Raw genomic sequence first — 57,671 nt, 5'->3', positions numbered from 1 at the left:
GAACGAGCGAGCTCTATTTTCATTGTATTAATAGAAGAGAGTATTTGATTTACTTCTTTAATGTTGCTGGTTTTTGGTTGGTAATCTAAATTGAATTGTCCTATTTCTTTATTAGTGTGAATAACTTTATCGAATTCTTTTTGAAGTTTTTTTACCAAACGTTGAACAATAAGAATGAACACACTAATCCAAAGTGTTAAAAAGACTACAAAATATATCACTTCCGCATTAGGTAGCCATTTCCGCATGATTGATGAACTAAAATCACTTGCAATATTATATGCCAATACTAAGTTTTGGCTCTCTCCTTTTAAAGAAACATAAATTTTTGATCCAATGATGCCATTCGATTGAATTCGACCATTCTCTTTAGCTTCTTGGATTTGAGTGTTGTCTTTTTCTAAAATTGTCTGCTCTATGATTTCTCCGTCTGCATCTTCTAATTGATAAGCATAAAAGTCTGGTATGTCATTCACAGTGATTTCTTCTTGTGATATTCTTTCTGCAAAGAATGGAACTAGGCTCTCTGGATAATTTGCTGAGTATAAAAATCCAATATTAATAGAAATATTCAATAAAAAAAAGACTCCCATTGCTATTATCCCAGTAAAAAGCATCTCTAACAAAATAAACTTGGAGATTAATCCTCTTAACGATCTATTTCCCATTTATAGCCAATCCCCCAGACAGTATGAATCGGATTCACATTAACTTTTTGAAATTTTTGTCGGATTTGCTTAATACGTTCCGTTATAGTTGTTTGGCTATCCCCTACTGCATCATAGCCATAGACTGAGATATAGATGTCTTCTTTTGAAAAAACCTGTCCTTTGTTTTTCAGCAAAAACTCGCAGAGGGTATATTCACTTACAGTTAACGACACTTTCTGCTCATCTACAAAAAATAGCCGCTGTACCAAATCACAGGTTACAGGCGTATCTCTTAAACGTGAATGATTCTCCCGAGATTCTCTCCTTAAATGTGCAGCTACGCGAGCACGTAATTCTTTAATTGAGAAAGGCTTGGTTATGTAATCATCTCCACCTGAAGCAAATCCTTCAAGTTTATCTTTTTCAAAGTCCTTAGCTGTTAGAAAGAGTACTGGCGCATCTATAAATAATCTATTTTCTCTTAGAAAGGTAAATCCATCTTTTTCAGGCATTAAGACATCCAATATTATTAAGTCAGCCTGAGCTAACTCATTTGTTTGAATACTGTTTACAGTAAATCTAGTTTCTACTGCGTATTGTTCTTTCTCTAGCACTTTTTTAATAAGCTTAAGCAATTCTATATCATCGTCTATCACTAAAATTTGTTCCATTCTTATTCCTCCAAACTGCCTTTTCCTTCCCACTGATTATACCAAATATTCAGCAACAGAAACAGAAACAAACTAACTACTACAGAGAAGATAAGTGTCTGAACCAGTGTTTCTATAGCTTTTGCTTGAGTATCTCCAGTTAAATAGAGAGCGGTTGGTAAAATACTAGAAATAATTTTTACTGGCCATACCCAGGGTAAGAATCGCCATAACTGGTTACCTAATCCTGTTGTTCCCATTAAAATACTGGATAAGACCATTACCACACTAATCATTAACGTTCCTGTAAAATTGAACCTATAAGCAAAAAATACATATATAAGTATGGTGGGTAAAAGGAGTATTATACTTGTGAATAAGAATAATATCATTGTAATAACACTCTCCAAATTCATTTGAAAAAAGAATCCTACAATTGTAAACAATAGTAATGCTACGAATTCAACCGTTAAAACAAGAGCCATAAAGAATAAAATTTTACTAGTAATTACTTTTCTTCTCGGAATACCTATTCTCAGTTCATTTCCAAAATAGCTAGCACTTTTGTCTAATTGAATAAAAAAAGACACGATAATTGCTGAGAAAAATATTATGGCAATACTCAAAAGTAAAAAGAAAAAAACAATTTTTTCTTCCGTGGATACTGCTTGTGCTTGAGTAAATCTGTAATAAAAAGACATGAGAAAACTATACACAATCGGTAAACAAAGAACCATTGGTCGAATAATTGTATGTTTCGTTTTTTTCCATTGTGCCATCACTAAGTGAAACATAGTTAGTCCTCCTCTATATAACTCAAGTATGACAATATGGTTAAAATAAGATATACGGCAATTCCGAAGCCGCTTCCTGTATATACAGTGCTTATATCAACTAACGGGTTGCTTGATTCTAAAAATGTTCCATTTGGATGAATACTTAATACAGATGCCATCATACGAATGCTGTAGCTCCAGGGAAATAAATACCACCACGTTTTCACCGCAATAATTGCTGATAGTCCTGTACATAGAAAATTGATTAAAATAACAATGAACTTGTTAGTGTGTCGATAGAGTAAGAAACTAATTCCCGTTATTGGCAAACTTCCTAGAAACAAACAAATGGTTGCTATGCTCATTCGCTGGACTGAAATATGATCACGTATCGATACTCGATTGATGATTAGTAAAAGAATACTAGAGACCGCCAATATAATGAATAACTCTATTAATATCACTACATTTTTACCAATGTGTTGTTTGCTTTTAGATAAACCCAGAGATTGGAAAAATTGATCATTTCGGTTCTTCTTCTCTTTTGCATAAATATTGGTGACTAATAAGGAAATCACAATCGGTAAAACCAATAAAGGATACCAATTAAAAGATGACGTAACTAGGTAGCTCTTACCATCAGGGCTTTTCCCCATTAACAGCGACATCAAAAAACTGAATCCTATAAAAATAATTGGAACTAACCATAATAATTTGCTGTTGGCTGAACGTTTTTCTTTTAACCATTCTGCTTGAATCATACGATTCATTTTAGAACTCCCCCTTTTGAGTTTGTTTAACAATATCCATAAAAAGTTCTTCTAGATTTTCTACTGCTTGATCATTTGGGCCTTCATAACCTAAAAGTCCATTCGAAATAATCCCTAAGTCATCTGCGATATGTTGAACTTCACTTAGAATATGGCTCGATAATATAACAGTAATTCCATTCTCTGGAAAAGCTCGAATCATATCACGAAATTCCTGAATACCAAGCGGATCTAAGCCATTCGTTGGTTCATCAAGAATCAACACTTTTGGCTGATTTATAAGTGCCATGCCTATACCTAAACGTTGTTTCATACCCAAAGAAAAATGTTTAACTGTCTTTTTTCCAGTCTGTGCTAACCCTATTACTTTTAAGATTTCATGAATTCGTATTTTAGGTATTTCAATTAATAACGTTATGACTTCTAAATTTTCGTAAGCCGTCAAGTTCTCGTAGATAGCTGGACCTTCTATCAAAGAACCAATATACTTCAAATCGTCTTTTTTCCAATGATTTCCGGCAAAGAAAATTTCACCGTTAGTTGGTTTTAATACTCCAGTAATCATTTTGAGTAAAGTTGATTTTCCAGCTCCATTCGGCCCCAACAATCCATAAATAGAATTTTCTCTGACATGAATAGACACTCGATCCAGTGCAATTTCCTTTCCGAATTGTTTTGACAGATTTTTTGTTTCAATCATATAATTATTTGTCATTTTAACTCCTCCTCAACTGAAGAATAACAATGATAAATAATTGAATTATAATTGCAGTAGTTTTTACACAAAAACCTAGCGAAATAACATTTTTTACTTCTTTATAAAAAAACTGCGTAGCAAAAAAAAGACAAGTCGCTTTAATAGCGACTTGTCTTTTTAATTAAACTACCAGTTACAGATCATAAAAATTATTTAGTTGCGATAGATTCTAGACCTTCAGCTTTTAGGTATGCGCTAAATGGTACTAATTCTTCAGCTTCATATTTTTCTTTGTAAGCTTTGATTTCTTCTTCGCTGTAGAAAGCAGGGTCTAATTTCAATGTTTCTACTGGAATTGGACGATCTTTAGTAATTTTAGCATCGATTACTACAGTTTTACCTTCTTTGTTAGCTTTAATAGCTTCAGCCATTACTTGATCCATGTCTTCGATACGGCTTACTGTGAAACCAACAGCACCTTGTGCTTCACCAATTTTAGCGTAGTCTACATCAGTAAATTCAGTACCGAAAGTGTTTGTGTTTGTATCTTCGTATTTGTTCTTGATGAAACCATACTCAGTGTTAGTGAATACTACGTTGATAACAGGCATGTCGTAACGTACGTTAGTAACAACGTCTTGGTAGTTCATAGAGAACGCACCGTCACCCATTAAGTTAAATACTTGACGTCCAGGGTAAACATTATTAGCTGCAATACCACCTGGAAGTGCGATACCCATTGAAGCAAACAATGGAGAAGTTCTCCACATGTTTTTAGGAGTCATGTGCAAGTGACGGATAGATGTTTGAGTTGAGTTACCAACATCAATTGAGTAAATTGCATCTTCGTCAGCATATTTGTTGATAGCGTTGTATACTTGATAAAGTTGTAAAGCACCAGATTCTTTTGTTTCCAACTTAGTCATGTATTCACGCCAGTTTTGAACGTTTTTCAAGTTAGCATTCCACCAAGCTGATTCTTCAACAGGTGCTACTTTTTCTAGTAATGAGTGAACTGCTTCACCAGCATCACCAAGAATAGCAACATCTGCGTTATGGCGTTTACCAAGCATTGTTGGGTTGTTGTCGATTTGGATGAACTTTTCAACGCTTCCGAAAGTATTTTCTACTTCAGCAAACGGGAAGTTTGAACCAACGAAAAGAACTGTATCAGCTTCTCTAACAGCTTCGTTAGCCGGTTTCCAACCAACACGGTAAGTTGAACCAGTTAATCCTTCAAAGTCATAGTCGAAAGTTTCAAAGTTTTTACCAGTTGTGATAACTGGAGCTTTTAATTTACGAGACAATTCTTGAACTGCTGGACCATGTCCCATAGTTCCGATACCTGCATAGATAACAGGACGTTTAGCGTTGTTTAATACTTCAACAGCTGCGTCGATATCTGCTTCATTGATTGCAGAAGAAACGTAATCACGGTAGCTGTGACCTGAAGAGTAGAATGCGTCGTTAGCAATTTCGTGGTAACCGAAGTCACCAGGTACTTCTAATACAGCTACTCCACGTTTAGAGATAGCAGTACGGATTGCGTCGTCGATCAATTTTGGTAATTGTTCAGCGTAAGCAACACGACGGTTGTATACTGCGATATGATCGAACATTGGGTTTTGGTTCAATTCTTGGAAAGCATCCATGTTTAGTTCTCTTTGTGGACGAGATCCTAAGATAGCTAAAACTGGTGTGTTATCCATAGCTGCATCGTAAAGACCGTTGATTAAGTGAGATGCACCAGGACCACCTGATCCAACACACACACCTAATTTTCCGCCGAATTTCCATTGCATTACAGCTGCCATTGCTCCTACTTCTTCATGTTTTACTTGTAGGAATTTAATATCTGTTTCTTCTTGTTCACCTAAAGCTTCCATTAAAGGAGCCAAAGTTCCTGAAGGAATACCATAAATTGTATCTATTCCCCATCCTGCTAAAACTTTTAGTGAAGCTGTACTAACTTTAGTTTTTCCATGTTCCATTTAAAAAATCCTCCCAGTTTGTTTTCACAAAATAAATGCAACTCTCATTCTAACACTTTTAAATTAAGAATCAAGTCTTATTTCTGATAAAATCACATTTTCGTAAATAAAACAACAGTTTTTTAACTGAATCTGATTAGTCAATCTAATCTTAAACACTGTTTCATTTCTAACGGAAAACTGTTTAGCCGTTTTCTTCATTATTGTTCTAAATTCTGTGATTTACTCTACTTCATTGATTCATTCTTCGGTGAATTTAGTGCTATTATTAAAAAAATCACCGAAGAAAACATTAGCAGTAGAAAACACCGCATAAAGAGAGACCGAAACAAATTCGCCTCAGTCTCTCTTGTTTACTTCGTTATTACACGTAATGCAATTCTTTCACATCACTGTATGCTTTGTCGATGGTTCCGCCACCTAGACATTCGTCGCCATTGTAGAAGACAACAGCTTGTCCTGGAGTGATTGCACGTACAGGTTCATCGAATTCAACTGTTGCGCTGGTTCCGTCTTCGTTCATATGAACAGTTACGCTAGTATCTGCTTGGCGGTAACGGAATTTAGCTGTACATTTGAACGTACTTGGTGTTTCATCATTTAGTGTAAAACGGATATCAGATGCGTCCAAATGAGTCGCATACAACCATTCGTGGTGGTAGCCTTGTCCAACATATAACGTATTGGATTTAAGATCTTTACCAATTACGAACCATGGATCATTGGTTTTTCCGCCTCCGCCAATACCTAACCCTTGGCGTTGACCGATTGTATAGTACATCAAACCATCGTGTTGGCCTTTGATTTCGCCATCAACCGTCACCATATTTCCAGGTTGTGCAGGCAAGTATTCCATCAAGAATTTTTTGAAGTCGCGTTCGCCGATAAAGCAAACTCCTGTAGAGTCTTTCTTCTTAGCAGTCGCTAACCCTGCTTCTTCTGCGATACGGCGTACTTCTGATTTTTCCATGCCGCCTAGTGGGAACATAACTCTAGACAATTGGTCTTGAGACAATTGGTTCAAGAAGTAAGTTTGGTCTTTATTGTTGTCTACTCCGCGCAGCATGTGTGTCACGCCGTTTTCATCGCGTTCTACACGTGCGTAGTGACCAGTCGCTACATAATCTGCGCCTAAGTCTGTCGCGTAATCTAAAAAGGCTTTAAATTTGATTTCTTTGTTACACATTACATCAGGATTTGGTGTACGGCCTTTTTTGTATTCTTCTAAGAAATACGTAAAGACTTTATCCCAATATTGTTTCTCGAAGTTAACGGAATAATAAGGAATCCCGATTTGGTTTGCTACAAGAGCTACATCGTTGTAATCTTCAGTTGCGGTACATACACCGAATTCATCTGTGTCGTCCCAGTTTTTCATGAAAATCCCTACAACGTCATACCCTTGCTCTTTTAATAAATGAGCTGTTACCGACGAATCTACGCCGCCGCTCATTCCTACAACAACACGAATTTTACTGTTGTCTGTCATGCTATCACCATCATTTCAAATAGATTCTGAAATCTTAACGATTTGAAGGTCGTATTTTTCCAGTCTGTTCTATTATACTAACAATTAATAAGAATGCAAGGTCTGCTCATAAAAATAATGTTCGTCATCGATAAGTTAACTAGCTAAAACAATTCAGTTTATTTGACAATGAAAGCGTTTTACAGATACACTTAAATCGACCTAAAAAACATTCGTTTTTCTTTTTTCATCTCTATTGTTCCATTCACCCCTTACTATAACTTTCTATTTCCTTACAACAAAGGAGGCTTAGTAATGATTTCAATTATTGTCCCTATAAAGAATGCTGAGAAATCTTTATTCAAGTGTTTACACAGTATCAAAAACCAAACTTATCGTCATTTCGAAGCCATATTGGTAGACTATGGCTCAATTGATAAAAGCGGGGAAATTTGTGAGAAGTTTGCGAGCAACGACTCTAGGTTCCATGTAATTCATCTAGATAGTACCAATGCTTCTAGAGCTAAGAATATCGGCCTTGCTTACGCTCAAGGAGAATATGTCTGCTTTGTTAATGCTGTTGATTGGATCAATGCAGAAATGCTGGAAGAACTGATCAATACAAATAAAATCTTTCAAGGTGATATAATTACATGCAGGTATTTTGAAGACTCTATCAGTGAGTTGTTTTTGACTCCTGGTCCAGATGAAAACAAAATCATGTCAAAGAACGAGGCTATCCAATTATGTCTATCTCAACCAAGGGTGAACAGTTTTTTAGGAAACAAATTGTATAAGTTGGAACTGTTTAGTTCTTCTCCTGCTGTCCATTTTGATGAAGATATCGAATATTATGATGATTTGTTGGTAGCTATGCAGCTGTTTGATAAAAGCCAACGCATCGTATACAGCCCTCCGCCTCATTACCATTATTATCTCAATCGTCACTTGCCGCTGAATGTTCTTCAAAATAAAAGAAAGTTGAATGGTCTGGTTGCCATAGAAAGAGCGGTCGAGCTGCTTTCAAAAGACCCGTCTGTTGATACAAAGATACTTAAAGATCTTTACATTAAACTGAATCTTTCTTCTATATTTACTTTGCTTACTTTAGAAAATGTAGATTCTTCTTTTATCAATGATTTGAGGCAAAAATTACATGCCTATGGTCCAAACGAGCTCAAAGACTCAGATTTGAAAAAGTGTTGCCAGATTACCCGTAGAAATGTAGGTTTAGGCAAAATTTATTGGGACATGTTCTACAAAAAGAAATTAGTAGAATAAAGTTTCCATCAAATCCGTTAATAAATATAAAAGCAGGCATACATCTGGACCGAATCCAACTGTATGCCTGCTTTTTCGATTGACTAAACTCTTTCTAAAATGCCGCTTTCTACAAACTCCGTTAAAATATAACCAGCACGCTCTTGTGCTTCCGTAAAAGCTTCCCCTTTATACAAGTTTACGGTACGTAAGCCATTAGCTGTCACTGCAGATAATTTAAACGTTTTTAAATCGCTGGAAACGCTCATTTTCAACTTCGGACTTTTCGCTGTTCCGATCTCTAAATCACGACTGAATTGAAAATTACCGTTTTTTAATTGTTCAAAGCCATTGTCTCTTAACGTATATTTTTTTACACTAGAGCTCATTTTGTAACTGTCTGATGAACCTTCTAATTGATTCTTTTCTAAAAACGCCATTTGCCTACCGCCTTTATTCTAAGTTATTTTTTTAATCGTGCGATACTTTTGGTCAACTCTTCAAGAAAAATGTCCAACTGTTCTTCTGTCGTCCCCAAACCAAAGCTGACACGGATCGACTGGCTGATTCTTGGGCTATCTTCTCCATACATTGCAATCAATACATGACTAGGGTCGATGTTCCCTGCTGTACAAGCTGAACCAGCCGATACTGCTATACCAGCTAAATCCAGACTGACTAATAGTTGTTCTGAATGGACGCCTTTGATCCATAGATTCAGAATATGAGCTAAACGATGGTCAGGAGACCCATTTAATTCATACTCGACTCCTTGAACTTCCAATTGATTTAAAAAGTATGATCTTAAAGTTTCGTGTTGCTTTTTACGTTCTTCTCTATCAGCCAACATGATTTCTACAGCTTTCTTAAACCCGGCAATTCCAGGAATATTTTCTGTTCCTGCCCGTCTTTTCTGCTCTTGTTCTCCACCTAACATAAAACTAGGCAAATGAATATTTTCATTGATGTATAAAAATCCGATACCTTTAGGACCATTGATTTTGTGAGCGGATACTGATAACAAATCAATATAGTCGCGCTTCACATCAATGTCTTCTGTCCCATAAGCTTGGACCGCATCAGTATGAAAATAAGCTGCAGTTTCGCTTTCGTGGATAATCTCTCCAATTTTTGAGATATCATTTAGTGTTCCAACTTCATTATTGCCGTACATGATAGAAACTAAAATAGTATCGGGACGTAAAGCCTGCTGCACATCTTCAGGGTTTACTTGCCCTGTTTCATCAACAGGCAAGTAAGTTACCTCAAATCCCAACGCTTCCAAATGTTCCATCGGGCGAATGACTGCGTGGTGTTCCACCATAGTCGTGATAAGATGCTTTCCTTCATGCTGACGTGAAATAGCTGTTTCCATGATAGCAGTATTGTCGCCTTCCGTCCCACCGCTTGTCACGATAACTTCCATTGGTTTAGCGCCGATGCTTTTAGCGAAAACCATTCTTGATTGATCCAATATTCTTCTGCTGTCGCGTCCAAATCCATGAATACTTGAGGCGTTTCCGAAGTGTTTATTCATCATTTCGTACGTTACTTCGGCTACTTCAGGATGAACTGGACTCGTAGCTGCATGATCTAAATAGATTTTTTCCATGTTATCCTCTCATTCATTTGTTTTTTATTCCAAAATTGTATCACTCTTTGATTCATTGAACAATAGCTCTTCTTTTTCTCACTGACGCTTTTTTCTAACCACAGCAATATTGTTTCTTCTGTCCTTATTTGAGGATCAAGCAGATTCGTTTGAGTTGTTTTTAGCCTTTCTTCTACAAATGTTAAAGCTTTTTTCGAGTTCACTTCAACAAAAAGGAAATACGTAGCAAACACTCTTTTTATTGTCATAAACTCATGCTCTTTAAAAGCTTGTAATTCTGTATATTGGTACAGCTATTTTGCTTCAGTTGAGTGTTGTTGAGCACTCCTCAAGCAAAATAACTCTTCAGCTTTCACCATGATTTTATCATAAATGTCCAGCTTATCGATCACTTGATACTGCTGTGTCAAAATCTCAAAGTCTTGATCAAATCGGAGGTCACTTAGTTCTTTGTAATAACTAAGCCGCATGACATAAAGTGTAAAAGGATCTTCTAACGGTATCGATTCTGAATACTCAAAAAATTCTAAAACCAATTGATCTAACGCTTTCCCATTAAACAAGTGATATATGGTTCGTAATTGGTGGTACATCATCTTACGGTATTCTTTACTTTGGCGGCATTTTTTCAATATTGCTCCATCGTTCAATCCTCTTGGAACACCATTTGAAAGGATAAAGAATATAGCTAACCCTGAAAAAAACAATACAGGAATCAATGGCAAAACTGACAATTTGTACAACACAATAGCCATCAATAAAGCTGCTCCGTTGAGTATCAATCCTCCACTCATATACAACTGATAAGGATAGTCCTCAGAGTCCCAATTTTCGTTCGGCACTATCAAGGCTTGGCCCAAAGCTTCATTCTGCTTTTGCTTTTTGACAACGATACGACCATCCACTTTGATGATGGATCAAACAAAAATACGATACGACAAAAAGGTATCTCCTGTGAGCAATCCAAAAACAAGGTGCCCAAATTCATGCACTACCATATGGAGAAGAAAAGACAGTACGATGTAGACCAACAGCACGCTGAAGAGATAAGGCTGTATATCTGTTTCGATGAACAGAATAAGCATTTCTGCCGCAACGAGCAATAGTAAAGACCAACAGATATTCCAAATTCCCTTAGCGTTCCCAGCTTTAGTCCCTTTTTATGGTCTGTGTCAATTCTGGAAACAACATCATTAAGATTTCTTTTGTCAAACGACGATTCTTCCCTTTGTAAACATAGGCATGCATATGCATAGCAGGATTGAAATTGGCTTCTATGACAGTATAGCCAGGATTCTGCGTAGAGCTTGGTTGTGTTAGATCTGGAATAATTAAGTCAATACCTGTTACATTTGCTTCGATTGCTTCTGCCATTTTTACAGCGAGCTCTTTATAGCTGTCGTGCATCTCATCCGTTACATCGATCGAATCTCCGCCGGTACTGATGTTGGAGTTCTCTCTTAAATATACGACCGTTCCTTTTTCAGGAATGCTTTCTTTGGAATAACCTTGTTCTTTCAACATCAATTGCTCAATCTCACCAAGGTTTATTTTTTCTAAAGGAGCTCTATGATTCGTTCCCCGTAAAGGATCTTGATTCTTTTTGTCTACCAACTCTTTGACTGTTGCTGACCCATTTCCTATCACATTGGCTGGTATTCTCAGCAGCACAGCGGGAACGTGATCATTAACGACAAAAAAGCGGTATTCTGTTCCGGCAATATATTCTTCTACCAATACAGAGGAATCTTCTTTGAATGCAATATTGACTGCTTGATTAAAGTCTTCTTGTGTGGGACCATTTTTAAAAATGGAGATTCCTATTCCGTAATTGGTCGATTTAGGCTTAACCACGATAGCTTTATTCTGGTAGCGCCAAAAATCATTTTGCGCCTCTTCGACTGTTTGGTATTCTCCACCACCTGGTACATGGAACCCATTTTCAAAAAGAATTTTTTTAGTCACTGTTTTATTCGCCATGATCAAAGAAGAAATATACGTATCCTTAGACGTCATATTTCCATTTTTCACGTATTCTACATGATTGCCATAACTCAATTTGACAAATTGGTCATGCTCATCGATCACATCTACTGTGATGCCGCTTTGCAAAGCATCATGGATCAATAATTGAGTAGACATTTCTAATGAAGTAAACCCTCTTAGTTGATACGGTTTTTCCATAGCTTCCTGTTTGTATTGTTGAGCTAACTTCATCCCAAAAGCGATGTAGTCCCCTTCTGCTTCTATACCATCCATAATTTGAGCAGACAAAGTCTTTTCAGGGTGTTCGAACAACTCTTTGGCCCATGCTACAGCTGCTTCAGCTTTTTCGTATCCTGAATGAACAGCCATTTGTTGCATTTCCTCTAATAGAGCCAGTCCTTCTTCTTTAAACTGTGACAATTCTTTAGGGTGTTCTATAGAAGTCAAATGATTTTTTTCATCACCGGTTTTAGACGTTACGGCTGCAGTCTCTTCATCCAACCAAATCATCAAATAACAGAACATCTTCACAAAAACCAAGTCTTCTTCTCTAATACTGAATGAAGTGAACGGATTTAAATCGAAATTGCGCAATTCAACATAAGCAATTCCTTGTTCCAACATATCTTTGACCTGTTTTGTGCCGCGTAAACGAATTGGCGAATAGAATTCTCGCTCTTCTGATAATGCACCTGAAGAGACTAAAGATTGAATACTCTCTACATAAGCATCTATTGATTCATAAGAAACGATGACTTCTTCGTCATTCGTGTATCCCAAATGACTATTACGCAAACTACGTACATAATGGTTCGGCACAGTCACATCAGCTGGATAAAAGTCTTCCATCACAGTCGGTGAAGCACCAAATAAATAACTCAATACCCAACGGTAACGTAAGAAGTTTCGAGCCAACTTCATATAAACAGCGGACTGAAACTCTTCTTTTGATGTAATGTCTGTTTGCTTTTCATATAAAGCATTCAAAATAGCTGCATCAAATTCAAAATTAATATGAATCCCACTTTGCATTTGTTTCTTCTTACCGTAAATTTTTGCTAAATATTCGCGGTATACCACATCGGCACGTTTTTCCAATCGTGCGATAGGAATATCTTTTTCTTCTGGTAAACTTCCCGGCATGCTGAGCGGCCAGATCCATTCCTTATCGTTCATAGAATGATATGTCACATCATGTAAAGCCGGCAGCCATTGGTTGACACTTCTAGCTCCCTTCAATGGTGGTGTGATTAACTCTAATTGAACATCGCTAAAGTCTGTTTGGATATACGGATGAAAATTTCTGCTTCCAAGCGTTTTAGGATGCGGCGTAGTTGCTAACGTTCCATCTTTCTTAACTCGTAAACCTTCTTTTTCAATTCCGATAACAGAACTGTTCCATATTGGTTTGATTGAGTGGTCTTTCATCAGTTGTTTGATTGTTTGCATTATGTGTTGACACTACCTTCCTGAGCCACTTCTCTTGATTACTTATTTTAAGTGAGAAGTTTTGTTTGTCAAAACTATTATCGCAAAGTTCCTAAAAAAAAGCGACCCAATTTGATTTCTCTTTTAGGATATCTTCATATATTTATCACTTTTTAATGTAGTTTTTAATTTGTCACCCATTTTCTTCTACAATATATCTTTTTAAAAGGCAGACTGAACAAACGTTTGCGATAAAATAGAAACTCTTTATTATCCATGATATACTGAATAAAAGTTTTTCTGCGAGGAGAGAGTTCACATTGACGAATAAACCATTAGCCTTTAGAATGCGTCCTACTCATATTGACGAAGTCGTGGGTCAAAGTCATTTAGTAGGCGAAGGAAAGATTATTAGACGAATGGTGGATGCCAGAATGTTGTCTTCCATGATTCTATACGGTCCACCAGGAATTGGAAAAACCAGTATTGCCAGTGCTATTGCAGGGTCGACCAAATACGCTTTTCGTATGTTGAATGCTGCTACCGATTCAAAAAAAGATTTGCAGATTATTGCCGAAGAAGCTAAAATGAGCGGTTCTGTCATTTTAATGTTGGATGAAGTGCACCGCTTAGATAAACCAAAACAAGATTTTTTACTTCCTCATTTAGAAAATGGAAGGATCATTTTGATTGGAGCAACAACAGAAAATCCGTATATCGCCATCAACCCTGCTCTAAGAAGCCGAGCACAAATTTTTGAACTGAAATCTCTTTCGATTGAAGAAATCAAAAAGGCTATGGAACGTGCACTAAAGGATTCAGCCAATGGTCTAGGAGAATATAAGGTGGACATTGACGAACCAGCTCTATTGCATTTCGCTCGGGCAACGAACGGTGATTTAAGAAGCGCTTTAAACAGTCTAGAACTAGCTGTTAAATCGACGCAACCTGATACTGACGGTGTGATTTCTATTTCTCTTGAAGTCGCCGAGGAATGCGTGCAAAGGAAAGCATTGACACACGATAAAGACGGAGATGCTCATTACGATGTGATTTCCGCGTTGCAAAAATCCGTTCGAGGAAGCGATGTCAATGCTGCTTTACATTATTTAGGGCGTTTGATCGAAGCTGGAGACTTGCCAATCATAGCCAGACGTTTGATGGTAATTGCTTACGAAGATATCGGATTAGCGAATCCAGGAGCCTGTTCCAGAACCGTCACCGCGATCCAAGCTGCTGAGCGCATTGGTTTTCCAGAAGCCAGGATTCCTCTTTCTAATACAGTGATCGATTTATGTTTATCACCCAAATCCAATTCCAGTATTTCAGCTATTGATGCTGCCATAAGCGATATACGTAATGGAAAAAGTGGTGATGTACCCGATCACTTGAAAGATTCTCATTACAGCGGAGCCAGCAAGTTGGGTCGAGGAGTCGACTATAAGTATCCTCATAGTTATCCTGGAGCTTGGGTAGACCAGCAGTATCTCCCTGATAAACTTAAACAAGCGCGTTATTTCGAACCGAACCATACCGGTAAGTATGAAGATGTCTTGGCTGCTCAGTACGAAGCTATAAATAAGAAAAAGAAAAGGTAGCGTAAACGCTATCTTTGTTATATGTACAACGTTTCTCTTCAAATCAGAGCACATTTGATTGACAATAAATGAACACCATGCTACTATAAGGATAAGAATTCTGAGGTATGCGCGATGTCCTAAAATGTGTTGACCGAACATTTTTAATAAAACATTGGGATCCAAACTGAATCAAACGGATAACAAGCCTTTTCACTTGGAAGTTAGATGCTTGACAGTGGAGCCCACCTGCTAGATTGCGGGTTCAATACTACTTGGACGCATAAACGGTACCATCGGAATTTTACATACAATTTCAATTTAAAAAGCCATCCTTTTTGGGATGGCTTTTTTATGGTGTATAATAGATGTAATATATGAGTCATTATTAGGAGGAATTTATATGTTATTATCTATTTTATTTGTTATTTTTGCGGTTCTGCTGCTTTACACAGCTTATTTTTTCTTAACTATGAAAGCTCAAGTCTTTTTGTATTACAAGAGCAGTGAGGCCAGCGAAAAAACAAAACCGATTTTTACAGGTTTTGGTGTCGGTTTTCTTCTTTGTGGTTTATTTTCTCTCTATCTGGCCTTTTTCTATACGATCATTCAATCCTTTATCTTTTTAGGTATTGTTATGATTGTTATCCTCTCTTTCTTGATTTATTTGAACAAAAGCATGTAAGATAAAACTTAGGCAACGTCCTACTGTTGAAAGCGATATCTTTTCTCTATGAAAATTAAAAAATATGCGTTACAATAGAAGTGAGCAAAGGATAGATAAAGAATGGAGTGGTAAGTATGTTGCAAGAATACAATCGTATTTTAGTCGCTATAGATGGTTCTAAAGAAGCTGAGTTAGCCTTCAAGAAAGCGGTACAAGTAGCTGTACGTAACAAAGCTTCATTGTTGATTGCAAATGTTATTGATACAAAAGCTTTCCAAAGTATTTCAACCTTTGATGGATCAATGGCTGATAAAGCTAGTCTGCAAGCTAGAAATACGTTAGAAGAATATGTTCGATATGCTAAAAACCACCGTGTCGAAGATGTTAGTTACGTTATCGAATATGGTTCTCCAAAAGTTCTGATCTCAAAACAAATTCCTGAAGAACATAATGTTCATTTGATCATGTTGGGAGCAACTGGTTTAAGCGCAGTAGAAAGAATTTTTATCGGCTCTGTTTCTGAATACGTTATCCGTCATGCTGCTTGTGACGTATTGATCGTTCGTACAGATTTGGAAAATAAACCGACAGATTAATCACAATAGCAAAAAAGGAGCCGCAATCATTCAAAATGACTGCGGCTCCTTTTTATGGACAACTTAATTTAAAAAATTATTTTTTTAGACGTTCTACGTCACGAGCGATCATGACTTCTTCATCTGTAGGAATCAATAATACTTTAACTTTTGAGTCATCTGTAGAGATAATGCGCTCTTCACCGCGAACAGCGTTTTTCTCTTTATCGATCTCAGCACCAAACCAGTTGATTCCATCAATAAGGATTTCACGAGTTTCAGCAGAGTTTTCACCAATACCTGCTGTAAAGATAATAGCATCTACACCATTCATCAGTGCAATGTATTGACCGATATATTTTTGAACACGGTTATAGAAAATATCTAGAGACAATTGTGCTCTTTCATTTCCTTCAGCCGCTGCATCTTCAACATCACGCATGTCACTTGAAACGCCTGATAATCCAAGTAATCCAGATTTTTTGTTGAAGATATTGATCATTTCGTTGATGTCTGTAATACCTTCTTTTTCCATCAAGTATGGAATGATAGAAGCATCGATATCACCCGTACGAGTTCCCATAGTGATACCTGCTAAAGGAGTGAATCCCATTGATGTATCAATCGATTTTCCGCCTTGAACAGCAGTAATAGATCCTCCGTTACCTAAATGACAAGTGATCAATTTCAAATCTTCCAAAGGACGATCAAGCATTTCTGCTGCACGTTCTGATACATATTGATGAGAAGTTCCATGTGCTCCGTATTTACGAGCTGCATGTTTTTCATAATATTCCATTGGAATACTGTATAGGTAGTTTACAGCTGGCATATTTGCGTGGAATGACGTATCAAATACAGCTACACTCGTAATGTTAGGCAACAATTTTTTGAAAGCTTTGATACCTGTAGCATTAGCAGGATTGTGTAATGGAGCTAAATCAGATAAACGTTCGATTTTTGCCAATACATCGTTATCGATCAAAGCAGATTCTTTAAAATCTTCTCCTCCGGCAACTACACGGTGTCCCACGCCTTCGATTTCTTCATAGTTTTCGATGACATTTAATTCAATCAATTTATCCAAAACTTTTTGGATAGCAATTTCGTGGTTTTCAATATCTTCTACGATATTATATTTTTCACCGTTGTATTTTGTAGTAAAGATAGAATCTTTCAAACCAATTCTTTCGATGATTCCCGATGAAATAACTTGCTCTTCAGGCATTTCAAATAAAGTAAACTTTAAACTTGAACTACCGGCATTGATTGCAATTGTTTTTGACATGTGTCTTCCCCTTTTCTTCTCTTACAGATTTTCTTTCTTCCAAGTATCCACTTCCTCCATAAATTTTAACATGGATTGGTGGTTTTTCAAATCAGGAATGTTTCCTAACAATACTTGTTTAGCTTGTGCCGCTTTGTCCCCTTTTTTCTGAAGAATCAAAATAGATTTTTGAGACGGTTCATTTGCAAAAAGTTCTTTCGGCAAATGCAGCATCCCTTGTAAAAATCCGTGTTCTTGAATAGCTTTCATCAATGAAGCCGCTTCAGAAGTTTCAAACAATAGTTTAGGTACTAAAAATAAACCAAAAGCATTTGGTTTTAAATACTTCAAACTTTGTTCGATCAATAAATGATGAGCGTAAGAATGACCTTCTTTTGCTGCAGATGTATACACTTTTGCTCTTTCATCCACTGGATAATAGCCAATCGGCAAATCACTGACCACCAAGTCCACAGGATCAACCAACAAGTCTTGAAGAGCATCTTGATAAGTCAACTTCACATTTTGTCTTTGCAGTCTGGTCGTCATAGCAGCTAGATCAATAAGCAAATCATCGTTTTCGATGCCTTCTGCTTCTACTTCAACTTTGGCTGTTGTTAAAGCATTATAAACAGTCGACAGCAAGTTACCTGTTCCTACAGCAGGATCAAGAATCCGCAAGTTGTCCAGTGACGTGTCACGCAGTTTATCAATAAAATACACAAACATGAACCCAATAACATCAGGTGTCATTTGGTGATTGGCTTGTACCTTATCTTCTTTTAGACCTTTTAAAATAGCCAATTGCAAAGCTTTTCGGATATCTTCCGGTTCCATATTGGATGTATCGATATCTTGGTAAATTTTTAACAATTGATCAGTTGTTGCTGTATTCAAGCTGTTCTTCAATTCGTCCGGGATGTTTTTTTCAATCAGGTTGCTGCCCGTTTCAGTCAAAGCTTCCAAATATGAAAAATCGATTTCATTTCTTAACAATTGAACTGTACTATCTAACGGATTAAAAAGTGCTTCAATGTCTTTTTGAGACAATCAAATCAACCTCTCTTCCTCATAACTATCATTTAATTGGGATAAAGTCATTTTTGATAAAAGTGCAAAGCTACTTTACCATCTTATCTAATCTATTCTTTCTGCACAAGGTGCAAAATGATTTATCATCCATTCTAGACTTAATAATTATTAATCATTCATTAAGTTCACCTTATCCAATATCCTAAAGGTCAAAATAAGAAGCTTCAGTAAACCGATTAACCAGAATAAGTTTAAAAATAACTAAAAAATAGGGGAGTGAACAATTGTCCACTCCCTTTTCTATTTCTATTATTGAGCTGCTGGGTATACAGAAACTTGTTTTTTGTCGCGGCCTTTACGTTCGAAACGTACAACGCCATCTACTTTAGCAAACAAAGTGTCATCTCCGCCGATACCTACGTTAACTCCTGGGTAAATTTTTGTACCGCGTTGACGGTATAAAATTGATCCACCTGAAACAGTTTGACCATCAGCACGTTTAGCGCCTAAACGTTTTGATTGTGAGTCACGGCCGTTAGAAGTAGAACCGCCCCCTTTTTTATGAGCGAAAAGTTGTAGATTCATTTTCAACATTTGGAATGCACCTCCATTTTTTTTATTTGATATTTAATTGAATATATTCAGAATATTGTTCTACTATTCCTGTTAAAGAAATAAGTAGGCTCTCCAGTAAAACTTGAGATATTTTCATCTGCTCTTCAGTTAAGTCTTTAACCAGTTCTACATATAAGTAGCCGCCTTCAGCTTCATCGTTTTGTTCGATGATAGGAGTAACTCCAGTTAAAGCGGTCAAACTATTTGCAGTTCCGATCGTCAAAGCCGAAACAGCTGCACAGACGATGTCGCTGCCATAGGGTCCTGACTCGGCATGTCCCGTCACTTCGAAAGAAACAATGTTTCCTCTGTCGCTTCGTTTAATAAATGCTTGAATCAATTGGAAACACCTCTTTATTATGCGTTGATAGCATTGATGACAACTTTTGTATATGGTTGACGGTGACCTTTTTTGTTGTGGCTGTGTTTTTTAGGTCTGTATTTGAAAGTAGTTACTTTCTTTTGTTTACCATGTTTAGCTACAGTTCCTTCAACAGTTGCTCCTTCGATGAATGGAGCTCCCACTTTAGTGTCATCTCCACCAACTAAGATTACTTCGTTAAAGTTAACTGTTTCACCAGCTTCAACGTTTAATTTTTCGATGTAGATTTCTTGTCCAACTTCAACTTTAAGTTGTTTTCCACCTGTTTTGATAATTGCGTACATATATTCGCACCTCCTTGTTAGACTTAGACTCGCCGTCATGAGTGCCGTAATGGACTTGATAACTCAATTCCGCGCGGTTGTAGTTGTGGTGCTGCACATTTACAACATTAACATCTTACCAAATATAAAAGAAGCCGTCAATGTATTTTTCTCATTGACGGCTTCTTTATTCGATTTTTTAAGAAATAAATAAATCAGATGATACTGAACGAGTTCCGTATTGTTCTGCAAAATCGATATCATGTGTAACAATCAAGATGCCGGTCCCATCAGAGGCTATTTCTTGGATCATTCTACCAATACCATTAGCTGTGTCTCTATCCAGAGCAGAAGTCGGTTCATCAAAACATAAGATTTTTGGATTCAGCATCATTGCACGAGCAATTGCGGCACGTTGCTGCTGGCCCCCAGATAATGTCCCAGGATATACATTCTTCTTATCGCTGATCCCCATCTGCTGCAATAAGCTTTCAGCTTTTTGAACAGCTTGTTCTTTAGTCATCAACTTTTGAGCTAAAGGTGCTTCAAGGCAATTCTCGATGACCGTTAAATTAGGAAACAACTGGTAATCTTGAAACACCATCCCAATTTGATTGCCATATGTTTTTTGTTCTTTTTTTGAAACATAGTCCGCTTTTCCCTCAGCATTTTCTTTGCACAAGAAAGTATCGTCGATCACTATAGTTCCATTATCTGCTTTTTCTAGTTGGTTTAATAATCGCATCAATGTTGTTTTTCCTGTACCGGATTTTCCAACAAGAGTAACGATTTCTCCTGCGTCGATCGTGAAATCAAAATTTCTGATCACATCGATGCCATTAAATTGTTTAGTGACATTTGTTGCTTTCAACCCCATTTGAATCTTCTCCTTTAGTAATTCGATTTCTTCTCAATTGCATTTAAGGCTAATGTAACTAAGCCAGTGATGATCAGGTAAATTATCCCTACAGCTGCATAAGGCAGCAAGGACGCATACGTATTTGCTGCGATTTGACCTGCTCGTAACAATTCTCCCAGCCCTAAAATATAAATCAATGAAGTATCTTTCACTAAAGAAATCACTTCGTTTCCAACTGACGGCAATACCACACGCAAGACTTGCGGAATGATGATTTTGATAAATCCTCTAACACGCCCAATTCCTAATACATTGATCGCTTCAAATTGACCATTGGGAACAGATAAAATACCTCCGCGAAAAATTTCTGCATAATAAGCTGTGTAGTTGATAATGAACGTGAATACAGCTGCTGCAAACCGATCAAAAGTAATCCCTACAAGAGGCAATCCGAAAAAGACTACCATGAGCTGAAGCAATAAAGGTGTTCCTCTCATTACATAAATATAAACTTGTATGATCCACGAGATCCATTTAGGTGCATATACTCTTACACAAGCTACTAAAAACCCTAACGGAATGGTTACTACTACTATAATAAAAAATAATCCCAACGTTGTTTGCAGCCCGTTTATCAGACTAGGCATGATTTCAGTAATCAAATTCATTTTCTACACTCATCCTTTGCTTTGTTGCTTCATTTTAATCTGCGATCCATTTATTTTTTATCTCTGTTAAAGTGCCGTCTTTTTCCATATCAGCTAAAACTGCATTCAGTTTTTCTAAAAATACCGTATCAGATTTTCTGACTCCTACTGCTGTATTTTCTTCAGCAAATCCTTCTTCTAACACACGATACTTTTCAATTCCTTTTTGTTTCATATAATACCGTGCATATAATTCACTAACTGCAGCAGCATCACTTCTGCCGCTTTCTAAATCATTGAATACGTCATTATAGGATGGATATTGTATCACATCTTGGCCTTCGAAAGTATTCACAATGCCACTCTCATGATTTTTCAACAAATCTACCGTACTGGAAGATTGTTGCGAAGATACTACTTTGCCTTCTAAATCTTTCCAGTTGTTTATAGAGTTGTCCGCTAACACAACAAAAATTTGTCCTCCAGAAAGATATGGCGTAGTAAAATTGACTTTCTCTTTGCGCTCTTCTGTAACAGAATACCCGTTCCAAATAACATCAATATTTCCTGAATTAAGTTCTGTCTCTTTCATTGCCCAATCGATTGGCTGAAATTCCACTTTCATTCCTAACCGATCAGCTGCTTCTGTTGCCAAGTCTATATCCAACCCGACTAAGTTTCCTTCATTATCTCGAAACCCCATTGGTACAAAAGTATCATCTAAACCAACAACCAATGTATCTCCAGGTTCACCTGTAAAACCAGTCGTTTCTTCATTTGCTGAAGTTGCTTCTTTACCGCAAGCCAGTAAAAAAAGTGACAAAACTGCAATAAGTGTGACTAAGTTCATTTTTTTCAAAGTCATCAGTCCTTTTCAATAATATAGAAAACAGATTATTCTGCAAACCATTTTGCATAGATCTCGTCAAAGGTTCCATCAGATTTCATTTCTTCTAAAGCTGAATTGATTGCTTCTGTTAGTTTGTCATCTTCTTTGCGCATACCAACTGCGTATTCTTCTTCTCCAAAATTATCTTCCAATACACGGTACGCAATATCTGCATTTTGTTTCATGTAGTAACGGCCCAGCGTTTCATCTACTACGATTGCTTCACTTCTGCCAGATGCCAGATCGTTGAATACGTCATTGTTAGACGGGTAAAGAACCACTTCTCCATTAGCGAATGAATCAACGATATTTGAAGGGTCTGCATTGATCGCATCTACTGCACTAGAAGATTGTTGTGCTGCTACTGCTTTGCCTTTTAAGTCTTCTTTGCTTTGGATCTCGCTTTCTTCTAACACGATAATGATTTGGCTGTTTTCTAAATAAGGTGTACTAAAATCAACTTGTTCTTTTCTTTCATCTGTAATCGTATATCCGTTCCAGATAGCATCGATGTTTCCGCTCTTTAATTCAGTTTCTTTCAATGCCCAGTCAATAGATTGGTATTCAACTTCCACACCAATTTTTCCGGCAACTTCATTAGCTAGATCGATATCAAAACCAACGATCTCGCCTTCACTGTCTCTAAATCCCATCGGAGCAAAGGTATCATCTAACCCAACAACAATTTTTCCTTCTTCAATGATTTGATCATAAGAGTCAGTCTGACCTTCTGTAGATCCGCAACCTGCTAGTAGTGATGTTAAAATACCTAAACCCAAAAATGATTTCAATGCGTTTTTTTTCATGTGTACTTGCTCCTTTTGTGTATCTTTTTTTTTATTTTTACCAAATATTTTCAGCTGCAGTCTGAAAATACAAAAAATCGTCCTTTGATTTTCTTTTTAAAGAAAAATCAAAGGACGATTGACAATTACTATCGTGGTTCCACCTTTTTTCGCAAGTTCTTCACAGATACTTGCCTCATCACGTTCAAGACTACTAAACGCTAGTACTATAACGGGCACTCCCGGGTCAACTTACTAAATCAGTTCAGCTGCCAGCTCAGAGATGTGTGTTCAAAATTATTTCTTAGTTGCTTTCACCACCCGCAACTTCTCTTAAAAGATTTAATTCCTACTTTTTCTCTTCTTTGCTTTTAAAAAGACTATTTAATTTAAAGGTACTATATCATAATTATTTCTTTTTGCCAAATATTTTTTGCCAGAAACTTTGCTTTTCTGATTTCATCGACATCAATGGAACTGTTTCACCTAAAATTCTGCGCGCGATATTTCGATATCCTTGCGAAGCAGCATTTTTAGGATTCAATACAATTGGATCTCCGTTATTCGAAGAACGAACTACATCGTCGTCGTCGAAAATGATGCCTAATAAGTTGATAGATAAGTGACGAGTGATTTCATCTACATCCATCACTTCACCATCTTGCATCATTCGTTTACGAATACGGTTGATGATTAATTTAGGTTCTTCAATTTCAGTTTGTTCCAACAAGCCAATGATTCTATCTGCATCTCGTATAGCAGAAATCTCGGGTGTCGTTACTAAAATAGCTTCATCAGCCGCTGCAATGGAGTTCTTAAACCCTTGCTCGATCCCTGCTGGACAATCGATTAAGATATAATCATAATCTGTTCGCAGTTCTTCTACAATGTCGATCATTTGTTGTTCATTGATTGAGCTTTTATCTGCATTTTGTGCGGCAGGAAGCAAATACAAGTTATCATTGAATCGTTTATCTTTGATCAATGCTTGGTGTAATTTAGCTCTTTCTTCTACCACATCTACAATATCGTAAATGATTCGGTTTTCTAATCCTAAAATAACATCTAAGTTGCGCAACCCGATGTCCATATCGATCAAACACACTTTTTTCCCTTGTAATGCTAATGCAGTTCCTAAATTAGCCGTTGAAGTTGTTTTTCCAACTCCACCCTTACCGGAAGTAATGACAATCGCTGTACTCATTAAAATAATCCTCCTGTCACTTTATCGATAGACGGCTGTATTTTCTTTAACCGATCCAACGTCTCAAAAGATAAGATATGTAAATCATTTATATAGGCTACTTCTACTTTACTAGAAGGACTTTCTTCGTCTTCATTATCGATCACTTCAATGCTGTCAGCGATACGAATCTGAGCTTTAGTCAGAAAATCCGCTACGATAACAGCTGAAGTATCTCCTTCGATTCCTGCATGCGCCAATCCATGAAGTTCGCCAATAATAAAAATACTGCCTTTCGCACGGATCACGCCTCCAGGATGAACTTTTCCAATCAACAGAATATCTCCTGGAGCATCTATAATCTGTCCGCTTCTTACGGTTTGCACTTTCATTTCTAAGCTAACTTCTTTTTGCCATTCGATTGCTCGTTCATAAGTCAAAACATTTGAGGCAAATGATTTGATCGAAAAGTGACTATTCTCTTCAATTTTATTAGTCAGCTGGCTTTTTTGATCGTCATTCAATAAACGATTACCTGAATGTACTTCCAATTGTATATTTTGACGTGTTTCACCAGAAAGTTTTCGTTCTGCTCTTAGATGTTCAAGCAGACCATCCAATTCTTCCAGTAACTCTTCAAAAGAAGCTGTATCACTTAAGTTTAATAAAAAGCCATCCTTAATTCCCTTTAATGCAACATTCTGCTTCATTAAATCTTATCCCCCAATTTCAAAAGACTTACAAACCTATTTTTAATCGTGTGTGATAGCGTCAGCTAATTTTTTCAGCGGATAGTAAAGTACCAGCAATAATATAGTATTCAATACTAACGTTGGTCCTAAACGATTTGCTAAAAAAGTAGTAACATCAATGGTCGTTAAGTCGATAACCATATAAAATCCATATAATAAAAACTCCGTTAAGCTAAGTTGAAGAATCGTTATCATAATCAGCACCAATAAATTAGGATTTAGAATCTTTTTCAATTTATCGCTTAAATAAATGATCGCAGGGAGAAGTGAAGTATAGATCCCTAATATCCCTACATAATAACTGTCATACAGCAATCCGAGAAGGATCCCAAAAAGAATCATGTAGCTGCGATCGATATAGAATGCAAAAATAATCGTGCACACGATGATCAATCTAGGAACCATATCACTGGTAGGTGTGTACATCTGCGCAGAAAAAACTGTCGCGATCACTCCATCTAATAAAAGAGCTATAAACATCGTGAGCGGAACAAAAATATTGATTCTTGTTTTTTTCAGCATCCTTATTCCTCACTTCCAGACGCTCTTTGAATAATCGTCACAAAACGAATGTCGTTCATGTCAGCTGCAGGTTTGATGTAAGCTTCCATAGCTAAACCGTATGAGTCTAGCTTAATTTCATCGACAGTTCCGATCAATAAAGAGCTGGGTGACAAGCCGCCTAAACCTGACGTTACTACTTGATCCCCTTCTTTCAGTGTTGCATCAGTAATGATTTGATTCAAAATCAAACGATTTGTTTCAGCTTCATATCCGCTGATGATGCCATGAACAACTCCATTATCTGTCAACACCTGTGCTGAGACTCTGCCAGTGTTTTGATGAGAAGTCGTTACGAGCTGCACTTTAGAACTTGTTGGACTAACTTCAACAACTCGTCCGATATAGCCGTTTCCACCCATAACCGACATATTCATTTCAACACCATTCTGGCTTCCTTTATCAATAATCAACTGATCTACCCAATTGTCCGGGTTGCGTCCGATTACTGCACCATTGATGCTATTGTAATCGGTCAATGTTTCAGTTAAATCTAATTGCTCTTGCATTTTTTCATTATCTTGCTGTAAAGACGCTAATTTAGCTTCTGTTTCATATAATTGATCCATTTTGGATTTCAATGATTTGTTTTCTTCATAAGTGTCAATCAAACCTTCCACGGAATCAATAATGTTTACTACACCATTAGCCGGTTTACTGAATATTCTGCTGGTCAAAGCTGTTATATCGTTTGTAAAACGCTGGACGATTGGAGCATTCCCGCTTCCTGTGATAGAAAACGCTACTAGACCAAGAACAACGATTACACTGATTAATAAAATAATAAGTTTTTTATTTGAAAAAAACTGATTCAAAGTACCACCTCGTTGATTTTTACAGGCTGTGTATATTTTACCATAGGTTGCTCAAAATAAGCATACTGTTTTCGCATTTTATTTTGAGTTCTATAATACATTTTTGCCTATATAATGCAGAACAAATCCTTCACTCAAAAATAGCGGGATGGATAATCCATACCCGCTTGAAAAAAATCGTTTTATCTGTTTCCTCGTTTTTGGTAAACGTCTATATGTTTTAAAGCGTCTCCCGTACCGATTGCTACACAATCCAGTGGGTCGTTGGCTACAAACACAGGTACATCTGTTTCTTCTGCAATAACATCGCTGATATTTTTAAGAAGCGCTCCTCCGCCGGTCAATACGATACCGTGGTCGATAACATCCGCTGAGATCTCAGGCGAAGTTTCTTCCAATGTTTCTCTAACGGCAATAACGATGCCTTCTACTACTTCTTGAATCGCTTCAGCGATATCTACTGCTGAAATTTCAATCGTTTGTGGTAACCCAGTAAGTAAATCTCTACCCCTGATATCCATTGTGCCGTATTCAGCTGCTTTTTCAACTGACGCACATCCGATTTCTATTTTAATTTGTTCAGCCGTTCTTTCACCAATCAATAAATTATATTTCTTACGGATGTAATGAATAATGACTTCATCCATTCTGTCTCCAGCTAAACGGATTGTTCTGCTGCTGACGATTCCTCCTAATGAGATCGTTGCAACATCTGTTGTTCCACCTCCAATATCCACTACCATGCTTCCTGTTGGATCCATTACAGGCAAACCAGCACCGATAGCAGCTGCAAACGGTTCTTCGATGATGTATGCATCTTTTGCACCAGATAGGCGAGTAGCATCGATGACAGCACGTTTTTCAACTTCTGTCACACTGCTTGGCACACAAACTACCACGTAAGGTTTAGACGTTCTTTTGCCGATGGCCTTTTTAATATAATATTTCATCATTTCAGCAGTGATATTGAAATCCGCAATCACACCATTTTTCATTGGACGAATCGCAACGATCGACCCGGGAGTTCTTCCGATCATGTTTCTGGCTTCTTCACCAACTGATACGATTTCTCCCGTATTGATGTCTTTAGCTACCACTGATGGTTCTCTTAAAACGATACCTTTTCCTTCTACGAAGACATTAGTATTAGCTGTCCCCAAATCTATTCCTATGTTTTTACTTCCAAAATTAAACACGCTTTTCATCCTCTCAATTGTCTAATCATACTATTTATTTTCTCTTTTAAAGAAAAAGATTAGACTTCCCCAGAAACGTTTCTTTGAACGTTCCGCATTTTTCCGCTTTTAATATCATACTTCAAATTGAAATCAGACGCATTAATAACACTTATTTTTAATGTAAATTTAAGTAGCTCTCAATAGTTTCGTAATCTTTGCAATTGAGACCATTTTATTTAAAGCTATATTCAGTATACAATTTTATAGACACAATATAAAGGTGTACTGTTAATTCCCTTCATATTTTATCCATTTAGTCATACTTTATTTTCTTTTCGCTTCTTGATCCTGCATAAATTTTGTCCTAATCTTTCTTTCTACACTATTTTAACCTAATTTATTTTTTAAAACACAAAAAAACAGTCTAGTTTACACTAGACTGTTTAGCTAACTGATAAATTTTTAAATGTTTAAATTTAATTAAATTTTGTTAACGTTAGCAGCTTGAGGTCCACGGTTACCTTCTTCTACGTCGAAAGAAACTGCTTGGCCTTCTTCTAAAGTTTTGAATCCGTCTCCTTGGATAGCTGAGAAATGTACGAATACATCGTCTGCGCCTTCGCGTTCGATAAATCCAAATCCTTTTTCTGCGTTAAACCATTTTACTGTACCTTGCTCCATGAAAAATTCCTCCTCGTGCTTGTAAGCACTATATAATTCACATTGTTGCTGACGGTACGATTCGGAATGTTTTGAAACAATTCTTTTTTCCACCTAACAAAATGCTAACTAAAGTATAACATGATAAAAAAATCTTAGCAACCTATAATGCACTCTTTTTTAAATTCTTTTTGTCTTCTCACTCCCATCCCCATGACTATCAGCTTTCACCTTTAAAAAATACCAAGCTCCTTTAAACTGGCGTAGTCGTTTTGTCCTACGATAATGTGATCCAACAATTCTACTCCCATTAAATCACCGCATTCTGCTACACGTTTTGTAAATAAGAAATCTGCCTCTGACGGCTTTGGACAGCCAGACGGGTGATTATGAACAATCACTATTTTTGCAGCTGAATATCGTACTGCCCCTTTAAATATTTCCCTTGGGTGTGCCACACTTGAGCTCAAACCACCCTTGAAGATCGTTTCTTTTTTGATGATTTCATTTTTCGTATTTAAGAACAGCACCACGACATGTTCTTGCTGCAAGTCGCCCATCTCGGCAGACATCATTTCACCTATTTGCCGACTGGAAGTGATTTGCCCAGTTTTTATTTGCGGAGCTTGAGCGATTCTTATTCCTAATTCAATAGCAGCTTTTAATTCAATAGCTTTTGTTTTCCCAACACCAGATATCATAACCAGTTCCTCTAATGAAACATGTTTTAAGTAATACAAGTCATCAAAAGTAGTCAAAATATCCAAAGCAACCGATACAACATTTGCACCTTTTACTCCTGTACGTAATAGTATCGCCAATAATTCATGATTTGATAAAGCTTTTTCGCCGTACTGCTCCAGTCTTTCTCTTGGCCGAGACTGGACAGGCATTTCTGCTAATAAGTTCGTTTGATTTGATAACACAAAAAAACCTCCTTTGGCATAATATATGCAAAGAAGGTGTTGTTTTGTTTTTAATTTGAAAGAATCCAATTATTTTGAAGAAATTTTTTCACTTCAAACAAATCTTTTTGGATAGCTAACGATTTTTCCTCAGCTTCTTTAGTAGGCTGGAACAAATCAGGAACCATGATAACTGGAATATCTGCATCGAATGCTGCTCGTATACCATTCATTGAGTCTTCAAGAATCACTGTTTCTTCTTTTTCTCCATCGAATAAATTCCAAGCTTTCTCGAATATTTCCGGACTAGGTTTAGCAAACTCCACTTGATCCCTAGAAACGATCTCATCAAAATAATGAGCGATTCCAGCACTATTGATACACAGATCTATCATGTCTCTTCTGCTGCTTGAAGCGATTCCTTTTCGAATGCCCTTCTCTTCTAGAAAAGCCAACATTTCTTTTAGCCCAGGTTTAATCAAGATACCTGCTGATTCGATATGGTCTAACAAATAAACGCGGCTTTTTTCAATAAACGTATCTACTTTTTGTTCGTCGTCAAAATCTTTATACATGTTGGCAAAAAATTCTTCATCAGAAGCTCCAATGTATCTTTCGTAATACTCGTAAGTAAATGACAATCCTATTTCATCTGCAGCTTTTTGATTAGCTGTGTAATACATCATTTCTGTGTCGAACATCAAACCATCCATATCAAATATAACTGTTTTTAATTGTTTCATCCAAATCCCCCTAATGACTTAATCAGCGGCTAACAATTCACGCCGTACTTCAGAAATAAAATACAATGATCCTGTAATGAATAATACTCCGCCTTCACCCATTGTTTCCAACTCAGACAACAACCCTGCTTGCCACTGTTCATAATAAGTGATTCCTGAACGAATATATGGTCTAAGTTCTTCATTCGTTGCAGCTTTAGGTGAATCAAAGGTCGTCAGACCCAGTTGAGCATTCGGCAGACTCTGAATCAGATCCACCATTTGCTGAATATCTTTGTTGACGACAGCTGAAAATATAATTCGTACTTCTTGTTCAGGAAAGTCGTTTTTGATTGTTTCCACCAGACGCTCAACACCAGGTTCATTGTGAGCACCATCCAATACAATGATCGGCTCATCACTGATTTTTTCCATCCTGCCTGGCCAGAAGGCTCTTTTCAACCCTCTCAATAAAGCTTCGTGTTTGAGAGTGAGTTGTTTTCTTTCTGCATATAATTCCACTGCTTTAATAGCTGCTGCAGCATTTTCTACTTGGTGTTTCCCCAGCATAGAAAGTTGGATCGTTCTCAACCGCAATACGTCATCTTCGAAAGTAAACTGTTCTCCCCATGTTGGCAATGTATGCCAGTCTGAGACCGAAAAATCAGTTGCATACTCATAAAGAGGGCTCTGACACTCCAACGCTAGTTGCTTAATCTCTTCCAGTGCTTCATAAGGGATATTCCCAGTTACTACAGGAACAGCAGGTTTGATGATGCCTGCCTTTTGCTTAGCTATCTCGGGTAAAGTATCACCCAGTATGGCCATATGATCCATACCGATCGTCGTGATGACAGACACTTCAGGCAGCACGATATTGGTTGAATCATACAACCCTCCTAAACCGACTTCTATAACCGCAATATCTACATGTCCTTCTCCAAAATAAGTAAACATCATAGCTGTGATCACTTCAAATTCGCTTGGACCGCCTAGTTCCGTTTGCTCCAGCTCTTGGGCCAAAGGATAAACTTTATTCGCCAACCGCACAATCTCATCGTTTTCTATCGGCTCGCCATTGACACTGATTCGCTCATTGAATACCTCAATAAAAGGAGAAGTGAAAGTCCCTACGACCAATCCATGCTCTTCCAGCATGTTGCGAATAAACGTAACCGTCGATCCTTTTCCATTAGTACCAGCTACATGGATCGCCGGTGTAATTTTTTCAGGATGCCCTAACCGTTCCATCATCCATTCCATGCGCTTTAATCCCGGCTTTTTACCAAATGTTCGAATGCCGTGGATCCAATTCAATGCTTCTTCATAAGTCTTCCACATATCTTCCCACCGTTCTTCCATTAAACTGCTTTCCATATTATTATAAGATACTTTGTATCGATTTGCAGTAGAAAAAGCTGTACCCTTTTCAGGACACAGCTTTTTCTATTGGCACTTCGTTAGATCTTATAAGAATTTTTGTTTTAGAACTGTGATTCTGTCGCTTACTGTTGCTTGTTTTTCCAAGTACTCAGCTTCTTTAGCTTTTTCTTCTAGAACAATTTTTTCTGGAGCATTATTGACGAATTTCGCATTCGACAATTTGCCTTGAACGCGTTGAACTTCTTTGTTCCATTTGTCCAATTCTTTTTCCAAACGAGCGATTTCTTCTTCAATATTGATCAATCCAGCCAACGGAAGGTAAATCTCAGCCCCTGTAATAATAGCTGTCATCGCTTCTTCTGGTGCTTCAATAGTCTTAGAGATCGTCAATATTTCCGGATTACAGAAACGTTCGATATAAGATGTGTTCTCTTTTAAGAACGCTTCAATGGTATCGTCATTTGTCTTGATTAGGATATTGATTTTTTTCGATAATGGAGTATTTACTTCTGAACGGATATTTCGCACTGAACGGATCAATTCCATCAATACATCCATCCCTTTTGAAGCTGCTTTATCGGACAATTCTGGTTGAACCGTTGGATATGCCGCTACTACAAGCGATTCCCCTTCATGTGGAATGTTTTCCCAAATTTCTTCAGTCACAAAAGGCATGATCGGGTGCAGCAAACGTAAAATTTGATCCAAAACGTGAGCCAAGATACTTCTTGTCGTCAACTTCGCTTCTTCGTCTTCGCCAAATAAAATTTCTTTACTCATTTCAATATACCAGTCACAGAAATCATCCCAAATGAAATGATACAAATGACGACCAGCTTCACCGATTTCATACTTGTCTGTCAATTCCGTAACAGATTGGATCGTTTCATTTAATTTCGTTAAGATCCAACGGTCGGCTACTGTTTTTTCTCTCGTTAAATCAATGTCTTTTACTTCCAGATCCTCTAAGTTCATCAAAACGAATCGGCTAGCATTCCAAATTTTATTGATAAAGTTCCAAGCCGCGTCCATTTTATCATAGCTGAAACGAACATCTTGACCTGGAGCAGAACCGGTAGATAAGAACCAGCGCATAGCGTCTGCACCGTATTTGTCGATAATGTCCATTGGGTCGATACCATTTCCTAGTGACTTGCTCATCTTGCGTCCTTGCTCGTCACGGATCAATCCGTGAATCAACACATCTTTAAACGGCTGTTCATTGGTAAATTCTAAACTTTGGAAAATCATACGGCTTACCCAGAAGAAGATAATGTCGTAACCCGTCACCAATGTACTGGTCGGGAAATAACGTTTAAAGTCTTCTGCATTTTCATTTGGCCAACCCATTGTTGAGAACGGCCATAATGCTGAACTGAACCATGTGTCCAATACATCAGGATCTTGTTCCCAATTTTCAACATCTGCCGGGTCTTCCATTCCTACATACATTTCTCCAGTTTCTTTGTGGTACCAAGCTGGAATTCTGTGCCCCCACCATAATTGTCTAGAAATAACCCAGTCATGAACGTTTTCCATCCATTGAGTATACGTTTTTTCAAATCGTTCTGGGACGAAATTGACTTTTTTGTCTGTCGCTTGGTTTTCCAAAGCTTCTTTAGCTAATGGTGCCATTTTAACAAACCATTGAGTAGACAAACGAGGTTCCACCACTACTCCAGTACGCTCAGAATGTCCAACGCTGTGGACCATTTTTTCTACTTTCACTAAACGACCTTCAGCTTCCAGATCTTTAATGACAGCTTTTCTAGCTTCAAAACGGTCCATTCCTGCATATTTCCCTGCAGTTTCATTCATAGATCCATCACCGTTCATCACATTGACACGAGGAAGATCGTGTCGATTCCCTACTTCAAAGTCATTCGGGTCGTGGGCAGGAGTTATTTTAACCACTCCAGTACCAAATTCCATGTCAACATAATCATCCGCAATGATCGGTATCTCACGATTCATCAATGGCAATGTAACAGTTTTACCAATCAATCCTTGATAACGTTCATCGTCAGGATGTACAGCTACTGCAGTATCTCCCAGCATCGTTTCAGGACGCGTTGTAGCAATTTCCACTTCACCACTGCCATCTGCTAACGGGTAAGTCATGTGGTAAAAAGCACCTTCGATATCTTTATGGATCACTTCGATATCCGATAAAGCTGTTTTAGCTTTAGGATCCCAGTTGATGATGTATTCACCGCGATAAATCAATTCTTTTTCATACATGGTTACGAATACTTTACGAACGGCTTCTGATAATCCCTCATCTAATGTGAAACGCTCGCGGCTATAGTCAACAGAGATTCCAACTTTTGCCCATTGCTCACGAATGACACTAGCATAGTCTTCTTTCCATTCCCATACTTTATCGATGAAGTTTTCTCTTCCTAGATCGTAACGGGAGATGCCTTCTTCAGCTAGTTTTGCTTCTACTTTGGCTTGAGTTGCGATCCCAGCATGGTCCATTCCCGGCAACCATAATGTATCGTAACCTTGCATGCGTTTTTGACGCACTAAAATATCTTGTAGCGTTGTATCCCAGGCATGTCCTAAATGCAGTTTACCTGTAACGTTCGGTGGTGGAATAACCACTGAATAAGGTTCTTTCGTTTTATCTCCACTTGGTTTGAACAAATCTTTTTCCAACCATTTTTCATAACGACCAGCCTCAACTTCATTCGGCTGATATTTCGTCGGCATTGTGATTTCTTTTGCCATGCTGAACACTCCTTTTCTTTTTTATCCTGTATTCTGCTGAAAAAACTAAAAAAGCACCCATCCTGATCTATTATTAGGACGAATGCTTTTGGATTCGCGGTACCACCTATATTGCCTATCCAATATACTGGATAGACCACTTCATTCACGTTAGTAACGAAACGTTAGTCCGGACAAAGCTACTCTTCATTCACTCTGTCAGCTCCCAAGCTACCTTCATTCCAGTTCAATTAAGGACTCCCACCAAGCATCCTTTTCTCTTCAAATTGAAACCTGAAACTACTCCTCTTGTTCATCGCTTTATTCCTTAATAGAATAGCATGTTCATTTTTAAAATTCAATAACGAATATACGAGTTTATTTCTTCGCCAATTTGTTTTCTCTTTTCACCAATTGACTATCATAATTCAAGATCTTTTGATCTAATCGATCAAGCGTTTTTTGCATTTGACCGATTCGTTCTTGCAATTCGCTTCGTTGTTCTTGCAGTAAAGTATAACGCTCTTCAATAGTACTGTCGCCTTCTTTAAATAAATGCAGGTACTCGGACAACACGTTGATTGACAAACCCGCAGTCCGCATACGTTTAGCAAATTCAATCCATTTGAAATCTTCTTCTTTATAGTTTCGATTTCCATTACGATCTCTATCAACTGTTGGAATCAACCCGATTTTTTCGTAGTAACGAAGGGTATCAGCAGAGACGCCTGCAACTTGACTAGCTTTTGAAATATTCATATAACCGTCTCCACTCCAATAGTAGGTCGAATAACTTCCAACAAAGAAAAAACTTTCTCTACACTATCAAATTCATATTTGAAAATACAGCAGTTCGGAAAGCCTTTTTTTAGTTCATCAGCTGGATCTTGCCAGTGTCCTAGAAATTGATAGCAAGCTCCTCCGTGAGAGACGGCTAAAACAGTCTGATGATCATCAACTTCCATAATTTCTGTACAGGTTTTTACCATTCGTTCTCTGACTTGAGCTCTAGATTCTCCGCCATAATCCAGATAAAAGGTGCCATATACTTTTTTGTCCTGTGGATGCAGGTCTTCGCTTTCTCCCTCGAATACACCGTAATTCATTTCCTTTAAGCCTTTTAAACGTTTATACGGCATTTGATAATTCGTAGAGATTTCTAACCTATCACATGCTCTTTCTGAAGTAGAGCTGTATGCGTGGTCCAACGGAATGTCTTTAAAGTATTCACCTGCTTCTTTAGCTTGTTGGATACCCAATTTCGTTAACGGTGAATCACAGGCTCCTTGTATTTTTCGTCTCATATTAAATAAAGTCTGCCCGTGCCGCATAAGATTAAATATTTTTTCCATATTTCCACTCCTCATTAATTGATAGCGTTTTTATTTTATAGTAACACTTGGAGTCTACTCTAAGTCAATAAGAGAATGTGTATATGAAAAAAATCAAGTGAATCGCCACTTGATTTTTATCTTAGTTATTCAGTTTATCGAGCAGATATTGCAGCTTCGATCACCGCTTCATAATCTGGTTCATCCACCATTTCAGGAACAATTTCTTGGTAAACGATCTTTCCTTTTCTGTCAATCACAAAAACGGAACGTGCCAACTTCTTTAATCCAGGCATATATAATCCGTAAGCTTGAGCAAAAGTCAGACTTGTATCATGCAGCATTTCCATATCTAATCCTTCTCCTGCGCACCAATTCCGTTGCTGATCTTCTGTGTTATTTGAAATCGTCAGTAACTGCACGCCTTCAATGTTGCTGGCTTTTTCGTTGAACACTCTTGTTTGTTGAGCGCATACGCGTGTGTCAATATCCGGTATAACACTGATTACGATGACTTGATTTGTAAAATCTGCCAGCGATACTTGATCTTCATTTAAATTAGACAATGAAAAACCAGGTGCTTTTTCCCCAACTGCAGGTTGTGTTCCTTCTAATTGATACGGTGTACCTTTTCTTGTGATTTCCATTTCATCCACTCCTATACTAACATCTGTCTCTAGTATAAAGCTCTTTTCGCTCGATGGCTATGCAGAATAAAATTTAGACAAAAAATTTGGATCACAGAACAACATTCTGCGATCCATTTTATGACTTTATTTATTAAAGCAGTGCACTAAAAGCTTCTTCTTGCTGAGCTTCTAGAGTATCTCCTACGCTGATTTCAGAGAAGACTAATCCTGCCATAGCACGTTCAATCAAGCCTTCTACATCTAATCTGGATTCGTACTCTCTTGTTCTTTCTAAGTCCGGTTTGGTCTTAGGAGCTGGAGGAGCAAAGATCGTACAACAGTCTTCAAAAGGTTGAATAGACAAGTCGAATGTATCGATTTTTTGAGCGATGTTAATAATCTCATTCTTATCCATGGAGACTACCGGTCGTAAAACAGGTGTGTTCGTCACATCGTTGATAGCAATCATACTGTGCATTGTTTGCGACGCCACTTGGCCTAAAGATTCTCCATTGAAAATAGCTAAACCTTTACGTTGTTCACGAATACGGTCTGTGATGCGCATCATAAAACGACGCGTTACTGTCATCAAGTATCCCTCTGGAACTTTCTTTTTGATTTCTTCTTGAATTTCAGTAAATGGCACTTCAATAAATTGGATACTTCCTGAAAAAGCAGCAATTTTAGCCGTTAAGTCTTTCGCTTTTTGCAAAGCTCTTGGGCTCGTGTATGGAGGACTGTGAAAATGAACTGCTTCTACCTCTACCCCGCGTTTCATTGCCAAATATCCTGCTACTGGCGAATCGATTCCTCCAGACAGCATCAACATTCCCTTACCGCTTGAACCTACAGGGAGACCACCTGCTCCTTGGATCGTTTCACTAGATAAAAAGATTCCATTTAAACGCACTTCAACTCGTAAAGTAATATCTGGTTTTTTGACTTGAACTTTAATACCGTCAATATTTCTCAAGACTTCTCCGCCGAGCAATTGGTTGATATCGTTTGTGTCTAGTTCGAATTCATGGTCAGCTCTTCGAGTAGCAATCTTAAATGTTTTCCCTGGTGAGAACTGTTCTTTAACCATCTCAACAGCCACACGTTTTACTTGCTCCATGTCTCTATCTAATTTCATAACGGGAGAATAATTTTGAATACCAAATATCGATTTCAATCGTTTTAACACTTCTTCACTGTTTGCATCATGCAATTCTAAATGCATACGGTCCCGTTCGCCGTGAACTCTAACTTGCGGAAAATCGCGTAATGCCGCTTTAACATTTTGTGATAAGCGGTTGATGAAAATCTTTTTGTTTTTTCCTTTTGTTGATAGTTCACCGTAGCGAACCATCACTTCATTGTATTGCATAACGTACTTCCTCTCTAAATCTCTCTACCTTATTTGATATCTTTAAAATTTTGATACAACACATCAAATGATTTTAAAAATTGTTGTGCTTCCTCAATAGTATTGGTATCCGTCAAACTGACCCGGACTGCTCCAGTAGCGGTTTTTTCAGGTACACCCATAGACGATAATGTACTAGAGGTCGTTTTGCTACGGCTGGAACATGCACTGGTCGTCGAAATAAAAATATTTTCTTTTTCAAATGCATGAACACTTACTTCTCCTCGAATACCTTGCAAAGCAAAACAAACAATATGAGGAGCACCTTCTTTGGTTGAAAACAACTGAACTTTAGGGTATTTGCTCAACTCATCCATCAAGTAATTTCTGATCAGCCTTTGATTAGCTGTTTTTTTTTCTTGCTGATCGAATAACAATCGCAATGCTTTAGACATAGCCGCTATCCCCGCAACATTTTCCGTACCACTACGGCGACCTTTTTCTTGTCCGCCCCCACTCAATAAAGGAGCAATTTTTCTTCCATGTTTGATATACAAGAAACCCGTTCCTTTTAAGCCATGGAATTTGTGTCCCGAAAAAGTCGCTAGATCAATACGGGAAGAGCTGCTTAAATTCAAGGGAATTTTCCCTACAGCTTGAACTGCATCTACATGAAAGTGAATAGATGGATACTCTTTTAAAACTTCGCCGATTTCATCTATAGGCTGAATACTTCCCACTTCATTGTTTACAGCCATAACCGATACCAATACTGTATCGGGCTGCAAAGCATTTCTCAAATCCGAAACGGAAATGACTCCTGTTTCATCAACCGGCAGATACGTTACTTTAAACCCTAATTGTTCCAATTGGGCCATACTTTCTTTGACTGCCGGATGTTCTACTGACGTAGTGATCAAATGTTTGCCGTAACGCATCTTTTCAATAGCTGTCCCTTTAATCGCCCAATTATCGCCTTCTGTTCCGCTGCTGGTAAAATAGATTTCAGAATCTTTAACATGCAGCAAAGAAGCAATCTGCTTTCTTGATTGCTGCAGCAAGCCATCTGCTATATCCCCTAGACGATGCAAACTCGAAGGATTGCCGTTCATTTTTTGACTTACTTGCATAAACGTCTCCAATACGCTGTCATCAACTTTAGTTGTAGCACTATTGTCGAAATAAATCATTTTTCCACATTCTTTCTACTTTAACTAATTATTTATTAGTTAAAAAATTCTCTACTTATTATAACAAAATCTTTAGTAAGTACAAGGTTTCATTTAGCTTTTTCAATCTCTAGACACATCTTGTTAGCTGTTTCACTTTATCTTATTCTGGCATAAAAAAAAGCTGAGCGATTTCCCTCACTCAGCTTTTCATTTCTATTCTGATGGTTTAACTTCATTAAAATAGGTGTTTTCGACTTTTTTATATGCTCCAGGTTCGACTTCTTCTAAAGCAGTCGAGATGGTTTCAAGCGCTTCTCGGTAGTCATATTCTTGACTGAACAAAGTGGAACTCTTTTGAACAGCTGAAGCGATTTGCGGATTGCTCTGACGGTAACGATTAGCATATTGCATCATATACTCTGTCAATAATGCTGTATCCACTATTTCTTCTGTTTTATCAATCAGCAGTTCGATATCATCTGCAATAAAATCAGCCATTTTTTTGATCTCATCCATATCGATTCTCAATTTATTGATCTCAACAGACAAATTCTCGATTTTTTTAGTCACTGCAAAAAATAAATCCATGTATTCTGTAGGAAGACCAGGTAGATGTTGTTTTTCAATATACCTTTTCATCCCGCGCATATTAAATTCAAAATCATCAATCAATTGTTTGACATGTGTTTCTTCTTTACGTAATTCTCTCAATTGTTGAGCAATGTCATTTTGTTTCTTATCAATGTCTTCCAACTCTTTAAGGTTTTTCTCAAACGCTTCTTGGACTTCGGAATACACAACAGCTTTATTTTGCAGTCCCTCTAGATAATAACGGAAAGTTTCTGTTACTCCCTCTAATTGGTCTTTAAAACCCTGTGTTTGTTTCAATTCGTCATGGTTCAGTTTGTAGCTTTGTGAAACGCGATCGATCTCGATCAGCAATTTACTGTTTTTACGCGTTAAATAATCAATCAGTTGTTCCAACTTTTCTCGATGCTCATTTACATATTGGCTGGCGCTCATTTCTGTTTCCAAAATGTCATACAACTTATCAATTTCTTCTTCTATGATTGGCAGTTTTTCTTTAGCAGCATCGATTTCCAATTGACCAACTAATTTTCCAGCGGTTGTTCTTTCTTGCTCCACTTCAGAAATTTTATCTTCAATGTGGTCATCTGGAAATTGGAAGTCTTCTTCAATCAACATATCATAACCTGTTTTGATCTCTTTTAATTGCTCAATGAATTCTCCATTGATCTCTTTTAGCAACAGCGGAATTTCAGTAATATAAGCATCTAAAGTCTCAGTTTTAGCGTTGACGTTTTCTAAAACTTCTTTTGCCTCGATATGATCTCCTTGAGCTGTAAACTCAGAAAAAAGTGAAAAGTCTGTTTCCAGAAAAGTCAATTTTTGTTCCAATTGTTCTAAAGCAGGGCCAAAACTAAAACTTTGAGTTAATAACTTCTTGCGGATATTTTGATAAGTTTCTTTGATTCTGTCCAATTCTTCTTTATTTTTTTCTTCGCCTCTCACCAATTCTGTTAAAGCATCTTGGATCAATAGCAATGTTTGTTTGGTTTCGCTCAGTTTATTTTTAGCATCCTCTTCTAAACCTCGTGCATGACTAAAACGCAACTTATCAACAGAACGCTCTGCTTCATATAAGTTATTCTCAATTTCAGGGATAGAAACCGTTTCTACTTTTTTCCATTCTTTTTCCCATTTTTCAAAATTTTCTTTTGTTTGTCCTGTTAGCTTCAGGGTCTTGATGACTTGTACATCATCTACTATCGGCATATCCAATAACTGGTTTTTTTGTTCTTCTAATTGATCCACTATTCGATAATGTTTTTTCCTCGTTATGTAACTGAAAATAAAAGCAGCTACTGCTAAGAAAAGAATAACAGCTATGATAATTTCAACTTTCATGTGTAAAGCCCTCCGTTTGAAATGAACCACCCGTTTTATCCGTTCGTTTCACTTTTATGCATAAGGGATGGATTTTTTTCATTTTTCCTAGTAAAATACCTATTAATTAGTATAACATAATGAAATATTTCTAACACTAGAAATAAAAAAATTCTGGAACAATCTTTAACTCGTTCCTAAAAAGAAAGTTGGAGTCCACATATGTCAAAAGAAAGCAGCTATTCACTAATGAATAATCAACTCCGTGCTCTAATAGAAGGAGAATCTAATTTAATTGCTAATTTAAGCAACGCATCTGCTTTACTTTATGAAACTTTACCTCAAATCAATTGGTCTGGTTTTTATTTGTTTGAAGAATCTTCTAAAGAATTGGTTTTAGGACCGTTCCAAGGAAAAGTAGCATGCGTTAGAATCCAACCTGGAAAGGGTGTTTGCGGAACAGCTTTTGAAAAAAAAACATCCATCGTAGTTGAAGATGTCAATCAATTCCCAGGTCACATTGCATGTGACGCAGCAAGTCAATCTGAGATCGTCGTTCCTCTTGAGACTAAAAATGGAGAATTGATTGGTGTATTGGATATCGATGCACCTATTACTGAAAGATTCGATGAAATCGACAAAAAATATCTTGAAGAGTTTGCAGCTATTTTAATGAATGCGGCCAACTAAAAAAGATACCTTTTTCATAACATTTATATTGATATCAAAACCGAGAAACACTTGACGTTTCACTCATTCATACGGTATACTAATGGTTGTGTAAAATAATGCAGCAAAAAAAGTGGTAACCGCGTCAACAGTTCATTGCCTAAAGAGGTGACTCTTTAGTTTAGTCCAATTGTGTAACCTGCGGCTGCAAAGGTGAAGATTGAAAATGAACTGCACGTATTACTGAACTTTTAACTTAATTATTTTACTCCAAAAAATTATTCATTGGAGGAATTTTATAATGTCACGCTATACAGGCCCAAGTTGGAAAAAATCTCGTCGTTTAGGTATCTCATTAACTGGTTCAGGAAAAGAAATCGAACGTCGTCCATATGCACCAGGAGATCACGGTCCAAACAGCCGTAAAAAATTATCTGAATACGGTTTGCAATTACAAGAAAAACAAAAATTACGTTTCATGTACGGTGTAAATGAACGTCAATTCTTCAACCTATTCTTAAAAGCTGGTACTATCAAAGAAGGAAAACATGGGGATAACTTCATGATCCTTTTAGAGCAACGTTTGGATAATGTTGTTTTCCGTTTAGGTTTAGCTACTACTCGTCGTCAAGCACGTCAATTAGTAAACCACGGTCACGTTCTTGTAGATGGCAAACGTGTTGATATTCCATCATACAGCGTTCAACCAGGACAAGTTGTTTCAGTTCGTGAAAAATCTAAAAACTTGGAAATCATCAAAGCAGCTGTTGAATCTGTATTTGGTCGTCCAGAATTCGTTTCTTTTGACGAAGAAAAATTAGAAGGTTCATTAACTCGTCTTCCATTACGTGAAGAATTGAGTGCTGAAATCGACGAAACTCTTATCGTTGAATACTACTCAAGATAATAAGAATTTTCATTCGGTTATCTTTCTTAAAAGCTTGGAGATCTTTCATAGATCTCCAAGCTTTTTTGTTTATAGCTAATTTCATACCGTGTTCTCTCTTTCTATTAAGTTCCTGTTTTTGTTATTAATCAGCTGAATGTGGTACTATTGGTAACGAGACGAATTATTTTTGAATGAGGTGTTATGCATGGTCAATAAAGATGCCAACGATTACTTACAAAAAGGACAATATGGAGTTAAACAAACGTTGATTTCAGAACGAAAAGAATTTATGGGCAGTTTACGCGAAAGAGTCTATCTAACTGCACGTCTGGAACAGCTCTCACAAGAAAATGCACTTCAAGCTTTCCAAGATGAATTTCAAAAACACCCTGATGGTCAACTCCTATTAAACGGCACATTCAGTATGAGTTTCTTTGATGACTATATCAAAGAAAGTAAGCGGAATAGCATCCCCTTCACTTTGCTCGCAAATGAATATGCCCAAACCAGTCCTTATGCAATCATTTATACTGCTTCGACTGCTGTAAATGAACCTGTTATTGATCTTGTCGAGAAATACCCTCTTCCTCAAAAGGATGAGCCCCAACCAAAAAGTCAGAAAAAGTCATTCTTTAAACGCTTTTTCTCCTAATTCTTAATTTATACAGGAGTGATTTATACATGCAAATCAAAGAAACAAAAGATTTTATTTTGATGGGTAAACTGGGAAAAACTATGCAAGAAAAACATTATGCATTATACCCTGAATTTTTCAAGCCTTACAACGAAGAATCCATTGCTCTATATTTTGAAACAGTTTTTCAAAATCCCAAAGAAAAAGTTTTTCTTTGGCTGGATGATACAAAAGAGGATCAACCTGTCAGTGCTTATTTATGGTTAAGCGAACAAGAAATCAAAGAAACCCCTTTTCGTTATGGCTATACACGATTATATATTTCCCATATAACCGTTTTGCCGGATTACCAAAACAAAGGTCTTAGCAGTGAATTGTTGCAATTTGCCGATGATTATGCTAAAGAAAAAAATATCCCGTATGTAGAATTGCATTATTGGGCAAACAACACAATCGCAAAAGAGACTTACCAAAAAAACGGCTTTTCCATTTACAATGAAATCGCTCAGAAAAAACTTTGAGTAAACCGACAAAAAGGACACAGCAAAAAGCTGTGTCCTTTTTGATAACCTTCTTTTAAATGTTTTTGATAATTTCAATGACCATCTCTGCTGATTTTTTCCCAGCTTCAATAATAAATTGATCAAAAACAACTCCTGCTTCATCGTCTGCAGTATCAGACACAGCTCGTACGATGACAAATGGTGTTTCGAATTGATAACACACTTGACCTACTGCTGCTCCTTCCATTTCAGAAACTAAAGCATCTGGGAAGTTTGTTTTGATTTCTTTGATGACATTTTTATCCGCTATAAACGAGTCGCTTGTTACAATAACGCCGTTGACTGATGTCAATCCAACTTTTTTCGCAGCTCTATCTGTCACTTCAATCATTTTTCTATCTGCTACATAACGCGCCGGCATTTGAGGTACTTGACCCATAACGTAGCCAAAAGCACGTGCATCAGCGTCGTGATAAGCTAATTCAGTAGAAATGACGACATCTCCAATCGATAAGCTCTCATCGATTGCACCTGCAGATCCTGTATTGAAAACTACATCCGCTTGGTAATCATTTATCAATAAAGTAGTGGCAATAGCTGCATTGACTTTCCCTATTCCGGATTGTACTAGAATAATGTCATGATCCCACATTTTTCCAGAAGAAAAATGTGCTCCTGCTTTAGACCAATCTTGACGATTCATCAAATTATTTTTTAACACAATTGTTTCTTGTTCCATTGCTCCAATGATACCGATTTTCATACTTCTTCTCCTCATGTCTAGGACACATTTATTTTTATACAACAAAAACAATCACTAAAACAATTGCCAGTAAAGCAGCCACGGCCAATATAGCTAGATTAAGCTTCTTTCCAGCATCCCGTATTTTGTCGTTTTCGCTTTTCCGGCTTTTAGTAGCAAATCCTTGTTTTTCTCTCTCTTTTTGGTATTGCTTCTCAGCTTTCAACCGTTTCTTTTCACGTTCTTTTTGAGCTTTTAACTCTTGCTGTTTTTTTTCCCTTTCTTGCTGCCTTAAACTCTTACCCATTTTTCTCATCCTTTTTGTTGGTCTATGACAATTCAATTTTCCAATAAAGCAAGGCCATAATAGTTTTGGCATCGACGATTTTTCCATCTTCATAAGCTCGCCAAGCCTCTTCAAAAGACAGTTCTATCAACTCTAAAAACTCGTCTTCATCTAAGACTGCCTCTTCTTTTTTTTCTAATGAGGAAGCACGATACAAATGAATTGCTTCATCTGTAAAACCTGGAGTCGTATAAAACGTTTTTACAAATTCAAATTCGTGCGCGTAATATCCAGTTTCTTCTCTCAACTCTCTCATTCCTGTTTCTTCTGGGTCGAAATCTGTATCGTCTATTTTTCCCGCAGGAATCTCATAAATAGTTTGTTCAATTGGCTTACGAAACTGTTCTACAAAGATCATTTTTCCTTCTGAGGTAAATGGCATGATAGCGACTGCTCCAGGATGTCTCACAATTTCTCTAGTAGAGACTTTTCCATTAGGCAGCTCTACCGACTCTATTGTATACTCTGTTATATTTCCTTTATAGATAGATTCCCTGGACAATGTCTTTTCTTCAAATTTCATGACTTTTCCTCCCTTTGTCAACATCTTGTTCAATAATAACGTTGAATTCTGAAAAAAACAAGAACCAGAATATCTATCGGTCGAAAGAACCCCTACTTTGCTTTATACTAAGAGTAATAATTCATTCTTAAGTCGCATATATTTTCAGCAGCTTTTTGTGCTAGAATAAATGTAAGATAAATAACAAACAGAGTTGTTTTAAACTATTTTAAGAGGTGGACAAAAATGGATAATTTTATTAAAAATTTTGGAGATATTTTGAAGTACACTTTTACGACTGCAAGTACCATCGTTGTATTTTTAGTCTTGCTGGTATTTGATTTTGGATTTTGGCCATCTTTGATCATCAGTTTGATTATCGGAAGCTTTCTATATTTCAAAAAAGATAAACCTGCCGCATCTGCAAAAACAAAAGTACAACGCCTTAGAAAGTTAACTCCTGAAAAAGAAGCTTTTTATAAATCAAAAGGCCTTTCTAAAGATGAAATGAAGTTTTTTAGAGAAACGATGCAAACGGCAAAGGTCAACATCTTAGAATTGGAACAAAACATGCGCAAATCTACTAAGCTGACAGCTATTGAAAAACGCAACAATACGATCCATTTAGCTAAAGCCCTATTCAAAGGAATTACTGAAGAGCCTCAACGCTTGCATGAAGTGGATAAATTCTTATACGTGCACCTTCCTTCATTAAAAGACTTGACTGCTAAATATATTGAAGTCGATAATCATGAAGTGAAGCACAAATCAACTTTTTCTGTTTTAGAAGAGAGTGCCGAAACGATTGATGCTATGTGTAACTTGATCGCCAAAGATTATGTTTCTTTCAAATCCGAAGAAATAGAAGATATAGAATTAGAGATGGAACTTGCAAAGAAAGCCATTACACGAGATAATCATTTCACAGACGAAATCAATCATGAGGAACTATAATTTAGGAGTTGAGAGTATGGTCGATACAAACAAAGAACCATTCAATACAAACGAAAATGAAACACCATCAACAGTTAAAGATGTAAACGTTGAATTAGAGAGCTTATTAGCTAATCCTTTCCAAACACCTGCAGCTCCAGTAGCTGCAGAGTCTTCTATTGAAAAAGATTTGCAAAAAGAAACAAAGAACGAACGTTTAGTAGACAAACTGCCTAAAGAAAGACAACAACAAGCTTATGCTCTAGCCGATCAAATTGACGAAAGCAACATAGAGTCTGTGATGTCTTATGGTGCAGCTGCACAAAAAAAACTAGGTGAATTTTCCCATTCGATGTTGGATCATGTCCAAAACCAAGACACTGGGGATATTGGAGAAACATTGAATGAATTGATGTACCGTTTAAACGAAGCTAACCCAGATGATTTAAGAGCTGAAGACAGCAATATTTTCAAGAAGCTGTTCGGCAAAATCAATCGTTCGATCTATGAAGTAACAGCAAAATACCAAAAAATCGGTGCCCAAGTAGATAAAATCGCCGGTAAGTTAAACAAAGAAAAAGATATGTTGTTACGAGATAACGCTATGCTGGAACAATTGTATACAAAAAACTTAGACTATTTTGAAGCCTTGAATATCTACATTGCTGCTGGGGAAGTAAAAGTCGAGGAACTTCTTACTAAATTGATTCCTGAAGCTGTAAAAAAAGCTGAAAACAGTTCTGATCAAATGGATGTTCAACATGTCAATGACTTGAATCAATTTCTTGACCGCCTTGAAAAACGAGTATATGACTTAAAGTTGGCTCGTCAAATGACGATTCAACAAGCTCCGCAAATTCGTTTGATTCAAAATACAAACCAAGCCTTATCTGAAAAAATCCAGTCGTCTATTAATACAGCTATTCCATTGTGGAAAAACCAAATCGTTATTGCATTGACCCTGTTGAGACAAAAAGATGCTGTTGAAGCTCAACGCCAAGTATCTGAAACAACAAATGATTTGTTAAAGAAAAATTCTGAACTATTGAAAACTTCTGCTATTGAAACTGCTAGAGAAAATGAGCGAGGTATTATTGATTTAGAGACCTTGCAAAAAACTCAAACTGATCTGATCGATACATTGCAACAAACGCTAGAAATTCAAAAAGAAGGCCGCATCAAACGTAAAGAAGCAGAACGTGAATTAACGACTATGGAGACTACTTTGCGTGATCAATTACTAGAAATCACAAGTAAAGATTAGCTTTTGATCCTACCCCATTTTAATACGTGAGCATATCCTTTGTACTTTGAATGAATTGTGTCTATACTAGGTATTGTAATAGTTCATTACAAATACTTTATTTCTTAGGAGAGTGGAACTTATGTCATTTATTTGGTCATTAATCGTTGGTGGTATTTTAGGAGCCGTTGCAGGGATGATCGTTGGACGCGACGTACCATTTGGTATCGTTGGAAACATCATTGCAGGATTTATCGGATCTTGGTTAGGTACATCATTATTAGGACAATGGGGTTTAAACATTGGAGGATTTTATATCTTCCCAGCGCTGATTGGTGCTATCGTTCTAATATTAATTTTCTCTTTCATTACTGGAAGACGCAAAGGGTAATTGTTCCCTAATAACATACAAAAAAGATATACTCTCTGGAGTATATCTTTTTTTACCTTTGAACGATAAAAAGAATGGAAACGATGACGTCTCCATTCTTTTTGATTTTTTTAGATTATAATTTAACAATGTTAGCTGCTTGAGGTCCACGGTTGCCTTCAACAATTTCAAATTCTACCGCTTGTCCTTCTTCTAAAGTTTTAAACCCATCACCAGTGATTGCGCTGAAATGTGCGAATACATCATCTCCGCCTTCAACTTCGATAAATCCAAAACCTTTCTCAGCGTTAAACCATTTTACAGTTCCTTTTTCCATAACTAACTACCTCCACTATATCTTATTGCAACAGATCTTTTTTCTATAGAGGTCTATTTATGTAACTCAACGATCAAAATGCATTTATACAAATATAAACGTCGTTCTTGATTAGTTATTGATGTGACATAAAATCAACTTTCTCATTTTTAAAAATAAAATCCATTACAATTTAAATTATAACGTAGTTTTTTTTCATTTGCAAGTGCTGTCATCTGCAATTTAACAGCTAATAATAGCTTTTTTTTGATTATGAGTTTTTAGATATTTTGGAAACGTTCTATCAAAATAATCCTCATTTATCACCTATCTCTAGGTGTTTCTCTGCTTTTTACCTTTATCTTCAATAAAAAAGCTCCATCAAACAGATTCAACTGTTCAATGGAGCCTTAATACTTATTCTGCTTCTGTTTCAGGCATTAGCGCTTCTGGATAATGTTCTTTTACAATATGGTAACAACGACCACAAAGTGTCGGAGCTTCCTCAAACGAGCCAACTTCTTCGCTGACAATACGACATCTTTCACACGTTTCTCCATGTGCATGTTCGATAGAAACTGCTACATCAGCAAATTTATGTGCTGATTCGGGAGCTGAATCGTAATCCTCAGTAATCTCTAAGTCAGAAACGATCAACAGTTGCCCGATATTAGCATCTAAACTGCTCAACAACTCTTTCACTTCTGGTGTTGGGTAAAGAGTTACTTTCGCTTCAAATGACTTGCCGATGATTTTTTCATTACGTGATTCTTCTAAAGCTTTTAATACTTCATCTCGAATAGTCATGAAGGCTTTCCAATCTTTCAACACATCTTCTTGATTATCAAAACGCTCTACTTCAGGCAATTCTGCTAATTGGGCAAATTCTTCTTCTTCTTTAAGATGTTTCCAGATTTCTTCACTTGTGTGTGGAAGAATAGGAGTCAATAATTTTGTCATCTTAACTAGAATATCATAGAAGACTGTCTGCATAGCACGACGATCGTGACCATCTTCCAAGTCGATGTAAACAATGTCTTTAGCAATGTCTAAATAGAATTGAGATAAATCAACTGTACAGAAATTCATTACCGTTTGGTAAATCCCCTTGAAGTCATACGTCTCATAAGAATGTTTGATTTTCTCAACGATTTGATTGAAACGAATCAACATATATTGATCTAAAGCATTTAAATCTTCGTAAGCAACAGTATTTTTTGCCGGGTCAAAGTCAGATGTGTTTGCCATTAGGAAACGCATCGTATTACGTATTTTGCGGTAACCCTCAGATACTTGCTTCAAGATATCGTCTGAGACTCTTACATCATATTCGTAATCAACGCTGGATACCCATAAGCGAATAATATCTGCACCCATTTGTTTGATGACTTTATTCGGAACAATAACATTTCCGATAGACTTACTCATCTTGCGGCCTTCCCCGTCCATAACGAATCCTTGGGAAAGAACACTTCTGTAAGGTGCTTCCTCGTTAACGGCCACAGATGTTGTTAAACTAGAATTAAACCAGCCACGGTATTGATCTGAGCCTTCTAGATACATGTCTGCTGGGAATGACAACTCTGGACGAGTTGTCAATACACCTGCATGAGATGATCCTGAGTCAAACCATACATCCATGATATCTGTTTCTTTAGTAAATTCATTATTTGGACTAGCTGGATGCGTAAAGCCTTCTGGCAATAAATCTTTTGCTTCTCGTTCAAACCAGACATTTGAGCCATGCTCACTCACTAATGAAGCAACATGGTCAATAGTTTCCGGAGTGATGATTGGTTCCCCATTTTCAGCATAGAAAATCGGTAGAGGCACACCCCACACACGTTGGCGTGAAATGACCCAATCTCCACGGTCACGGACCATATTGTACAATCTTGGTTTTCCTGATGGATGCAACCACGTTACATCATTTTCGATAGCATCTAAAATTTGTTGACGGAATTTATCGATTGAAGCAAACCATTGAGGTGTTGCTCTGAAAATTACCGGTTTTTTAGTTCTCCAGTCATGAGGATAGCTATGGGTAAAGAAGCTCATTTTCAATAGGTTCCCTTTTTCTTCAAGCCATTCCGTGATTTGTTTGTTTGCTGTATCGTAGAAAATACCTTCTAAACCTGGTGCTTCATCTGTGAAGCACCCTTTGTCATCTATAGGAGACAGCACACCTAATTTGTATTTTTGGCCTACAATGTAGTCATCTTCCCCATGTCCAGGAGCCGTATGAACTAAACCGGTCCCAGCTTCCAACGTAACGTGATCTCCCAAGATTACTAGAGAAGTACGATCGTATAACGGGTGTTGTGCAGTCATCATTTCTAAGTCTTTTCCGTTCACTTCAGATACGATTTCAACATTCTCCCAACCTAATGTTGCCGCTACATCATTCACTAAGTCTTTTGCTAATACATACTTTTTGTCTTCAACTTTGACAACAGCGTAAACGTAATCTGCATTCACAGCAATAGCTAAGTTAGCTGGTATCGTCCATGGTGTAGTTGTCCAGATTACAAATGAAGTGTCGCCGCTTAAGATTCCTTTACCGTCAACTACTGAAAAAGACACGTAAATACTTGGTGATTTAACATCTTGGTATTCGATTTCAGCTTCAGCTAACGAAGATTCACTAGATGGTGACCAGTAAATAGGTTTCAAACCTTTATAAATATATCCTTTTTCTGACATCTTACCAAATAAACGAATTTGTTGTTCTTCAAATTTAGGATCTAAAGTCACATAAGGATTATCCCAGTCACCAGCTACCCCAAGGCGTTTAAAATCTTCTCTTTGTTGATTGATTTGTTTCCAAGCGTACTCTTCACAAATTTTACGGAATTCTGCTTCTGACATTTCTTTGCGCTTAACACCGCTGTTTGTAACAGCTTGTTCGATTGGCAGACCATGAGTATCCCAGCCTGGAACGTACGGAGAACGGAAACCGCTCATACTTTTTGATCGGATAATAATGTCTTTTGTGATTTTATTCAAAGCATGTCCCATATGGATATCTCCGTTTGCATATGGAGGGCCGTCATGCAAGATAAAAGTTGGTTTATCAGCATTTTTTTCTTGACGTTTTTCATATACATCAGAATCTTTCCATTCTTGTTGCCATTCAACTTCTCGTACTGGCAGGTTTCCCCGCATTTTGAATTTAGTATTACCTAAATTCAATGTTTCTTTCATTTTCATTATAAGGATTCCTCTCTCTTTGTTATTTTTCATTTCTGCACTTTAACCAACACACTTTTCACAACTTTTGGAACATAAAAAAAAGACCTCCTCCCAAAAGGGACGAAATCTTCGTGGTACCACCCATAGTTCAAGAAAAGAGTTCCCTCTTTTCTCCTCTAGTAATTGTTAACGCCAATCACACGATTGATTCTACTCATAGTTCGAACCAATACTCATGGAGGATCTTACGACAACAGGGACTTGTTAGACTTCCACTATCTCTAACTCGCTGCAAAGTTTACTGTCGCTTTCTGTTCCAATCTTCGTTATCGATTATTCAAATGGTTGATTATAAAGGCAACTCTACAGCAGGCATATTGCCTTCTTCGTAGTCAGCTTCATCTATTTCAGCAGAAGCTTTTTCTGAAACAATTTCAGAATGAGCTTCACTGGATTCTATTTTTTCTTCTGTTGCAGAATCATCATCTGTTATTATAGCTTTTTCAACATCTACTGGCAACTGTTTCTCATTAGTTTCTGTCTTTTTCAGGTATTCTTTAACAGTCGGGATTTCAATCACTTCTTCTACATCGCTTTTCAGCAACTCATCCCATTCATTATTTTTTACCATTTCTAATTGAGATTCAATCATCAATTGAAGACGTTGTTTGAAGACACGACTTTGTTTTTTCAATTCTTCTGTTTCAGCAGTAATTTTACGAGCCTTTTCAACGGAATCATTCAATAAGCGATCAGCATTGTTTTCAGCTTCTTGGATAATAATTGCAGCTTCTTTGTCAGAATTTTCTTTCAACCGATCAGCTGCTTCTTGCGCCACAATAATTGATTTATTCAATGATTCTTGAAGATTATTGTAATAGGCCACTTTTTCTTCAGCAAATTTCAGATTTTTTTCTAATTCTTTTTTGTCCTTCAAAATGGCTTCGTAATCTTTGATGATCTGATCCAAATAGTCGTTTACTTCATCTTGATCATAACCCCGCATTTTGACCGGAAATTCTTTATTATGTATATCTAATGGTGTTAGTACCATTATTGACACCTCCAATAGTAAATTTGTTAGTCTATTTATTTAAACAAAACACCCAATCCAAGTTTCCACTTGTCTTTTTTGCTTTTTCCTTCAATCTCTTGTATTTGAAATCGTCCAAAACCGCGGACTGAAACAATATCTAACAAGTCCAAGACAAAATCTGGACGCTTCATTTCAGTCCAGTTGACCTTAATATGCCCTGATTCTATCATTTGTTTAGCACGTTGTCTAGAAATCTTGAAAACGCTCGAAACAAGTACATCAATACGCATTGAAGAAACAGTATCGTGAACGATCGTCCAACTATCCTTAGGAACAATCATGTCTGTATAGCGTCTTTCTTCTAATCGAACAGCAACCCGACCGATCTTATCAATCTGAGAGACAACATAGTTTTCAATGGACTCATCAATAAAAAATTGCCATCTCTCTCCGTCTGAAATGATATCTCCGAAATATTCCCTTTTCATACCGGTAGAAAGCAAGGTACCCAATATTTTCCCATGAGACATAGTAGCAAACTTCGCAGGATACTTTACTTCATACAAGCGGACGTTAAAATCTTCTTGTTTAGGTTCAAAATACGTCGGACAAATAAATGCCCTGTTTCTCTCAGACGATTCATATCCTCCAAAAGAATGCAGTTTGATTTCCCGACTCTTACCGATAACCGTTTCTAATATATAGTATTGGCGAGGGTCTAAAAAGTTTGTCAGTACCGGTGTATATTGGTCTTCCACTTCTCTGACCCAATCCATTACCATATCAATAAAAGGTATTTCATCTTTTCGGAAATGCTGATAAACATTTTCAATCATTCTGATCTACCCCTTATGAAAGTATTAATCGATAAATGAACACGAAGATACTATCTAACCCAGAACTTGCCAAGTTTAATACAACCAATGCCACTATTCCAGATATACTGATCATACCGATTGGCGGAATAAATCTACGGAAAATTTCCAAATAAGGTTCGCAAATTCGAGCCAATAATCGCCCGAAAGTCGATTGGTAAGCGTTCGGAAACCAAGACATCAATATATAAATAATCAATAGTATAGAATAAATTTCTAGAGCAGCAGATAACACATCATGAAGTACGAATAGTAAGTTTAACACTGAATGGTATTTCCTCTCTTTTAATAAATCTCAAGATCATCAAAGGTATTTGTTTGTTCTAACACACCATCGATTTCAACATTTTTCGGTGTACAAAGAAAAATCTCATTTCCGACACGTTGCATGTCTCCTTCAATGGCATAAATACTTCCCATCAAAAAATCTACTATTTTTTTTGCTTCGCTTTTTTCAATACGGCTGAAATTCAAGATAACAGATTGATTCGCCAGCAGCAAATCAGCAATATCTTTTACCTCTGAGTAAACTCGCGGTTCTACAACAATAATTTTTCCTTGTTGTTGTACTTGGCTCAAAGCCACTACATTGTTGGTCTTTTTAACTTCTCTACGTGTGTTCATGGACGCATTACTTCCTTGTCTGTTTGGAAACTGAGGTTTTTGCTTGTTTTTCATCTCATTATTTTCTTGTGCGTTGTTTTCGAACTGAAAAGTTTCCTCTTCATCGCCTAACCCAAAGAAATCATTTAATCGGTTTATCATTCCCATTGTAAACCCTCCTCAATCAAAAAATTAGTCTTCGTCAACGGTAGTATTTTTGAAAAAAGCTGACCCAATACGGACAAAACTAGAACCTTCTTCTATCGCGATTGGATAGTCTTGACTCATCCCCATACTTAGTTCTGTACAAGGAGCATAAGACAATCCAAGTTGACGAACTTCGTCTCGCAGTTGTTTTAATTCGATAAATGTTTTTCGAATAGTCTGTATATCAGCATTTTTAGGAGCCATCGTCATCAAACCAACAACGTTTATTTTTTCAAATTGTGCAAGAGTTCGAATAAATTCAATCAATTCATCAGAAGAAAAACCGCTTTTAGACTCTTCTTTAGCCACATTCACTTGTACAAAACAAGAGACAGGCTTTTCAGCTCGTTTTTCGATTTCTTCTGCCAAGGACACACGATCTAAAGAATGTAAAAAATCGACACGATTAATGACTTTCTTTACTTTTCTAGTCTGGAGTGATCCAATATAATGCCAGATGATACTATCATCTTGTAAAGCTTCTTGCTTCTCGATCAAACCTTCTGGTCTATTTTCTCCCAAATCTTTGTAGCCTAACGATACTACCTCTTTAGCCTGTTCAATAGATACATATTTTGTTACTACTACAACACGAAGACCAACTCTATCACGTTGAGCTTGTCTAAGTGATTTTTCCAGTTGATCTTCTATGCTGCGAACATTATGTTCAATGGTGTTCATTTTTTACTTCCGTCTTCTTCTGAAGAAAGGAGGTGTATCTAGGCTGTCTTGAGGCATTTCTTTTTTCTCTTCTGACGCTGTTTCACGGTTTGATGAATTAAAGTCATTGTTGTCATCTTCATTAAAAGAAGCAGGTTCTTCTGTTTGCACACTACGGCTACGTGTATTCGGTTCGCGACGGATATCCCAGTCAGCAAACGGATCTTTTTCTCTTGTGTCGCGGTTTGAATCACTTGTTTGTTGTCCACGATTAGAAGCTGGCTGAACACGATTACGAGTATTTTGAGCTAGTCTTTTATCTGATTCCGTTGTGTCGATCCCTGTAGCGATAACAGTTACGATAACTTCATCTCCTAATTCTTCATTGATTGAAGTACCGAAGATAATATTCACTTCTGTAGTAGATGCAGCTGAAACGATGTCTGAAGCATCTTGAGCTTCAAATAACGTCAAGTCTGATCCTCCGGTAATGTTCAACAATACTGATTCTGCACCATCAATAGAAACTTCTAATAATGGTGAAGAGATAGCTTTTTTAGTAGCTTCCACAGTACGGTTTTCTCCACTTGCTGTACCGATCCCCATTAAAGCAGAACCTTGATTTTCCATTACGGTTTTAACATCCGCAAAGTCCAAGTTTACGTATCCTGGAGAAGTGATCAAATCAGAGATTCCCTGTACACCTTGACGCAATACATTATCTGCTTCACGGAATGCTTCCAACATAGGAGTCTTTTTGTCCACTATTTCTAATAAACGGTTATTTGAGATCGTTACTAATGTATCTACATATTCTTTCATCTGAGCTAAACCTTCTGCAGCGAAACGGCCACGCTTTGGTCCTTCAAATGAGAATGGTCGTGTGATCACTCCAACAGTCAAAGCTCCTTGCTCTTTAGCAATACGAGCAACGATAGGTGCAGCACCTGTACCAGTACCTCCACCCATTCCTGCAGTAACAAAGATCATGTCTGCTCCTTTTAGAGAATCAGCAATTTGTTCTGCACTTTCTTCAGCGGCTTTATGACCAATATCTGGATTGGCACCAGCCCCTAATCCACGAGTCAACTTAGGTCCAAGTTGAATTTTTGTTTCAGCGTGTGAATTCGCTAAGGCTTGTAAATCTGTGTTTGCCACAATAAACTCTACGCCTTTTACATTATCCATGATCATACGATTTACTGCGTTGTTACCTGCTCCACCTACACCAATTACTTTAATGACAGCTCCACTTACTGGTGCTGTATCGAATTCTAAGTCCATCTTGTTTCCTCCTACTATCTGATTGGTTTCTTTTTTAGTTTAGTCAAAGAAGTTGTTGAACATTTTTTTCATTTTTGAAAACATGCTTTCTTCTTGATTCCTTTGTTTTTTAACTACTTGTTTCTTTTCAACGTATTCTCCTGCATCTTCCTCGGTGTACATAGAAACAACTGTCTGCTCTTGTGAGAAAGAAGGATCTAAATTGAATCCCGTTGCAGTTTGGTTGGCAATTTTTTGAATATCATTTAGTTTTGCCTGATACTCGATCAATCCAATACTTGTCGTAAAGGAAGGATATCTGATTCCCATGTGATCAGGGATGTATAACTTCACATTTACTTCAAATATCTCTCTTGCCAATTCTACCATACCAGGTATAGAAGATGCCCCTCCAGTTAAAACGATACCTCCAGGCAGTTCTCTGGCTCTGACTGAGTCCAACTCTGCTTTTATAGTTTCGAAGATTTGGACCAAACGAGCTTCTATGATCTCAGATAAATACAGTTCATTAACTTTGACCGGTTCGGTTTTACCAACGACTTCTACAGGAAAGACCTCGTCTTCTGAAGCTTCAAGAGAAGTAGCGTAACCGAAGTCACGTTTTATTTTCTCTGCATTTTCTAAACTCGTATTTAATACAATGGAGATATCTTTTGTTACATATTCTCCACCTTCAGGATCAACAAAAGAAAACTTCAATTGATTATCATGAATAACGGAGGCAGCAGTTTGACCGCCGCCCATATCAATCAATATCGTCCCAAAATCTCTTTCTCCGCTTGACATGCTGACTTTGCTAGCTGCCAAGGGTTGAAGAACGATGTTTTCAATGTGTAATCCAGCTTTTTCCACACAACGTTTGATGTTATGTACAATAGTTTTAGGTCCAGTGATCATTGTAGCGTGCATCTCCAGCCTAACACCTATCATTCCTCTGGGATCTTTGATACCGTCAAATCCGTCCACAATGAATTCTTCTGGAATAATGGCTAAGATCTCGCGTTCTGGAGGAACAGATTTGACCATTGCCGCGCTGATAGTATTTCTTACATCTTCATCTGTAATTTCTTTATCTTCACCTGATACTGCAATCATTCCATGACAGGTTTCAATTTCTGTAGATGTACTTTGAGTTCCTACGATAACATTGCGAATATCAACATTTGCTTTTTTTTCTGCTTGTTTAATCGCTTTCTTCACAGATTCCACAGTTTTATCGATATCAACTATGATACCTCTGCTTAGACCTTCAGATTTTTCATTTCCAACTCCAATAATATTCATCTGTCCATTAATATACTCGGCTACAACAACTTTTATTGAAGTGGTTCCAATATCTAAACTAACATACATCTCAGAATTTCTCATACATTGAAACCTCCTAGCTTTTAATCTCAACTTTTATCTATTTTTATATTGACTTATACAAAATCAATTCTACCACACTTTGCGCTATTTTTTGAAGCTATTCCTTTAGTTTACTGATTATTTTGAAAAAAAACTTGATTTACGTTTTTCTTTGTTTAATAACTTTAAACGGACGGTTTATCTCATTCTCTATCCACTTCCTCAGTATCCTCAGAAGTTTCAACTTTACCTTCTAGATCCTCTTCTTTTGAATCAGATGATTCCTGTTCAAAAGGAGTGAAGTAACCTCCAACTTCAAGGTTGAACAGACCACTCTGATCTCCTACTTTTTGTACCATATCTGGATAATAATTCATTTTTTCAGCAAAACTAGGCAGTGTAGCTACTACTTGATTTCCATCATTCATGTAGACTTTGATTAAATATTCATCTGTATCAGTAGAAGCATGTTCTATTTCAGAGATACCGTTTTGTACACTGGTATTCAACAATTCATACTGCTCGATTAATATGTCCAACGCTTTTCCTTGAGAAAAGTCTTTAAAAATCGGGTTGTTGCCCATGGAAACTTTTTTGCTTTCATTTACAATCTTTCCATTTTCCAAAATTGGAAAATAATCGTCTTTTATATGGGAGTAAGCAATTATTTTGTATTCTTCAACTGTAACCACAAGATTGTTCCAGCCTTGACGCTTTAAATCAGCTGACTTTATTTGAGGAATAGTCAAAACAGCTTCTTCTGTTTCTTCATCATCCCATAAGGTTGTCCATAGAGGTAGTCCGGATGACAATTGGCTAGAATCGATTACTTGTTGATCTGTAACATTTTCACTTCCATTGACTGAAATAGTCCCTACTTTACTTAATGGAGAAATAAAGTATACCACAATTAAGATTGCACATGAAAACAGCAAAAGTAACGGAATTAAACGGCTATACATCTTATTGCGTCGTTGTTTTTTCAACTTTGGCAAATTCTCTTCCAAACTGCGCGCAGAATGGGTATTTTTCTTTGCATTGTTCGAGGAGGACTCTCCAGGAAGGCTGCTGTTCACTTTAGTTTTATTTTTTTTGAATGAATTCATCCTGGTTCATCCTCCTTACAATGGACGTAATTAAATAATATCGTTTATAACTTGGATCAATCTGTCTGAAGCATCTGGAACGCCGATTTTTTCAGCTTGCTGAGACATC

The 57,671-nt window shown here is 37.1% G+C and carries 63 protein-coding genes, 1 other RNA gene and 4 other annotated features (2 of these 68 cut by a window edge); of the genes, 13 read left to right on the top strand and 51 right to left on the bottom strand.

The genetic code is table 11. The annotated features are described in order from the left end of the window. The 7 genes from ACE025_RS09510 to mnmA all read right to left on the bottom strand — a co-directional run. Window positions 1-575, bottom strand: partial view of a sensor histidine kinase gene (locus ACE025_RS09510; protein ID WP_485939447.1) — the start only. It extends 694 nt beyond the left edge of the window; only the first 575 of its 1,269 coding nucleotides appear in the window; its start codon is at window positions 573-575; its stop codon lies off the left edge, out of view. Window positions 576-649: 74 nt separating this feature from the next. Next, entirely contained in the window at window positions 650-1,321 is a 672-nt protein-coding gene (locus ACE025_RS09505; RefSeq protein WP_485939446.1) for a response regulator transcription factor, read from the bottom strand. Between the two features lie 2 nt (window positions 1,322-1,323). Further along, window positions 1,324-2,094, bottom strand: a complete 771-nt coding sequence (locus ACE025_RS09500; RefSeq protein ID WP_485939445.1) for an ABC-2 family transporter permease — start codon at window positions 2,092-2,094, stop codon at window positions 1,324-1,326. A 2-nt stretch (window positions 2,095-2,096) separates the two neighbouring features. Continuing rightward, entirely contained in the window at window positions 2,097-2,846 is a 750-nt protein-coding gene (locus ACE025_RS09495) for a lantibiotic immunity ABC transporter MutE/EpiE family permease subunit (RefSeq protein WP_485939444.1), read from the bottom strand. 1 nt (window position 2,847) lies between these two features. Then, entirely contained in the window at window positions 2,848-3,561 is a 714-nt protein-coding gene (locus tag ACE025_RS09490) for a lantibiotic protection ABC transporter ATP-binding protein (protein ID WP_485939443.1), read from the bottom strand. Between the two features lie 191 nt (window positions 3,562-3,752). Then, window positions 3,753-5,534: a pyruvate oxidase gene (gene spxB, locus ACE025_RS09485; RefSeq protein WP_485939442.1), complete on the bottom strand. Its 1,782-nt coding sequence runs from the start codon at window positions 5,532-5,534 to the stop codon at window positions 3,753-3,755. Window positions 5,535-5,898: 364 nt separating this feature from the next. Beyond that, window positions 5,899-7,023: a tRNA 2-thiouridine(34) synthase MnmA gene (gene mnmA, locus ACE025_RS09480; RefSeq protein ID WP_485939441.1), complete on the bottom strand. Its 1,125-nt coding sequence runs from the start codon at window positions 7,021-7,023 to the stop codon at window positions 5,899-5,901. Between the two features lie 294 nt (window positions 7,024-7,317). Here mnmA and ACE025_RS09475 point away from each other — a divergent pair, with 294 nt between their 5' ends. Then, window positions 7,318-8,283, top strand: a complete 966-nt coding sequence (locus tag ACE025_RS09475; protein WP_485939440.1) for a glycosyltransferase family 2 protein — start codon at window positions 7,318-7,320, stop codon at window positions 8,281-8,283. 83 nt (window positions 8,284-8,366) lie between these two features. On the opposite strand, the gene ACE025_RS09470 is transcribed toward ACE025_RS09475, so the two are convergent. From ACE025_RS09470 to gshAB, 5 genes are all read right to left on the bottom strand, one after another. Next, window positions 8,367-8,702: a cysteine desulfurase gene (locus tag ACE025_RS09470; RefSeq protein ID WP_485939439.1), complete on the bottom strand. Its 336-nt coding sequence runs from the start codon at window positions 8,700-8,702 to the stop codon at window positions 8,367-8,369. Between the two features lie 23 nt (window positions 8,703-8,725). Then, window positions 8,726-9,874: a cysteine desulfurase family protein gene (locus tag ACE025_RS09465; protein WP_485939438.1), complete on the bottom strand. Its 1,149-nt coding sequence runs from the start codon at window positions 9,872-9,874 to the stop codon at window positions 8,726-8,728. Window positions 9,875-10,167: 293 nt separating this feature from the next. Then, window positions 10,168-10,716 (bottom strand): hypothetical protein, encoded by a 549-nt coding sequence (locus ACE025_RS09460; RefSeq protein WP_485939437.1) that lies wholly within the window; start codon window positions 10,714-10,716, stop codon window positions 10,168-10,170. 142 nt (window positions 10,717-10,858) lie between these two features. Continuing rightward, window positions 10,859-11,002, bottom strand: a complete 144-nt coding sequence (locus ACE025_RS09455) for a hypothetical protein (protein WP_485939436.1) — start codon at window positions 11,000-11,002, stop codon at window positions 10,859-10,861. Window positions 11,003-11,023: 21 nt separating this feature from the next. Further along, a complete protein-coding gene (gene gshAB / locus ACE025_RS09450; RefSeq protein WP_485939435.1) occupies window positions 11,024-13,309 on the bottom strand; it encodes a bifunctional glutamate--cysteine ligase GshA/glutathione synthetase GshB in 2,286 nt (761 codons plus the stop codon). Window positions 13,310-13,635: 326 nt separating this feature from the next. Here gshAB and ACE025_RS09445 point away from each other — a divergent pair, with 326 nt between their 5' ends. From ACE025_RS09445 to ACE025_RS09430, 4 genes are all read left to right on the top strand, one after another. Further along, window positions 13,636-14,886 (top strand): replication-associated recombination protein A, encoded by a 1,251-nt coding sequence (locus ACE025_RS09445; RefSeq protein WP_485940082.1) that lies wholly within the window; start codon window positions 13,636-13,638, stop codon window positions 14,884-14,886. Between the two features lie 94 nt (window positions 14,887-14,980). Beyond that, window positions 14,981-15,172, top strand: a non-coding RNA gene (gene ssrS / locus ACE025_RS09440) — 6S RNA. A 96-nt stretch (window positions 15,173-15,268) separates the two neighbouring features. Then, window positions 15,269-15,550 (top strand): hypothetical protein, encoded by a 282-nt coding sequence (locus tag ACE025_RS09435; protein ID WP_485939434.1) that lies wholly within the window; start codon window positions 15,269-15,271, stop codon window positions 15,548-15,550. 116 nt (window positions 15,551-15,666) lie between these two features. Continuing rightward, the gene (locus ACE025_RS09430; RefSeq protein ID WP_483089932.1) at window positions 15,667-16,128 is read left to right on the top strand and encodes a universal stress protein; all 462 of its coding nucleotides are present in this window, start codon (window positions 15,667-15,669) and stop codon (window positions 16,126-16,128) included. Between the two features lie 76 nt (window positions 16,129-16,204). Here the strand turns inward: ACE025_RS09430 and ACE025_RS09425 are convergent, their stop codons facing one another. The 5 genes from ACE025_RS09425 to rplU form a co-directional block, all read right to left on the bottom strand. Then, a complete protein-coding gene (locus ACE025_RS09425; protein ID WP_485939433.1) occupies window positions 16,205-17,395 on the bottom strand; it encodes an acetate/propionate family kinase in 1,191 nt (396 codons plus the stop codon). A 21-nt stretch (window positions 17,396-17,416) separates the two neighbouring features. Continuing rightward, window positions 17,417-18,424: a class I SAM-dependent methyltransferase gene (locus ACE025_RS09420; RefSeq protein ID WP_485939432.1), complete on the bottom strand. Its 1,008-nt coding sequence runs from the start codon at window positions 18,422-18,424 to the stop codon at window positions 17,417-17,419. A gap of 291 nt (window positions 18,425-18,715) precedes the next feature. Beyond that, a complete protein-coding gene (gene rpmA, locus ACE025_RS09415) occupies window positions 18,716-19,000 on the bottom strand; it encodes a 50S ribosomal protein L27 (protein WP_092479645.1) in 285 nt (94 codons plus the stop codon). A 22-nt stretch (window positions 19,001-19,022) separates the two neighbouring features. After that, window positions 19,023-19,361: a ribosomal-processing cysteine protease Prp gene (locus ACE025_RS09410; protein ID WP_485939431.1), complete on the bottom strand. Its 339-nt coding sequence runs from the start codon at window positions 19,359-19,361 to the stop codon at window positions 19,023-19,025. A 17-nt stretch (window positions 19,362-19,378) separates the two neighbouring features. After that, window positions 19,379-19,687: a 50S ribosomal protein L21 gene (gene rplU, locus ACE025_RS09405; protein WP_092479647.1), complete on the bottom strand. Its 309-nt coding sequence runs from the start codon at window positions 19,685-19,687 to the stop codon at window positions 19,379-19,381. Window positions 19,688-19,702: 15 nt separating this feature from the next. Beyond that, window positions 19,703-19,776, bottom strand: a sequence feature (ribosomal protein L21 leader region). Here rplU and ACE025_RS09400 point away from each other — a divergent pair. Then, window positions 19,737-19,880: a hypothetical protein gene (locus ACE025_RS09400; RefSeq protein WP_485939430.1), complete on the top strand. Its 144-nt coding sequence runs from the start codon at window positions 19,737-19,739 to the stop codon at window positions 19,878-19,880. (Overlaps the previous feature by 40 nt.) Here ACE025_RS09400 and ACE025_RS09395 read toward each other — a convergent pair. The 20 genes from ACE025_RS09395 to ACE025_RS09300 all read right to left on the bottom strand — a co-directional run bounded on the left by ACE025_RS09395 (window position 19,866) and on the right by ACE025_RS09300 (window position 40,126). Continuing rightward, on the bottom strand, window positions 19,866-20,543 hold the full coding sequence (locus ACE025_RS09395; protein ID WP_485939429.1) for an amino acid ABC transporter ATP-binding protein: 678 nt from the start codon (window positions 20,541-20,543) through the stop codon (window positions 19,866-19,868). The two genes, ACE025_RS09400 and ACE025_RS09395, sit on opposite strands and share 15 nt — an antisense overlap. A gap of 14 nt (window positions 20,544-20,557) precedes the next feature. Further along, window positions 20,558-21,193 carry an amino acid ABC transporter permease gene (locus tag ACE025_RS09390; RefSeq protein WP_485939428.1) on the bottom strand — a complete coding sequence of 212 codons (636 nt, stop codon included), beginning with the start codon at window positions 21,191-21,193 and terminating at the stop codon, window positions 20,558-20,560. A 34-nt stretch (window positions 21,194-21,227) separates the two neighbouring features. Then, window positions 21,228-22,022, bottom strand: a complete 795-nt coding sequence (locus ACE025_RS09385; RefSeq protein ID WP_485939427.1) for an amino acid ABC transporter substrate-binding protein — start codon at window positions 22,020-22,022, stop codon at window positions 21,228-21,230. A 44-nt stretch (window positions 22,023-22,066) separates the two neighbouring features. Beyond that, window positions 22,067-22,867, bottom strand: a complete 801-nt coding sequence (locus ACE025_RS09380) for an amino acid ABC transporter substrate-binding protein (protein WP_485939426.1) — start codon at window positions 22,865-22,867, stop codon at window positions 22,067-22,069. A gap of 107 nt (window positions 22,868-22,974) precedes the next feature. Next, window positions 22,975-23,221, bottom strand: a binding site (T-box leader). 34 nt (window positions 23,222-23,255) lie between these two features. Then, entirely contained in the window at window positions 23,256-24,050 is a 795-nt protein-coding gene (gene minD, locus ACE025_RS09375; RefSeq protein ID WP_485939425.1) for a septum site-determining protein MinD, read from the bottom strand. Beyond that, window positions 24,050-24,739, bottom strand: coding sequence for a septum site-determining protein MinC (locus ACE025_RS09370; RefSeq protein WP_485939424.1), 690 nt, complete (start codon window positions 24,737-24,739; stop codon window positions 24,050-24,052). Before ACE025_RS09370 ends, minD begins: the two co-directional genes overlap by 1 nt. Before the next feature lie 42 nt (window positions 24,740-24,781). Beyond that, complete coding sequence (gene mreD / locus ACE025_RS09365) at window positions 24,782-25,303, bottom strand: rod shape-determining protein MreD (RefSeq protein WP_485939423.1); 522 nt, start codon at window positions 25,301-25,303, stop codon at window positions 24,782-24,784. A gap of 2 nt (window positions 25,304-25,305) precedes the next feature. Then, entirely contained in the window at window positions 25,306-26,157 is an 852-nt protein-coding gene (gene mreC / locus ACE025_RS09360; RefSeq protein WP_485939422.1) for a rod shape-determining protein MreC, read from the bottom strand. 182 nt (window positions 26,158-26,339) lie between these two features. Next, window positions 26,340-27,353, bottom strand: a complete 1,014-nt coding sequence (locus ACE025_RS09355) for a rod shape-determining protein (RefSeq protein WP_485939421.1) — start codon at window positions 27,351-27,353, stop codon at window positions 26,340-26,342. Between the two features lie 462 nt (window positions 27,354-27,815). Then, window positions 27,816-28,016 (bottom strand): cold-shock protein, encoded by a 201-nt coding sequence (locus ACE025_RS09350; protein ID WP_204210628.1) that lies wholly within the window; start codon window positions 28,014-28,016, stop codon window positions 27,816-27,818. Window positions 28,017-28,228: 212 nt separating this feature from the next. After that, entirely contained in the window at window positions 28,229-28,888 is a 660-nt protein-coding gene (gene radC, locus ACE025_RS09345; protein ID WP_485940080.1) for a RadC family protein, read from the bottom strand. Window positions 28,889-28,971: 83 nt separating this feature from the next. Beyond that, a complete protein-coding gene (locus ACE025_RS09340; RefSeq protein ID WP_485939420.1) occupies window positions 28,972-29,643 on the bottom strand; it encodes an HAD family hydrolase in 672 nt (223 codons plus the stop codon). A gap of 18 nt (window positions 29,644-29,661) precedes the next feature. Next, window positions 29,662-30,999, bottom strand: coding sequence for a bifunctional folylpolyglutamate synthase/dihydrofolate synthase (locus tag ACE025_RS09335; RefSeq protein ID WP_485939419.1), 1,338 nt, complete (start codon window positions 30,997-30,999; stop codon window positions 29,662-29,664). 90 nt (window positions 31,000-31,089) lie between these two features. Next, on the bottom strand, window positions 31,090-33,738 hold the full coding sequence (locus ACE025_RS09330) for a valine--tRNA ligase (protein WP_485939418.1): 2,649 nt from the start codon (window positions 33,736-33,738) through the stop codon (window positions 31,090-31,092). Window positions 33,739-33,809: 71 nt separating this feature from the next. Further along, window positions 33,810-34,043: a binding site (T-box leader), on the bottom strand. Window positions 34,044-34,095: 52 nt separating this feature from the next. Continuing rightward, window positions 34,096-34,476 (bottom strand): MerR family transcriptional regulator, encoded by a 381-nt coding sequence (locus ACE025_RS09325; protein WP_485939417.1) that lies wholly within the window; start codon window positions 34,474-34,476, stop codon window positions 34,096-34,098. Further along, window positions 34,473-35,069 carry a histidine phosphatase family protein gene (locus tag ACE025_RS09320; protein ID WP_485939416.1) on the bottom strand — a complete coding sequence of 199 codons (597 nt, stop codon included), beginning with the start codon at window positions 35,067-35,069 and terminating at the stop codon, window positions 34,473-34,475. The genes ACE025_RS09325 and ACE025_RS09320 overlap by 4 nt, the downstream gene beginning before the upstream one ends. 134 nt (window positions 35,070-35,203) lie before the next feature. Continuing rightward, window positions 35,204-35,695: a thiol peroxidase gene (tpx, locus tag ACE025_RS09315; RefSeq protein WP_485939415.1), complete on the bottom strand. Its 492-nt coding sequence runs from the start codon at window positions 35,693-35,695 to the stop codon at window positions 35,204-35,206. Between the two features lie 133 nt (window positions 35,696-35,828). Continuing rightward, a complete protein-coding gene (thiI, locus tag ACE025_RS09310) occupies window positions 35,829-37,046 on the bottom strand; it encodes a tRNA uracil 4-sulfurtransferase ThiI (protein ID WP_485939414.1) in 1,218 nt (405 codons plus the stop codon). 29 nt (window positions 37,047-37,075) lie between these two features. Continuing rightward, window positions 37,076-38,215: a cysteine desulfurase family protein gene (locus ACE025_RS09305; RefSeq protein WP_485939413.1), complete on the bottom strand. Its 1,140-nt coding sequence runs from the start codon at window positions 38,213-38,215 to the stop codon at window positions 37,076-37,078. A 195-nt stretch (window positions 38,216-38,410) separates the two neighbouring features. Then, on the bottom strand, window positions 38,411-40,126 hold the full coding sequence (locus ACE025_RS09300) for a septation ring formation regulator EzrA (protein WP_485939412.1): 1,716 nt from the start codon (window positions 40,124-40,126) through the stop codon (window positions 38,411-38,413). Window positions 40,127-40,327: 201 nt separating this feature from the next. On the opposite strand from ACE025_RS09300, the gene ACE025_RS09295 reads away from it, so the two are divergent. The 4 genes from ACE025_RS09295 (at window position 40,328) to ACE025_RS09280 (ending at window position 42,818) form a co-directional block, all read left to right on the top strand. Further along, complete coding sequence (locus ACE025_RS09295; protein ID WP_485939411.1) at window positions 40,328-40,795, top strand: GAF domain-containing protein; 468 nt, start codon at window positions 40,328-40,330, stop codon at window positions 40,793-40,795. Between the two features lie 280 nt (window positions 40,796-41,075). Further along, on the top strand, window positions 41,076-41,681 hold the full coding sequence (gene rpsD, locus ACE025_RS09290; protein WP_485939410.1) for a 30S ribosomal protein S4: 606 nt from the start codon (window positions 41,076-41,078) through the stop codon (window positions 41,679-41,681). 187 nt (window positions 41,682-41,868) lie between these two features. Then, a complete protein-coding gene (locus ACE025_RS09285) occupies window positions 41,869-42,315 on the top strand; it encodes a DUF1694 domain-containing protein (protein WP_485939409.1) in 447 nt (148 codons plus the stop codon). Between the two features lie 29 nt (window positions 42,316-42,344). Beyond that, window positions 42,345-42,818: a GNAT family N-acetyltransferase gene (locus ACE025_RS09280; protein ID WP_485939408.1), complete on the top strand. Its 474-nt coding sequence runs from the start codon at window positions 42,345-42,347 to the stop codon at window positions 42,816-42,818. A 55-nt stretch (window positions 42,819-42,873) separates the two neighbouring features. Here ACE025_RS09280 and ACE025_RS09275 read toward each other — a convergent pair whose 3' ends face one another. Genes ACE025_RS09275 through ACE025_RS09265 form a run of 3 tightly spaced genes read right to left on the bottom strand, consistent with a single transcriptional unit; the run spans window position 42,874 to window position 44,411 of the window. Beyond that, a complete protein-coding gene (locus ACE025_RS09275) occupies window positions 42,874-43,563 on the bottom strand; it encodes a 5'-methylthioadenosine/adenosylhomocysteine nucleosidase (RefSeq protein ID WP_485939407.1) in 690 nt (229 codons plus the stop codon). Window positions 43,564-43,597: 34 nt separating this feature from the next. Next, window positions 43,598-43,849: a cell wall synthase accessory phosphoprotein MacP gene (gene macP / locus ACE025_RS09270; RefSeq protein WP_485939406.1), complete on the bottom strand. Its 252-nt coding sequence runs from the start codon at window positions 43,847-43,849 to the stop codon at window positions 43,598-43,600. Between the two features lie 22 nt (window positions 43,850-43,871). Continuing rightward, window positions 43,872-44,411: an NUDIX hydrolase gene (locus ACE025_RS09265; RefSeq protein WP_485939405.1), complete on the bottom strand. Its 540-nt coding sequence runs from the start codon at window positions 44,409-44,411 to the stop codon at window positions 43,872-43,874. A gap of 225 nt (window positions 44,412-44,636) precedes the next feature. Between ACE025_RS09265 and ACE025_RS09260 the strand changes: the two genes are divergently transcribed. From ACE025_RS09260 to ACE025_RS09250, 3 genes are all read left to right on the top strand, one after another. Continuing rightward, window positions 44,637-45,344 carry a 5-bromo-4-chloroindolyl phosphate hydrolysis family protein gene (locus ACE025_RS09260; RefSeq protein ID WP_485939404.1) on the top strand — a complete coding sequence of 236 codons (708 nt, stop codon included), beginning with the start codon at window positions 44,637-44,639 and terminating at the stop codon, window positions 45,342-45,344. Window positions 45,345-45,360: 16 nt separating this feature from the next. Next, window positions 45,361-46,587, top strand: a complete 1,227-nt coding sequence (locus tag ACE025_RS09255; RefSeq protein WP_485939403.1) for a toxic anion resistance protein — start codon at window positions 45,361-45,363, stop codon at window positions 46,585-46,587. 121 nt (window positions 46,588-46,708) lie between these two features. Further along, entirely contained in the window at window positions 46,709-46,957 is a 249-nt protein-coding gene (locus ACE025_RS09250; RefSeq protein ID WP_092479674.1) for a GlsB/YeaQ/YmgE family stress response membrane protein, read from the top strand. 115 nt (window positions 46,958-47,072) lie between these two features. Here ACE025_RS09250 and cspD read toward each other — a convergent pair whose 3' ends face one another. The 11 genes from cspD to murG form a co-directional block, all read right to left on the bottom strand. Beyond that, entirely contained in the window at window positions 47,073-47,273 is a 201-nt protein-coding gene (gene cspD / locus ACE025_RS09245) for a cold-shock protein CspD (protein WP_485939402.1), read from the bottom strand. Window positions 47,274-47,669: 396 nt separating this feature from the next. Next, a complete protein-coding gene (gene ileS, locus ACE025_RS09240; protein ID WP_485939401.1) occupies window positions 47,670-50,462 on the bottom strand; it encodes an isoleucine--tRNA ligase in 2,793 nt (930 codons plus the stop codon). 95 nt (window positions 50,463-50,557) lie between these two features. Next, window positions 50,558-50,777, bottom strand: a binding site (T-box leader). Window positions 50,778-50,793: 16 nt separating this feature from the next. After that, on the bottom strand, window positions 50,794-51,498 hold the full coding sequence (locus ACE025_RS09235; RefSeq protein WP_485939400.1) for a DivIVA domain-containing protein: 705 nt from the start codon (window positions 51,496-51,498) through the stop codon (window positions 50,794-50,796). A gap of 35 nt (window positions 51,499-51,533) precedes the next feature. Continuing rightward, on the bottom strand, window positions 51,534-52,316 hold the full coding sequence (locus tag ACE025_RS09230) for a YlmH family RNA-binding protein (RefSeq protein WP_485939399.1): 783 nt from the start codon (window positions 52,314-52,316) through the stop codon (window positions 51,534-51,536). 13 nt (window positions 52,317-52,329) lie between these two features. Then, a complete protein-coding gene (locus ACE025_RS09225) occupies window positions 52,330-52,620 on the bottom strand; it encodes a YggT family protein (RefSeq protein WP_485939398.1) in 291 nt (96 codons plus the stop codon). A gap of 20 nt (window positions 52,621-52,640) precedes the next feature. Continuing rightward, complete coding sequence (locus ACE025_RS09220; protein WP_485939397.1) at window positions 52,641-53,126, bottom strand: cell division protein SepF; 486 nt, start codon at window positions 53,124-53,126, stop codon at window positions 52,641-52,643. Window positions 53,127-53,150: 24 nt separating this feature from the next. Then, window positions 53,151-53,846, bottom strand: coding sequence for a YggS family pyridoxal phosphate-dependent enzyme (locus ACE025_RS09215; RefSeq protein ID WP_485939396.1), 696 nt, complete (start codon window positions 53,844-53,846; stop codon window positions 53,151-53,153). A 3-nt stretch (window positions 53,847-53,849) separates the two neighbouring features. Beyond that, window positions 53,850-55,109 carry a cell division protein FtsZ gene (ftsZ, locus tag ACE025_RS09210; protein ID WP_485939395.1) on the bottom strand — a complete coding sequence of 420 codons (1,260 nt, stop codon included), beginning with the start codon at window positions 55,107-55,109 and terminating at the stop codon, window positions 53,850-53,852. A gap of 39 nt (window positions 55,110-55,148) precedes the next feature. Next, window positions 55,149-56,477: a cell division protein FtsA gene (gene ftsA / locus ACE025_RS09205; protein ID WP_485939394.1), complete on the bottom strand. Its 1,329-nt coding sequence runs from the start codon at window positions 56,475-56,477 to the stop codon at window positions 55,149-55,151. A gap of 182 nt (window positions 56,478-56,659) precedes the next feature. Further along, window positions 56,660-57,562: a cell division protein FtsQ/DivIB gene (locus ACE025_RS09200; RefSeq protein ID WP_485939393.1), complete on the bottom strand. Its 903-nt coding sequence runs from the start codon at window positions 57,560-57,562 to the stop codon at window positions 56,660-56,662. Between the two features lie 30 nt (window positions 57,563-57,592). Beyond that, window positions 57,593-57,671, bottom strand: partial view of an undecaprenyldiphospho-muramoylpentapeptide beta-N-acetylglucosaminyltransferase gene (murG, locus tag ACE025_RS09195; protein ID WP_485939392.1) — the 3' end only. Its footprint extends 1,010 nt past the window's final position; 79 of the gene's 1,089 nt are visible here — the last part of the coding sequence; its start codon lies beyond the right edge, outside the window; its stop codon occupies window positions 57,593-57,595.

It is taken from the genome of Desemzia sp. AGC72 (assembly GCF_057334175.1).
The sequence above is the reverse complement of the archived record's forward strand: the minus strand, read 5'-3'. Positions and strand labels throughout refer to the sequence as shown.

Bases quoted from the DNA above. Each gene is read 5' to 3' on its own strand.
- ACE025_RS09505 (WP_485939446.1), bottom strand. From the start codon at position 1,321: ATGGAACAAATTTTAGTGATAGACGATGATATAGAATTGCTTAAGCTT.
- ACE025_RS09500 (WP_485939445.1), bottom strand. From the start codon at position 2,094: ATGTTTCACTTAGTGATGGCACAATGGAAAAAAACGAAACATACAATT.
- ACE025_RS09495 (WP_485939444.1), bottom strand. From the start codon at position 2,846: ATGAATCGTATGATTCAAGCAGAATGGTTAAAAGAAAAACGTTCAGCC.
- ACE025_RS09490 (WP_485939443.1), bottom strand. From the start codon at position 3,561: ATGACAAATAATTATATGATTGAAACAAAAAATCTGTCAAAACAATTC.
- spxB (WP_485939442.1), bottom strand. From the start codon at position 5,534: ATGGAACATGGAAAAACTAAAGTTAGTACAGCTTCACTAAAAGTTTTA.
- mnmA (WP_485939441.1), bottom strand. From the start codon at position 7,023: ATGACAGACAACAGTAAAATTCGTGTTGTTGTAGGAATGAGCGGCGGC.
- ACE025_RS09475 (WP_485939440.1), top strand. From the start codon at position 7,318: ATGATTTCAATTATTGTCCCTATAAAGAATGCTGAGAAATCTTTATTC.
- ACE025_RS09470 (WP_485939439.1), bottom strand. From the start codon at position 8,702: ATGGCGTTTTTAGAAAAGAATCAATTAGAAGGTTCATCAGACAGTTAC.
- ACE025_RS09465 (WP_485939438.1), bottom strand. From the start codon at position 9,874: ATGGAAAAAATCTATTTAGATCATGCAGCTACGAGTCCAGTTCATCCT.
- gshAB (WP_485939435.1), bottom strand. From the start codon at position 13,309: ATGCAAACAATCAAACAACTGATGAAAGACCACTCAATCAAACCAATA.
- ACE025_RS09445 (WP_485940082.1), top strand. From the start codon at position 13,636: ATGCGTCCTACTCATATTGACGAAGTCGTGGGTCAAAGTCATTTAGTA.
- ACE025_RS09435 (WP_485939434.1), top strand. From the start codon at position 15,269: ATGTTATTATCTATTTTATTTGTTATTTTTGCGGTTCTGCTGCTTTAC.
- ACE025_RS09430 (WP_483089932.1), top strand. From the start codon at position 15,667: ATGTTGCAAGAATACAATCGTATTTTAGTCGCTATAGATGGTTCTAAA.
- ACE025_RS09425 (WP_485939433.1), bottom strand. From the start codon at position 17,395: ATGTCAAAAACAATTGCAATCAATGCCGGTAGTTCAAGTTTAAAGTTT.
- rpmA (WP_092479645.1), bottom strand. From the start codon at position 19,000: ATGTTGAAAATGAATCTACAACTTTTCGCTCATAAAAAAGGGGGCGGT.
- rplU (WP_092479647.1), bottom strand. From the start codon at position 19,687: ATGTACGCAATTATCAAAACAGGTGGAAAACAACTTAAAGTTGAAGTT.
- ACE025_RS09400 (WP_485939430.1), top strand. From the start codon at position 19,737: ATGGACTTGATAACTCAATTCCGCGCGGTTGTAGTTGTGGTGCTGCAC.
- ACE025_RS09395 (WP_485939429.1), bottom strand. From the start codon at position 20,543: ATGGGGTTGAAAGCAACAAATGTCACTAAACAATTTAATGGCATCGAT.
- ACE025_RS09390 (WP_485939428.1), bottom strand. From the start codon at position 21,193: ATGAATTTGATTACTGAAATCATGCCTAGTCTGATAAACGGGCTGCAA.
- ACE025_RS09385 (WP_485939427.1), bottom strand. From the start codon at position 22,022: ATGAACTTAGTCACACTTATTGCAGTTTTGTCACTTTTTTTACTGGCT.
- ACE025_RS09380 (WP_485939426.1), bottom strand. From the start codon at position 22,867: ATGAAAAAAAACGCATTGAAATCATTTTTGGGTTTAGGTATTTTAACA.
- minD (WP_485939425.1), bottom strand. From the start codon at position 24,050: ATGAGTACAGCGATTGTCATTACTTCCGGTAAGGGTGGAGTTGGAAAA.
- ACE025_RS09370 (WP_485939424.1), bottom strand. From the start codon at position 24,739: ATGAAGCAGAATGTTGCATTAAAGGGAATTAAGGATGGCTTTTTATTA.
- mreD (WP_485939423.1), bottom strand. From the start codon at position 25,303: ATGCTGAAAAAAACAAGAATCAATATTTTTGTTCCGCTCACGATGTTT.
- ACE025_RS09350 (WP_204210628.1), bottom strand. From the start codon at position 28,016: ATGGAGCAAGGTACAGTAAAATGGTTTAACGCAGAAAAAGGATTTGGA.
- radC (WP_485940080.1), bottom strand. From the start codon at position 28,888: ATGCCTGTCCAGTCTCGGCCAAGAGAAAGACTGGAGCAGTACGGCGAA.
- ACE025_RS09340 (WP_485939420.1), bottom strand. From the start codon at position 29,643: ATGAAACAATTAAAAACAGTTATATTTGATATGGATGGTTTGATGTTC.
- ACE025_RS09335 (WP_485939419.1), bottom strand. From the start codon at position 30,999: ATGGAAAGCAGTTTAATGGAAGAACGGTGGGAAGATATGTGGAAGACT.
- ACE025_RS09330 (WP_485939418.1), bottom strand. From the start codon at position 33,738: ATGGCAAAAGAAATCACAATGCCGACGAAATATCAGCCGAATGAAGTT.
- ACE025_RS09325 (WP_485939417.1), bottom strand. From the start codon at position 34,476: ATGAATATTTCAAAAGCTAGTCAAGTTGCAGGCGTCTCTGCTGATACC.
- ACE025_RS09320 (WP_485939416.1), bottom strand. From the start codon at position 35,069: ATGGAAAAAATATTTAATCTTATGCGGCACGGGCAGACTTTATTTAAT.
- tpx (WP_485939415.1), bottom strand. From the start codon at position 35,695: ATGGAAATCACAAGAAAAGGTACACCGTATCAATTAGAAGGAACACAA.
- thiI (WP_485939414.1), bottom strand. From the start codon at position 37,046: ATGCAATACAATGAAGTGATGGTTCGCTACGGTGAACTATCAACAAAA.
- ACE025_RS09305 (WP_485939413.1), bottom strand. From the start codon at position 38,215: ATGATTTATTTCGACAATAGTGCTACAACTAAAGTTGATGACAGCGTA.
- ACE025_RS09300 (WP_485939412.1), bottom strand. From the start codon at position 40,126: ATGAAAGTTGAAATTATCATAGCTGTTATTCTTTTCTTAGCAGTAGCT.
- ACE025_RS09295 (WP_485939411.1), top strand. From the start codon at position 40,328: ATGTCAAAAGAAAGCAGCTATTCACTAATGAATAATCAACTCCGTGCT.
- rpsD (WP_485939410.1), top strand. From the start codon at position 41,076: ATGTCACGCTATACAGGCCCAAGTTGGAAAAAATCTCGTCGTTTAGGT.
- ACE025_RS09285 (WP_485939409.1), top strand. From the start codon at position 41,869: ATGGTCAATAAAGATGCCAACGATTACTTACAAAAAGGACAATATGGA.
- ACE025_RS09280 (WP_485939408.1), top strand. From the start codon at position 42,345: ATGCAAATCAAAGAAACAAAAGATTTTATTTTGATGGGTAAACTGGGA.
- ACE025_RS09275 (WP_485939407.1), bottom strand. From the start codon at position 43,563: ATGAAAATCGGTATCATTGGAGCAATGGAACAAGAAACAATTGTGTTA.
- macP (WP_485939406.1), bottom strand. From the start codon at position 43,849: ATGGGTAAGAGTTTAAGGCAGCAAGAAAGGGAAAAAAAACAGCAAGAG.
- ACE025_RS09265 (WP_485939405.1), bottom strand. From the start codon at position 44,411: ATGAAATTTGAAGAAAAGACATTGTCCAGGGAATCTATCTATAAAGGA.
- ACE025_RS09260 (WP_485939404.1), top strand. From the start codon at position 44,637: ATGGATAATTTTATTAAAAATTTTGGAGATATTTTGAAGTACACTTTT.
- ACE025_RS09255 (WP_485939403.1), top strand. From the start codon at position 45,361: ATGGTCGATACAAACAAAGAACCATTCAATACAAACGAAAATGAAACA.
- ACE025_RS09250 (WP_092479674.1), top strand. From the start codon at position 46,709: ATGTCATTTATTTGGTCATTAATCGTTGGTGGTATTTTAGGAGCCGTT.
- cspD (WP_485939402.1), bottom strand. From the start codon at position 47,273: ATGGAAAAAGGAACTGTAAAATGGTTTAACGCTGAGAAAGGTTTTGGA.
- ileS (WP_485939401.1), bottom strand. From the start codon at position 50,462: ATGAAAATGAAAGAAACATTGAATTTAGGTAATACTAAATTCAAAATG.
- ACE025_RS09235 (WP_485939400.1), bottom strand. From the start codon at position 51,498: ATGGTACTAACACCATTAGATATACATAATAAAGAATTTCCGGTCAAA.
- ACE025_RS09230 (WP_485939399.1), bottom strand. From the start codon at position 52,316: ATGATTGAAAATGTTTATCAGCATTTCCGAAAAGATGAAATACCTTTT.
- ACE025_RS09220 (WP_485939397.1), bottom strand. From the start codon at position 53,126: ATGGGAATGATAAACCGATTAAATGATTTCTTTGGGTTAGGCGATGAA.
- ACE025_RS09215 (WP_485939396.1), bottom strand. From the start codon at position 53,846: ATGAACACCATTGAACATAATGTTCGCAGCATAGAAGATCAACTGGAA.
- ftsZ (WP_485939395.1), bottom strand. From the start codon at position 55,109: ATGGACTTAGAATTCGATACAGCACCAGTAAGTGGAGCTGTCATTAAA.
- ftsA (WP_485939394.1), bottom strand. From the start codon at position 56,477: ATGAGAAATTCTGAGATGTATGTTAGTTTAGATATTGGAACCACTTCA.
- ACE025_RS09200 (WP_485939393.1), bottom strand. From the start codon at position 57,562: ATGAATTCATTCAAAAAAAATAAAACTAAAGTGAACAGCAGCCTTCCT.